The organism is Amycolatopsis sp. NPDC003865 (assembly GCF_053605345.1).
This window is the reverse complement of record NZ_JBSGJA010000037.1, coordinates 1-56297: the sequence shown is the minus strand read 5'-3', so window position 1 is coordinate 56297 and position 56297 is coordinate 1. Positions and strand designations below refer to the sequence as shown.

The window sequence follows — 56297 nt, the reverse complement described above, 5'->3', positions numbered from 1 at the left end:
ACGCGCCGATCGACACCAGCGCGACAGCGCCGGCGACGCAGGCGGCGGCGAGCAACGTCACCCGGCCGCGCAGCGAGAACCGGCGCGTCCCCCAGCGCGTGCCGCGGGGGTCACCGGGCTCGCCGGCGTCGATCACGGTGGGGTTTCCCTCAGGACGTACCCCACCCCCCGCACCGTGTGGATCAGCCTCGGCTCCCCCTCGGCCTCCGTCTTGCGGCGCAAGTAGCCGACGTAGACCTCCAGCGCGTTGCCCGACGTCGGGAAGTCGTAACCCCATACTTCCTCCAGGATCCGGCCCCGCGTGAGGACGTGCTTCGGGTAGGAGAGGAACAGTTCCAGCAGTGCGAATTCGGTCCGGGTCAGGCTGATCTCGCGGCCACCGCGGCGGACCTCGCGCGTGCCAGGGTCGAGCGTCAGGTCCGCGAAGGACAAGATCTCCGACGCCTGGCCGTTCTGAGCCTCGGGGCTGGCGCGGCGCAGCAGCGCCCGCAGCCGGGCGAGCAGCTCCTCCAGCGCGAACGGCTTCGGCAGGTAGTCGTCGGCGCCGGCGTCGAGCCCGGACACCCGGTCGGAGACGGTGTCGCGCGCGGTGAGCACGAGGATCGGCAGGTCGTCGCCGGTGCTGCGCAGGCGGCGGGCCACCTCGAGGCCGTCGAGCCGGGGCATCATGACGTCGAGGACCATCGCGTCCGGCCGGTCGGCGATGATCGCCTCCAGGGCCTGCGCACCGTCGCTGGCCAGCTCGACCTGGTAGCCGTTGAACTCCAGGGACCGCCGGAGCGACTCACGGACGGCGCGGTCGTCGTCCACCACAAGGATGCGCATGGCGTCAGTCTTACTCAGCGTGCTGAGACTCGCCTAAGAACACACACAGAACACACAAAGAGAATCCTCACTCCGGTGCCCGCGCGACGGGCGCGTTCCAGTGCCGCCAGAGCGCGATCATCCTGATCGCGACCACGCCCGCGGCCGCGACGACGGTGACCGGCCCGGCCGGCAGTCGCAGAACGTGACCGACGGCGACGAGCACCGAGCCCGCCAGCGCGGCCATCGCGTAGATCTCTTTCCGCAGGACGAGGGGGATTTCCCGGAGCAGCAGATCGCGCACGGCCCCGCCGCCGATGCCGGTGGTCATGCCGATCAGACACGCGGCGTAGACGGTGGCGCCGGCGTTGAGGGCGATGGTCGTGCCGGCGGTGGCGAAGACGCCGAGGCCGAGGGCGTCGGCGAGCAGGACGCCCCGCCGAAGCCGGGCGACCTGCGGATGGAAGGCGAAGACGACCAGGGCGGTCGCCGCGCAGACGGCGAGGTAGGGCCAGTTCCGCAGCGTCGTGGGCGGGTGGATGCCGAGCAGGACGTCCCTGATGACGCCCCCGCCGAGCGCGGTGGTGAGCCCGACGACCACGACGCCGAAGACGTCGAGCCGAGCCCGCACGGCGGCGAGCGCCCCGGACGCCGCGAAGGCGACGAGCCCGAGGAACTCCAGCGCCGTGAGCAGCATGTTCTATTGGTCGAGCAGGCCCCCGCGATAGGCCAGCAGAGCGGCCTGCACGCGGTTGGCGGCGCCGATCTTCGAGAGCACGGCGGAGACGTACCCCTTGACGGTGGCTTCGGAGAGGTGGAGGCGCCCGCCGATCTCGGCGTTGCTCAGTCCCTGCCCGATCAAGGCGACGACCTCGCGTTCGCGTTCGGACAGTGAGGCGAGCAGCTTCCGGGCGGGCTGAGCAGCGCGTTGTTCGTCCCGGTGGGACTGAACCATCCGCGCGGCGACGCCGGGATCGAGGACGGCACCGCCCCGGGCGAGGTCCCGCACCGCGCGCAGCAAGGCGGCGGGGTCGATGTCCTTGAGGAGGAAGCCGTTGGCACCGAGCCGGAGGGCAAGGCTGACGTATTCGTCGATGTCGAAGGTGGTCAGCATGGCAACGGTGGGCGGATCGGGCAGGGCGAGGATGGCCCGCAGGGCGCGAATGCCGTCGTCAGGGGCCCGCATCTTGATGTCGAGCAGGGCAACGTCGGGGTGGTACCGCCGGGCGACCTCCACTGCGGATCTGCCGTCGGAGGCCTCGCCCACGATCTCGATGTCCTGAGCCCCGGACATCATCGCGCGCAACCCCGAGCGCACCAGTTCCTCGTCGTCGGCGAACATGAGCTTGATCAACGAAGCCCTCCGCAACAGCCAGTAGGAGGCGGCTCCCCGCGTCCCGTTAACGAAGGTTACCTACTGTTGTTCAGCAGTTCGAAACCAGACACGACCAGGTGAGGCACTGGTCCGTCCAGGTCAGGTGCGGTGGACCGTCCGGCTGGGTGTATCCCGACTGTTGGGCGCGGGTAAGAACCACTCACCTGGGTGACGACGAGAGTCTGGTCGCCCCTGCTGCCGGGGCGTCGTCGGGCAAGCTAAGCTGGGCTTGGCAGCAGCAGGCCCTCGTAGCTCAGGGGATAGAGCACCGCTCTCCTAAAGCGGGTGTCGCAGGTTCGAATCCTGCCGGGGGCACACACGGAGATCGTCTCCCGCTACTAGTGATCAGCCCGATCTCCTCGATCGAAGCTGTCGACGGAACAACCTTGTCGCTCGCGAACGCCCGCAGAGTTAGTCAGCGCCGCTGAAGAGATCCCGCTCAAGGTCGGGCTCCAGCCGAGGTGCAGCTGCGGGACGACCAGCTTCCGGATTTACACCTCGCTCACCATACGTATGCAACCAAAGCACTTCCTGGCCCATATTCACTGCTGCTCGCCACAGGTTGCGGCTTGCCGTAAGGGGCACCCGTATTCCGGGTTTCGTCAGTTCCCCGGCGAAGCGACGGGTGAAGCCATCATGCGCAGTGACGGCGGTCAGGTAAGCGACTAGATCTTCGGCATCGACCGCACACTTCAGCCGGCGCGACAGAAGCTCGAGCAGGCCGGGGACTGACGTTGACCGCGCTCGCCCTCGCATCCCGGTACAGCGGAAGCACCCGCCCCCCACGGCCCGAATGGAAGTCCATGTCCGGGATCAGCGCAGAGAAAATCAAAGCCGGCCCCGCAGTGACGGGGTGCGCGTGCTGCTCGACGACGCAGATCTGCTTGCCGGAGTACGTGTACCACAGCGACGGACTTGGCCGATGATGGAACCTGCTGTCCGGGATCACCCGCCTTCGGTCGAAGGGTCTGTGCGCCACACGACACACCGGGGGACACGACCCAACTTCCGCTCCGATAGGTCCAGCATGCACGGCCATACCTGGCACGTTCGCCTTATCGGAGTTCATTCTGGTATCTGCTGTCTCCTTCAACAGCTCAGGCTTCTCAGGTTGGGACGCCCCGATCAACACCGCCCAGCGCGCATCCAACGTCTCGGGCTCCGGCGCGTAGACCCACGTCCTGTTCGGCTTCACGCCGGGTACCACTCAGGGCATGCAAGCACACCGTTCGTCGGCGCAACTCCTCGGTCTCGACGCATGTCGCCTCCCCGGATCAGTCCAGCCCTATTCAACAAACCCTTTCGAAGATCCGATGTCATCGGACCGAACGGGTCAGAGATCGATCGTCGCCGATCACGCAGCGTCCTCGGATATTTCTTCACTCCGAGACGAGATGCAAACGTTGTCTCGCGGTCATACCGCCGTCCGAGCGAGACCGGACCAGCAGCCGAAGTCAATCACAGGCAAGTGGTTTACTCCTGACATCGAGAATCCAGCGGACGACGGTTCTGTCGGCTGCCCGCTCCGCCGACGACGACAACGAGCTACTCACGGCTGTTGTGGCCAGCGGGCGCCGTAGGCAAGCCCCGGCGTAAGGCCACGGAATCGCAAGTGGACCTCCCCCGTCGAGTCCACCTGCTCCGGACGCCCCTGAAACCCCGGGTCCGACACGTCCCGCTGAAACGCTCCCTCCAGAACCCGAACCTCTGACGGACAGGAAGCCCCAAACCGAACCCGCAGGTCGAACGACTCACAAGGCTGCCGCGGCACCGAAACCATGTACGGCCGCAGTGACGACGGCCGGAACAGGACCGCGGTCTCCCAAGTCTCCCCTCGGGACAACGGACGTGGCAGCTTCAGCGCGTAGCCCCAGCGAGAAGACGTCTCCATCCCGCGGTCTACCAACGAACCGCCATAGAGAACGGAGGCCGGAGGGCGACCCGAAGGCAGCGAGACCGCCAGGTCGATGCACTCGATACCCTCCTGGACCGCCACGATCCGACGTTGCTCGAGGACCAAACGCTCGTCCACCACGCAAGCGATCGACAACGACGACGTGTGCCAGCGGTCGGATGACGCGGGAGCGGGCGAAGACGACGCAGACGCCATCTCCGCCAGCAACACGATCGCCTCGTCCACTCGACGGCGGACTGTTCTCGGGTCGCGGTCCACTTGGGAAGCCGCCCAGCGGACCCTGTCCTGGTACAGCGGCTGGCGGGCCTCCGCGCAAATCGCGAAGGCCGCCAGCGCCGCCAAGCGAAGGTCGTCCGGCAAAACCGCCGCCCACTCCGTCAAGCGGCCCGACACCTTCTCCCGGATCGCCACCTGGCCGTCGTCCGAGGACACCGCGCAGGCCGATCTCAAAGACGGCCCCACCCGGCCGTCGAGGCGGCCCGCCAATCCTCGGCCCTTGCGCAGCGTCTTCAGCTCCTGGACCAGCTCTGCGCGCTCCACAGTCGTTCTCCTTCAGTGCGTCTCCATCGTCAGCACCCCCTTCCGGACAGCCTGCGGACAGGCGGTGGACCGGAAGTGGACAGAACGTGCATCACCGACGCGATCAGCGCCGTTCCCACGCGGACGCCGTCGCGGCCCAGGTAGCAGCGGAACGTGCCGATGCGGCTCAGCGCCTCTTCGTCCGCGTCGCCCACTCCGAACGTCACCACTCGAGGGCGGTGTGACCAGGCCGGGTCCGTCAGGCACGAAAACGCCGGCGGCCAGGTCACCGGGTCCGTCGGCTGGCCGTCGGACAGGAAGAACACCATCGGGCGGTGCGTCCGGACCCGGTGCGCCGCGAGCAAACCCAGGTCCTCGTCGATGACCGACCGCAGGAACTTGAACACCGGCCCGAAGTTCGTTCCCGCGCACGCCCCGGGCGCGGGCAGGTCCGCCAGGCCGTCCATGGGGAGCATCCGCTGCACCAGCGACGGCTCCTCCCCGAAGCCGATCACGCTGCACAGCACCCGGTCGGTGATCGACGCGTCCGCGTGGACCGCGCCGCGGAACTCGCGCAGGCCCTGGTTCAGTTCTTCGAGGTGGTCGGCCATCGAAAGCGATACGTCGCACGCCACGTAACACGGCAACACGTCGGACCCCATACCGGTTTCTCCTTCACCCCTGATTCGACCGGCGGAAGCCTCGCAACCCGGTGTGTATCGAACGTGCAAGAAATGCGGATTACCGAAACTCCGACGGCCGATTGCGCGACATCAACGGGGGAATGCAAGCTGACGCCGGGGAGGCTGCGTGGAGTTCCGGATGCTCGGCCCGCTGGAGGCGTGGCACGACGACGCGCTGGTGCCGCTGGGTGACCAGCAGCAACGGTTCGTCCTCGTCGTGCTGCTCCTCAACGCGAACAAGCCGGTGTCGACCGCGCGGCTCACCGAGATCGTCTGGACCGGGAGGGAAACCAAACCCACCCTGGTCCGTGGCTACGTCAAACGGCTGCGCGACGTCGGCGTGAGCATCGAGACCACCCCCACCGGCTACCTCCTGCGGCTCGGTGACGACCAGCTCGACACCGCCCGCTTCGAGCGGCTGCGCGCCGAGGCGAGCCGGGCCGATGACCCACGGCGGAAGATCGAACTGCTGCGGGAGGCCGTCGGCCTGTGGCGGGGGCGGTTCCTCGAGGACATCGACATCGACCGCGTCGGCGGGCCGGAGGTCGTCGTCCCGGAGGAGACCCTGCCCGACGCCGTCGGCGACCTCGCCGAGCTCGAACTCGACACCGGCGACCACCGTTCGGCGCGCGACCGGCTGCGGCCGCTCGTCCGCTCCGACCCCGCCAGCCAGAAGCACGCCGGGCTGCTCATGCGCGCCCTGCTCGCCGGCGGTGACCAGATCGGCGCGCTCCGCGTGTTCGAGAGCACCCGCGCCGCTCTCGCCGGGCTGCGGATGGAGCCCGGTCCCGTGCTGCGCAACCTCGCCGCGCGCGCCGAGCACGGGGAACCGCCCAGCTCGCTGCCGTCGCGGCCCGGAGGGTTCACCGGGCGCGCCGGCGAGCTCGCGACGATCGAGGCGGCCGCCGCGGCCGGCCGGGGCGCGGTCTGGGTCAGCGGCGCGCCCGGCGTCGGCAAGACCGGCCTCGCCGTCGAGGCGGCGCACCGGCTGCGCGACCGCTTCCCCGACGGGCAGCTGCTGGCCCGCCTCAACGGCTTCACGCCCGGCGTCTCGGAGACCAGCGTCGGCGACGCGCTCACCGAGCTGCTGGTCGAGCTCGGCGTGCCCGCGGAGCAGATCCCGGCCACCGTGGGCCGGAAGGCGTCGCTCTACCAGACGACGTTGTGGGGCACGCGCACGCTGGTCGTGCTGGACAACGCCGCTTCGCCGGAGCAGATCCGGCCGCTGCTGCCCGAAGCGGACGGCTGCCTCGCCGTCATCACGAGCCGGCGGATGGGCGACGTCGGCGAGCCGGTCCGGCTTTCGCCGTTGCCGCCGGACGAAGCGGCCGAGCTCTTCACCGCGCTGACCGGGCCGGCGCGGGTGCGCGGGCGGGCGGCCGACGTCGCGCTGGTCGTCAAGCGTTGCGGGTACCTGCCGATGCCGATCCGGGTGGCGGCCGCGCTGTTCCGGCGGCACGAGCGGTGGCCGCTGGCGCACCTGCTGCACCTGCTCGAAGAAGACGGACCCTGGGGCGAGGACGACGGCGTCGCCGCGGTCCGGGTGTCCTACCAGCAGCTCGGCGAGCCGCAGCGCGCCATGTTCCGCCTGCTCGGAAGCCTGCCGGGGCCGGACGTCGGCGTCGCGGGCGGCGCGGCGCTGGCCGGCTGCGACGTCGCCGAGGCGCGGCTGCTGCTCGACGACCTGCACGAGGTCAGCCTGCTCGAAGAGGCCGCGCCCGAGCGGTACCAGATGCTGGACCCGCTCAAGGAGTTCGCCGCCGTCGAGCCCGCGTCGGAGCAGGCGCTCGTGCGGCTGCTCGACTTCTACCTCGTGACGCTGGCGGCCGCGGTCGGCGCCGCGTACCCGTTCGACCGGGCGCAGCTGCCGGCCCCCGGCCGCTCCTGCCCGGTGACGCCGAAGTTCGCCGACGAAGCCGCCGGGCTGCGGTGGATCGTCGCCGAACGGGACAACCTGGTCGCCGCGATCCGCTACGCCGCCCGCCACGGCCTGCCCGAGCACACCTGGCGGCTGGCCGTGCTGCTGTGGCGCTACTTCAACACGACGAACCAGTTCGAAGACTGGATCGGGACGCTCGAACTCGCGTGGGAGACCGTCTCGGCCGACCCCGGCAACGACCAGGGCCAGGCGCACGTCCTGCTCCGGCTGGCCACCGCGAACGACCGGCGCGGGCACCTCGCGCAGGCGCTGGAGCTGGCCGCGCGCGCGTTGCCGAAGTGGCGGCGCCTCGGCGACCCGCGGGGCGAGGCGGCGACGCTGTGCGCGCTCGCGATCCCGACGATGGAGCTGGGCAAGCACGAACAGGCGATCGCCCACCTCGAGGCCGCGCTGGAGAAGTACGAGCAGAGCGAAGACCGGCGGGGCGAGGCCCACGCGCTGAGCATGCTCGGCTACCTCAACGAGCTGCACGGCAACCTCGACGTCGCGCTGCGCCAGCATTCCGCGGCCGCGCGGTTGCTGCGCGACGTCGGGCACGTCCAGGGTCTGGCGCACGCGGTGAACAACCTGGGGTCCGTGCAGGAGCATCTCGGTCTCCTTCCGGAGGCGCTGGCCAGCTACACCGAGGCGCACGGGCACGCCGCCGAGGTCGGCGACCACTGCGTCGAGGCCTACGCGCTCAACAACATCGGCAACGTGCACCGCAAGCAGGGCCGGTTCACCCAGGCGGTGCGCTACCACGACAAGGCGCGCGAGGTGGCGGCGAACGTACCGGACGCCGACCTGCGCACCCAGCTCTACCTCGACCGCGGTGCGACCGCGCTGGCCCGGGGCGCCCGGCAGGACGCCTTGACGGCGTCCGAAGCGGCGCTGGACCTGGCCATCGGTGCCGGGAACCGCACCTACCAGGCCCGGGCCCACCGGGGTGTCGCGCAGACGCTGCACGCGATGGGCGAGCACGACCGCGCCGGCGAACACTGGGACGCGGCCGAGACCGCGTTCGCCGAACTCGGCCTGCCGGACGCCGGCGAGGTGCGCGCCGAACGCGCGGCGCTGGACTGCTGCGCCACGCGGTGACCGGGCCGGCCGGTTCGCGGCCGGCCCGGCGAGCGGATCAACCGTGCCAGGGGTTGCCGTCGGTCCCCGCCGGCGGCGGGGTGCTGCTCGACGGCGGGGTGCTGCCGCCGCCGTCCGCGGACGCAGTGGTGGAACCGATGATCGGCGCCGCGGCGACGATGCAGAGGGCGAGCACCGGGCCGGCGATCTTGGCCAGCTTCTTGGGCATGACGAATCCTCCTTGGAGGCGGTGATTTTCAGGGTTTTTCGCGGTATTTCCGCGCCCTGCAATCAGGATTCGTCACCAGCGATTCGACAACAAGGAGTTGACTGTTTCCTGATACAACAGGAAACAGTCAACGCAAAAGAGACCGCGCTCCCCTTGGAGCGCGGTCTCTTTGGTCAGCGGCCGTCGCGAGCGCGGTCGAGGACCTCTTCCAGGCGCAACGGGCTGGGTGGGTGGTGACTCAGGCAGAGGGGGGCCCGCATGATGCGGAATCCGAACGACTCGCCGGTGACGTAGAACTGCCCGCGTTCCAGCCGCGAGATGTCCCCGACGGTGCTGCCCTTGGCCCTGGCCATTTCGTTCGCGGCGGCGACCTGCGCCGGGCTGTTCAGCCGGCCGAAGAACTGCGTCGTCGCGTTACCGGTGATCTGGTTGTGCAGGCCCTTCGGCGCCTGTGTCGCGAGGAGCAGGCCGAGCCCGTACTTGCGGGCCTGGGAGGCGAGCATGATCGTGCTTTGCGTGCTCGCGGTCCCAGCCCCGGACGGGGCGATGGTCTGAGCTTCGTCCATGACGAACAGTCCGCCTAGGGGCCGGTCGGACGCTGGGTGGCGCTTGATCCAGGCGAACACCTCCAGCTGGAGCTGGCTGACGAAGCCCTGCCGCTGCTCCTCCGATGGCAGTCCGATGAAACTCACGACCGAGATCCGAGCCCGTTTGCCAGGCGACGGTGTGAACAGCACGGCGGGATCGGCCGGTTCGCCGGCCCCGCCGAGCAGCGGATCGTTTACCATCGCGGCCCGCAGCGTCTCGGCCAGGTCGGCGGCGGTCTTGGTGCCGGTGGCCAGCTTGCTGACACCGACGGGCAGGTCGGCCAGGACGTCGACGAACTCGGGGAGACTGCGGGAATCCCCTTTCGCGTAGTGCATCAGCGCTTCTCTGAGGACGGCCTTCCCGCGCGCGGCTCCCTTCGCCGCACCAGTCAGCCGGGCGTGCGGGATCAGCCTCGCAACAGCTGCTTCGATGGCTGCGGCGAACTCGTCTTCGTCGTCCCGCACCCCGGCGAAGTCCGGAAGGGGATGGAAGCTGAGCGGCCGCCCAGCAGCCCGCCCGGGCGTCCAGACGACTATTTCGGTGTTGGCGAGGTAGTCGGCGGCGCTGTCGGCGTCGCCGGGGCGCCAGTCCTTCGGAGGTTCCGGCCAGGCGTCGCCGAGTCGCGCGAGGTCGTTGTTCGGGTCCAAGACGATGGCGGAGACGCCTTGGCGGGCGCACTCCTCGATGATACGGCGGAGGAGAACGGTCTTTCCGGTACCGGAGCCGGCGAAGATGACGGCGTGTTTGCGAAGTGACTCGAGTTCGATGGAGATTTCGCCGTCGACACCCAGGGTGATCGCGCCGAGTTTTTGCTCTGGCACCGTGGTTTTTTCCGCCACTTCCGGCGGGGGTCGGGTTTCTCGCTGCGCTCCGCGGGAAACGCCCGTCTCCGGCAGGAGCTTCCGCAGGATATCGGTCTTGCTGGCGGGCTTCCGCGAGACGAGCCAATCCAGCAACTGATAGGTCTGCTGGGAAAGCATCTGGCTGAGCGCGTAGAAGGTACGGATGTCGTCGGCGGTGATCTCCAGCCGGGGACTGCCCAACGCGCCGAGCTCTTTGACCTCAGCTCGCGTCTTCTGTCCAGTCCAGCCCCCCGCCTTGTCGGGGCCGTAGTGGATCAGCACGAGATGCCTGTTGTGCACCCCGGTCCCGACCGCCGCGGCCGAAACGGCCGCCCTCACCTGCCGGATCACGCTGTTGCCGTGCTGCGGGGCGCCGATTGCACGGAACACCCACAGTTCCCAGTGATCGTCCTCCTCATCGACCGTCCGCCGCAGTCCGGCGTGCAGATCACCGGTTCCGTCGACGCCTTCGGTCGCCCAGGACCGATCGTCGTTGCCGACTTCGGCGATCCACGACCGCAGTGCGGCCTGGACGAGATTCGGCATGATCTTGTCGACGGAGTTCTTGTGCATCGCGGACTCGACGTCGGCACGTTTGCACAGCTTCGCGAACTGCCGGTCGAGTTCGCCGAAATAGGGAGCTTCGCTCCCGCCGCGCGGTGGAACCGCGACAGGCACATCCGGTTCGTCGGCGAACGCGGTGAGTTCACGAATCTCACCGTGCAGGCACGCGCTCGCGTGCTTCTGGATGCGCAGCAGCAGCTGACGAGGCGTGTACATCTCCCACGGCTCGTCGAACGCCGACTTCGCCACCGGCCAGGTGGCGTGCGGCGGGTCGAAGCCGATGCCCTGGTAGATCACCCCCAGCCACTTCTCGACCAGCTTGCGGCCGAGTTCCGGGTCGACGATCGTGCCGAGGGTGAGGGTCACCGGGAACCGGTCGTCAAACGAATCCGCGGCTTCGTCCCGCAGCATCTGCCAGGTGGTGGGCAAACACGCCACGATCGAGAGCGTCCGTCTCGTGGTCTCCCGCAGCTGAGTGAGGCCATCGGCGATGATCGCCAGCTCACCGGCGGTTTCCGCCGAAGGTTCGCCATCGCCGTGGTCGGCCTTGGTGATCAACGAGTCCAGCTGGTCGATCGCTGCCACGCTCGGTCCGGTGAGCGCGAGCACCCGGGAAATCTCGGTCACCAGTTCGCGGCGGGCCTTCGGTTCGGAACGCAGACCCCACGGCCTGCGTTCTCCCCTGGTGGACTCGGGCTTTCCGGAAAGGTATTCCTTGCCGATGCCCATCAGCGTCACGTCGTTGGCGGCGTAGAGCACGAGGGCACGAACGGTGTCCGAACACTCGGCGGCCACCAGAGCATCGAGTCGGCGCACGGCCCCGATGAAGCCGTTCAGGTCGTCAACCGTGAGGTCGGCTTGACCGGTAACGGCTTTTGCCACCGGATCGGACACATCGCCTTGGACGCAAAGCCGGCTCAGCAACTTGGTCAGCTGCAGCTCGCCGTCGTCCCCTTTGCGGTACAGCTCACCGCGCATGCCGCGAAGAACGTCATCCCAGAACGCGGCTCCCGTGGTGAGATCGATGAGGAAAAAGTAGCCTTCTTCCTCTTGCACGACGCGGCGCACGCGACCGAGCAGGTGGGTTTTGCCGGCGCCTTTACGTCCGTGGAGGGTGACTCCGGTAGGACTCGGCCCCTTGCTCCTTCTCGCATCCGAGATGCTCGCTCGCATGTCATCCAAGGCTCTGGCGTGCAGACCGTCCACGTGAAACGGTGACGCGCCCCAGACATCGTCCGGCCCCTCGACCGAGTTGAACCTCACTGCGGCGAGAGCCTGACGCTGGCCGTCGATCATGACGCCTCGATTGCCAAGAAGTGATTGTCTTCCCCGGCGATGCGGATCGCCGCACCGCGGTCGGCGTCGGTGAGCCCCCGGCGGTCGGAGTCGGGGGCGAGGTGAACTCGCCCGGTCTTCGCCATGCCCAGAAGCACCTGATCCACCTCGTCCTTACCTGCCCCGTTGAGCTTTGGACGAAGCTGGGCGAGCCGCACCCAGTCCTGAGGCCGGCCCGCGAGCTCCAGGTAGACTTTCCGGATCAGGTCTTCGAGACCTCCCGAGATGCTGATCAGCTCGGCGATCGGGATCTTGTTCTCACGCGCGTAGCGAACGCAACGCCGCAGCATCTCGAAGCCGACCTTCGCCAAGCCGCTGGACCGCGGCGGTGTTTCGATCTCGGCCAATGCGCGCTCACACCAGTCTTCTCCCTTCGGCGTGATCCGATGGAAGAGCCGCCTGCTCTGCTCGCGGGTCTCGATCACGCCGGCCGAGTTCAGTTTGATCCGCTCGGGCTTCGGAAGGTCCACTCCGTGTTCCTTCTTGAGCACCGAATTCGGCATCTCTCCTTCGTGCAGCAGCAGTACGAACAACGTGGCCTGCTCGGGACTTCCGAACTTGTCTGCCATACCCACTCCTCATCTGGTCGAGAACTCGATGCGCCGATCGATCCGCAGGAGCAGATCGGTGATTCGCGACTGAAGCGCCTCGGGCACCGCGACGCGGCTTCCGTTCGCGCGAACGTGATTGAGGTGCTGCAGGTCGACGGCCAGGTCCGTGAGCAGCAGGAGATCGCCGTCATCCAGGGCCGACGCCATGTCACGAACGGTCTGCTCGATGAGGACCCATCTACTGGACCCCGCGACCTCCGCCGGCACCGAGCGCAGTACCGCGGCCGCTTCGCGAAGAGCGGCCTGATCGGCTCCGGAACGGCGGGTAGGTGCGTCGGTGATGATTTCGTACAGCTGCCGAGCCACGCGATCGGGGCGGTTGTTCGCATTCAGTTCGAAGAAATGCTGGTTGCGCAGGAACGGCGGAAGCTGCTCCGGATCGGGCTTGCGGGTGACCACGCAGAACAGCTGCCGATCACTGCCGATGTCAAGGGTGTGCCGGAGGAATCGCTCCGCTTCGCTGGCCTGCCAGCGACTGACCTTGCCGTCCACCACCAGGCAGAGATGCTTGGCCGGATCGGCCGGCAGCTCCATGGCCCACCCTGGATCGCTCGACCGAGACCGGACCACGCGCAAGCCCGATTCGACGAGCTCGGCGATGAGTTCCGCGGAAGCCGCAGGCTCCTGATGCGGCACCGAAACCAGAACGTCCCAATCGTATGAACGTCGTTGAGTACGAGCGGCTGCCACGTAGGCGTCCCGGTTGTCCGCGAGCAGGTCCGTGCGTTCGAACTGCTGCGCGATCACCGCGGCGATGGTCTCCAAGGCGAAGGAGATCTGATCGGCGGAAGGCGTTGTCTCCTCGGTCACCGGCAAGTACTCACCGAAGCTCCAGTAAGAAACATAAGGGACCGTGAGGTGTCGCAACATTTGTTGTTGCGTCACGCTCTTCGCCAGCCAGTTCCGGAACAGCTCTGCAGTCGACTCAGCGCACTTTTCCTGCCAGTGCTCCGCCCGTTGGTACTCGACGCGGTTGTCGAGCCGCGACAAGATCGGCAAGACCAGGTGGGGCGGACGGTCGTAAGGCAGCCGGTCACGCGCGACGTTGGCGCGACGAGCGATGTCGACCGCGCCATCGACGCTCTGGTCGTTGGCGGTGAAAAGCACGACGAGCCGGTCGGGTAGCTGCGCAGTGCAGATGCCGGCGATGTCCGAGATACCGGTCCTGCTGTCGATCAGCACGAAGTCGTAGTCTTCGGTCCACTGCTCGCGACACCGTTCCAGAAAGTCGGCGAACCCTCGACGGTACAGATCCTCCCAGTCGATGCTTTGCACACGGCGGGTGTAGGTCGAGTCCTGCAGACCAGCGGCGAGCAGGTCCACGGTGCCTCGCTCAGCGAGATCGACCCTGACAGCGTGCGCGCTGGGCCCTTCCGCGCCCGCGAGGAAGTCGGAGGCGAGGTCGATCACACCACCTCGAGGAGCTTCTGAGAGGCGTGGCCCGAAGTAGTGGAGCAAACCGGGCGCCTCCAGGTCCCAGTCGAGGGTGAGCACTCGATAACCCCAACGAGCAAGCAGAACGGCGACGTTGGCCAGCGTGAAACTGCGTCCGACCCCGCCTTTGTACGAGTAGAAGGTGACCACGGACCCCGTCATGGGTCGAACCTCGGAATCGTCGGCGGAGGCGGCAGTGGAGGATCGGGGCGCTCGATGACCGGCCAGTCGGGCCGCCACGGCGGCACTTGGTCCAGCAGCTCGGCGAGATCCTGCGCGCACTGCCTGACTTTCTGCTGGAACGGGTGCCAGTCCCGGCTCTCTTGAAACCCCTTGTTCGGGTTGTCAAGCCCCTTGAAATCCCACCACGACCGCAGCTGCTTCTCGCTCTCGAACTTGAGCGAGTCGGAATACCGGATGGGGTATATCAACCCTTGCGGCCGCTGCGGACTGGCCAGCCCCAGAAGGCCTTCTCTCGCCGCCATGCTCTCCCACTCGGCCATGCACCAACTCGACACGAAGTACGGCGCCGACAACACCGCGATCATGATCTTGCTGCAGCGCAGAGCTTTTTCCAGCTGAGCGGGCCAGTGCACACCTCGTGGCATCGACGTGTCGAGGAAGACCGCCGGCTCCGGGCCGAGCTCGTCAATGAGACAGTCGACAAGGCTGGGGAGGAAGTTGTTCATCAGCCATTTCGGCGCGCTACCACGGCGGCTGTAGCTGATGAACACATCGTACTGGTAGCCGGACACGCGGTCGATGATAAGCAGGCAAGACGGTGGCACACCAGAACAAAAAACTGGCCAACAAGAACGCTATTGTCCAAAAAGAGGCTAAAAAGTAGACAGTCACCGGGTCCGACTCTCCCCCGCCGCAACCAATCCACCGGCGAGCAACACGAGGCCGGTCACGGCCAACGCCGTCGTCGCCGAAGTCGCGTTCAGAAGAGCTCCCAGGACCGCCACCCCCAGGACCGCGCCCGTCTGGCGGGACGAGTTCAGTGCTCCGCCCGCGATTCCGGCCAGCTCACGCGGTGCCGAGCCGACCACGGCGGTCAGCAGTGACGGGATCGCCAGCGAGACGCCGAACCCCAGCAACGCCAACGCGGCGACCGACAATGCCGGAAAGAACGCCTGGAGCAACGCGCCTGACGACATCAGCGAGAAACCCGATACCGCGGGAACACGCGAGCCGATCCGGGCCACCAACCGGCCCGTGAAGATGGGGTTGAACGCCGTCGGGATGGTCAAGGGCAGGAAAGCCAACCCCGTCGCCGAAGGTGAATATCCGCGGGACTGCTGGAAGTACAGCGACAGCACGAACAGCACACCCGACAAACCGAAGTTCACGATCGCGCCCGCCAGGAGGTTCCTGGACAGCAGCGATACCGGCAGCATCGCGTCCGGGCGGCGTTGCGCCGCCACGAACACCGCTGCCGCCGCCAAGGACAGCGGAAGCAGCCAGAAGGCCGACTCCACCAGCGCGTACGTCAATGTCGACAAAGCGACCACGGCCGATATCTGGCCGGCCCAGTCGACCCGGCCCGGCTTGGGTGGCGTCGCCGGAGCCGAGCGGGACAACGCCAGCGCGAGCACCGCCACCGGGACGTTCACCAGGAAGATCGCGCGCCACCCGAAGGCCTGCGTCAGGAGACCGCCCAGCAGCGGGCCCGCCACCAGGCCCGTTCCGCTCACCGCCGCCCACACGCCCATCGCCTTCGCACGAGCGGCGGGCACGGGATAGGCCGAAGCGATCAGGGACAGCGAGGACGGCACCAGCAGCGCACCCGCCACGCCGAGCAACGCGCGCAGAGCGATCAGTGCGACCGGGGACGGGGAAACCGCGGACAGCAAGGCTAACGCGGCGAACGACAGCAAACCCGTGAAGAACACGCGGCGGGCGCCGAAGCGGTCCGACCACGCTCCCGCCGTCAACAGGAGCGCCGCGAACGTCAGCGTGTAGCCGTTGGAAATCCATTGCTGTTCAGCCAAAGACGGCGACATGGACGGCAACGCCACCGTCACGATCGTCGTGTCCAGCATGACCAGGAAGTAGCCCAGCGATAGGCCCGTGAGAAGTCTTGCCACACCGGAAAGCCTGGACTCTCCGTGACACCATCGGAAGCGGGGAGTTACGATGGCGGGTATCGGGAACGCCGATGGGGGTCCTCATGGAACTGCGTCACCTGCGCACCTTCCGCGTCGTGGCGCGGACGCTCAACCTCACCCACGCCGCCGCCGAGCTGCACTACGCGCAGTCCAGCGTCAGCGAACAGCTCCAAGCCCTCGAAGCCGAACTCGGCGCCAAGCTCTTCGACCGGACCGACCGGACGCTCACCGCCGCCGGGAAGCGGTTGTCCGGGTACGCCGACCAGGTGCTCGAACTCGTCGAGGAAGCCAGGGCCGCCGTCGACGGCGAACGCGGCGAACCGGACGGGACGCTGATCATCGGCGCGCTCGAAACCCTTTGTGCCCACTGGGTTCCCGGCATCCTCAGCGACTACCGGACGCGGTGGCCCCGCGTCCGGCTGACCCTGAAGGAGGGCGGCCGCGGCGAGCTGTACCGCGGGGTCCGGGAGTCCGAAATGGACGTTTGCTTCACCTTCGGCGACGCCCCGGAGGATCCCGTCTTCGCCAGCCGGACGCTCGGCGAGGAACCGCTGGTCGTCATCGCCCCACCCGGACATCCGTTGGCGGGCAAGGAGAAGATCGTTCCGGAAGACCTCCGCGGTGTCGGGTTCCTGGCGACGCCGAAGGGCTGCGGGTTCCGGGAAATGCTGGACCGGATCGACGGACCCGTCATCGACACCGAGGTCGGCAGCCTCGCCGCGCTCGGCCGGTGCGTCGCCGCCGGGATGGGGTGCGGGATCGTGCCCGCCATGGCCGCCCACCCCGGCGCCGTCGCCGTCCCGCTGGCCGGCGCGACCACCGACGTCACCATGACCTGGCGGCGGCGCGACGAACACAAGCCGAGCGTCGCCGCGCTGCTCGCTGGCGCTTGACCACCGACAGGCCGTCCGCCACGGCTCGGAGATCGAGCCCAGGTCGCTCGACGTCGCTGCGCTCGCCGGCCCCACGGGCGGACGTGGCTGAACACCGGGGACACGCTACTTGCCGAGCGCGTCCACACCGGCCTGGGCGAACGCCTCGTCCTGCGCCCCGGACGGCGCACCCGCGACGCCCACCGCGGCGATCGGGGCGCCACCGGCCGTGACCGGGACCGCGCCGGCCAGGAACAGGGTGCCGTCGATGTCCTTCAGCGTCGGGGCCTGCTGCAGGCGGCCCACCAGTTCGGACGTCTTCGCGTTCCACGACACCGCCGTGAACGCCTTCTCCTGCGCCGAGCTGTAGGACTGCGGGCCGGCGCCGTCGCCGCGCAGCGTCACGACGGTGTTGCCGTCGCGGTCCACCACGGCGACCGACACGTGCTGGCCCGCCCTGCCGGCGGCGTCCAAGGCGGCCTGCGCGGCCTTCGAAGCGGCCGCGATCGACAGGTGCGACGTCTCGACGACGCCCTTGGGCGCGGCCGGGGCGGGCGCGGCGGTGGCCGGGACCGCGGCGAACGAAACACCACCGACGGCGGCGAGCCCGGCGACGGCGGCGGCGACGCGGATGCGGGTCGGGTTCATGCTGTGCTCCTTGTCAGTACGGGGTTCGACGACTCCAGCTTCAGCCCGGCACCGGGTGGATCCGGTCGGCGTCCCGGCTGACACCGGGGTCATCCGATCGGCTGATGCGCGGCCTCCGGGCCGGGTCGACGCTGGTGCCGGACGAGGAAGGAGCCAGCATGGGAGACATGAAGGACGCCGACGCGCGGTGGCTCGCCGCGGCCATGCACTCCGCGTTCTTCCTGCTGGTGCTCGGCTCGGCCGTCCGGTTCCTCACCCGCCACGACGGCAATCCCCTGGCGCCGTGGGTGATCGGGTTCACCGCGGCGCTGGTCGTCGCGTACGGCGCCGGCCTGCTCGTCGACCGGCACCTGGCTTGGCTGACCGTGGTCCTGGCGCTGTGGGTGGTGCTGGTGGTGCTCGCCCCCAGCTTCGCGTGGTCGGCGATCCCGCTGCTGGTCACCGGCCTGCGCACGCTGCCGACCGGGCAAGCGCTCGCCCTGGTCGCCGTGGTCACGGCGCTGGTGGTCGTTTCGCAGAACCGGCTGGCCGACGGCTTCGACCCCAACCTCACCATCGTGCCGGTCGCGATCGCCGTGGTCACCGCCGCGGTGATCACCTACATGCGGCGGCAAGCCGAGCGGCTGCGCGAGTCGGAACGACGTGCCGGCGTGCTCGCCGAACGCGGCCGGGTGTCCCGGGAGATCCACGACGCGCTCGCGCAGGGCCTGTCCAGTCAAGCGATGCTCCTGCAGGCCGCCGACCAGGCGTGGGACCGCCCCGAGCTGGCCCGTGAACACCTCCGCGCCGCCGAGCGCGTCGGCGCGGCCAACCTTTCCGAAGCGCGGCGGCTCGTCCAGGACCTGGCGCCCGCCGACCTCGCCGGCGCCACGCTCGAAGAAGCCTTGCGGGCCGTCGCCGCCCGGGCCGGGGTGCCGGTCGAAATCCGGATCGACGGCGCCGAGCCGCCGCTGCCGGACCGTGTCCAGTCCACTGTGGTCCGGATCGCCCAGGGCGCGCTGGCCAACGCGCGCGAACACGCGGACGCGGGCCAGGTCGTGCTCACCCTCACCTACCTCGACGACCAGGTCGTGCTGGACGTCGCCGACGACGGCCGCGGATTCGTGGAAACGGCGGCCGAAGGCGAGCGCGGACACGGGCTGCCGGCCATGCGCGTCCGCGCCCAGCAGCTCGGTGGCAGGCTGACCGTCGAGTCCGCGCCCGGCCAGGGCACGGTCGTTTCGGCCGCGATCCCGCTGGAGGACGCCTCGTGATCAGGGTTCTGGTCTGCGACGACCACGCCGTCGTGCGCGCCGGGCTGCGCGCGCTGCTGGCGGGCGCCGACGGCATCGACGTCGTCGGCGAGAGCGCGAGCGGGGAGGAAGCCGTCGCGACCGCCGCCGCCCTGCACCCGGACGTCGTGCTGATGGACATCCAGCTCGGCGCCGGCATCGACGGGATCGAGGCGACGCGGCGGATCCGGAGCACCCCCAGCGCGCCCCGGATCCTGGTGCTGACCACCTACGACACCGACGCGGACATCAGCCGCGCGATCGCCGCCGGGGCCACCGGCTACCTGCTGAAAGCCGGGTCCGCCACCGAGCTGTACGCGGCGATCGAGGCCGCCGCGGCCGGGCGCACGGCGGTGTCGCCACCGGTCGCCGACCGCATGATGGCGCAGCTGCGCGCGCCGCGGCCGTCGCTCACCGGCCGCGAACGCGACATCCTCCGCCGGCTCGCCCAGGGACTGGGCAACAAGGAGATCGCCAAGACGCTGTTCATCAGCGAGGCGACGGTCAAGACCCACCTGAGCCGGATCTACGCCAAGCTCGAAGTGGACACCCGGGCGGGAGCCGTCGCCGTGGCCAAGGAACAGCGGCTGCTGGACTGATCAGGCATTGTCCAAAAGGGACACATGAGCCTCGGGAAGCTCCAGGGTGAACGCCGGCGCGATCGACTCGTAGTGCTCCCAGGTGCGCGGGCCGATCAGCGGGATCACTCCCTTGTGGACCAGCCACGCCAGCGCCACCTGGTTGCCGGACGCGCCCAGCTCCGAAGCCACCTTCGCCACCGCGGCCAGCCGCGCTTCCGAATCGGGGCCGGCGTACGCGCGCCAGACCGGAGTGGACTCCCGGTAGGCCGCGTCGTCGTAGATCCCGCGCAGCAGCGAGGAATACGCCGCCAGCGAGACGTCCGGGTGCAGGGACAGCCAGTCCAGCAGCTCGGCGCCCGCGATCGACGGGACGTCGGCGCCGGTGGGCCGCAGGTACGAGTGCTGGACCTGGACCGCCACCGGCGACGCCCAGCCGTTCGCCAGCGCCAGGGAGCGGATCCGTTCCAGGCGCCAGGTGCGGACGTTGCTCCAGCCGACGTACCGCACCTTGCCCGACCGCACCAGTCCGTCCAAAGCGGACAGTGTCTCCTCGAGCGGGGTGCGCCGGTCGTCGACGTGGACGTAGTACAGGTCGATGTGGTCGGTGCCCAGCCGGCGCAGGCTCGCCTCGGCTTCGCGTTCGATCACCGCGGCGCTCGCGCCCTCGAACGTGCGCTCCACCGCGTCCCAGTCCACCGTGCCGTCCGCGTGCCGGGCCGCGCGGGCCGCCGGCAGGTCCGTGATGCCCGCCGACACCTTCGTCGCCAGGAAGACCCGGTCACGCCGGCCGCGCAACAGCTTGCCGAGCAGGGACTCGCTTTCGCCGCCGGCGGCGTCCGGCGCCCACCACGCGTAGCAGTTCGCCGTGTCCAGGAAGTCGCCGCCCGCGTCGAGGTACGCGTCCAGGATGCGGGCCGACGTCGGTTCGCCGGTCGACGTGCCCATCGTCATGCAGCCCAGCGACACCTGGCTGACGTGCTGACCGGTCCGGCCCAGTTCCACCTTCTTCATGACAACGAACGTAAAGCCGAATCGGTCCGGTACTACAGTCCAATCCCGTGGCCGGATCGCAGACCAATTGGGGCGTCCTGCTGGAGCTGAGCGGGCCGGGACCGAAACACGCGCAGCTCGCGCGTGCCCTGCGCAAGGCGATCCGCGGGCTCGAAGACGGGGTGGCCGTGCCGCCGAGCCGGCAGCTCGCCGCCGACCTCGGGTGCTCGCGGTGGGTCGTCACGCAGGCCTACGCCCAGCTCGTCGCCGAGGGCTACCTCGACGGGCGCACCGGTTCCGCCACCCGGGTCCGGCGGGTCGGGGACGCCGTCGCGGCGAGGCCACTCCCCCGGCGGCCGCAGCCGCGCCACGACCTCGCGCCCGGGCTGCCCGACCTGCGGCACTTCCCCCGGCAGCGGTGGTCCGACGCCGTTCGCGGGGTGCTCACGACCGTGCCGCACACCGACTTCGGCCTGCCCGATCCGGCCGGTCACCCGCGGCTGCGCGCGACCCTCGCCGGCTACCTGCGGCGGGTCCGCGGCGCCGAGGTGGACGACGTCGTGGTCTGCGGTGGCGTCACCGACGGCGTGACCCGGGTCTGCCGGGCCCTGCGGGCGAAGGGGGTCACGCGGCTGGCCGTCGAGGACCCCGGCTGGACGCGGCTGCACCGCGCCGCCGCGGCGACCGGGATGGCGATCGACCCGGTGCCGGTCGACGCCGAAGGCATCGACGTCGGCCGGATCCCGCGCGGGACACGGGCCGTGCTCGTCACGCCGGCGCACCAGTTCCCCACCGGCACCGTCCTTTCGCCGCGACGGCGAGCCGGCCTCCTCGGCTGGGCGCGGGACGTCGACGGGCTGGTCCTGGAGGACGACTACGACGCCGAGTTCCGGTACGACCGGCGGCCGGTCGGCACCGTCCAGGGCACCGACCCGGGGCGCGTCGCGCTCTTCGGGTCGGTCAGCAAGACGCTCAGCCCGGCACTCGGCCTCGGCTGGGTCGCGCTCCCTCCACAGTGGACCATCACGGGGTACGCGCCGCCGGTGCTGGACCAGCTGGCGCTCGCCGGCTTCGTCGAAAGCGGCGGCTACGACCGGCACCTGCGGGCCGCGCGGCTGCGGTACCGCGCGCGGCGCGACCGGCTCGTCGCCGCACTGGGACCGGCCCGGCTGTCGGGTGCCGCGGCCGGGCTGCACCTCGTCCTGCACCTCGAGCGGGACGCGGCGGCCGTCGTGCGAGCAGCGCGGGCGAAGGGCGTGAAGGTGGCCGATCTCGACGACTACCGCGTCGCGCCGGGCGAACCCGCGCTGGTGCTCGGCTACGGCAACCTCGCTGACAACGCTGTCGAGCCCGCTGCCCGGTTACTGCGCGAAGCTGTCGGTTGAGGTCTTCTCAAACGCCCATCGAGGTGGAAAGCTGCTGTCCGAACCGCGGGCCTGACCAAAGGTCCGTTTCTGACAACGTTGTCACCCTCTGGGAGGTGCGCCCATGTGGTCGCAGAGCAGACGGCTGGCCGCCGCGGTGGCCGCGGGGGTGGTGGTCGCCGGCCTGGCGCCCGTCGTCGCCCAGGCCGCGCCCGCGCCGGTCGATCCGGTCGGCTTGGTCAACCCGTTCGTCGGCACGCAGAACTTCGGCAACACGTTCCCCGGCGCGAGCGCGCCCTTCGGCATGGTGCAGGTCAGCCCGGACACCGGTGGTCAGGGCGGCTACGACTACCTGCAGAACGCGATCTACGGCTTCAGCCAGACGCACCTGTCCGGCGTCGGCTGCGGCGTCATGGGCGAGCTGCCGATCATGCCGACGACCGGCGCCGTCGACAACGTTGACAAGAACGCCTACAGGTCCGAGTACAGCCACGACGACGAGCACGCCGAGCCCGGCTACTACCGCGTCGGGCTCAAGAAGTACGGCGTGGACGCGGAGCTGACGGCGACCGCGCGCACCGGCTGGCAGCGCTACACCTTCCCCTCGACCGGGCAGGCGAACGTCCTGTTCAACACCGGTCAGGCCAACCAGTCCGTCAAGGACTCCGAGATCCACGTCGTCGGCGACCGCACCCTCGAAGGGCGAGTTCGCGCGGGCGGGTTCTGCGCCGGGCACGACGAGCACACCGTCTACTTCACGGCGACCTTCGACCGGCCGTTCAGCTCGTTCGGCACCTGGCGCGACTCCACGCGCACCCCGGGCAGCCGCGACGCCGCGGGCACCGGCGGCAACGGCGCGTGGGCCAGCTTCGACGCGACCACCGACCACGACGTCGTGCTCAAGGTGGGCCTGTCCTACACCGGGCTCGACGGCGCGCGGAAGAACCTCGCCGCGGAGACGAAGGACTACGATTTCGACGCGACGCGGGCGGCGCTGCACCAGCAGTGGGTGGACAAGCTGGGCGCGATCAAGATCGGCGGCGGCACGACCGAGCGCCAGACCGCGTTCTACACCGCGCTCTACCACGCGCAGCTGCACCCGAACCTGGCCGGCGACACCGACGGCGCGTACACCGGCTTCGACGGCAAGGTGCACACCGCGAGCGGCTACACGCCGTACCAGAACTTCTCGCTGTGGGACACCTACCGGCCGCAGAACCAGCTGCTCGAACTGCTCGAACCGCAGGTCGCGCGGGACGTCGCCCTGTCGGTCGTCGCCATCGGGCGTGACGGCGGGTGGTTGCCGCGCTGGGCGCTGGCCGAGAGCGAAACCAACATCATGACCGGCGACCCGGTGACGCCGTTCCTCGTCGAGGCGTGGTCGAAGGGCCTGCTCGCCGGGCACGAAGAAGAGGCGTACGCGCTGCTCAAGAAGAACGCGACGAGCACGCCACCCGCCGACTCGCCGTACAACGGCCGCTCCGGTGTCAACTACTACAACGAGCGCGGGTACATCCCGAGCGGCCTCGAACTCGGCAAGGACTGCGCGGCCAAGGGCGGCGACAACGACTGCGAGCACCCGGCCTCGGCGACCATGGAGTACTCGGCGGCCGACGCGGCGCTGGCGCTGATGGCCCGTGGTCTGGGCCACCAGGCCGACGCGCGGATGTTCGCCGACCGCGGCCAGTGGTACAAGAACCTCTGGGACTCCTCGATTCAGCAGTTCCGCCCGCGCACGACCGAGGGCACGTTCCTCACGCCGTACAACCCGGTCGACGCCGACCACCAGTTCCACGAGGGCGGCGCCTACCAGTACCAGTGGCTCGTCCCGCAGGACCCGGCCGGCCTCGTCTCACTGATGGGCGGCAAGCCCGCGACGGAGAAACGGCTCGACTCCTTCTTCGCCTACGGCAACCTCTTGAAGGACCCGGCGGGCACCGCGCGCAACGACTGGATCTCGAGCCCGTACGACTACTACGGCAAGGCGACCTACAACCCGAACAACGAGCCCGACCTGCTCGCGCCGTACCTGTACCTGTGGGCGGGCGCGCCGGCCAAGACCGCGACCGTCGTCCGCGCGGCGATGACGCTGTTCACCACCGGCCCGGACGGCATGACCGGCAACGACGACCTCGGCACGATGTCGGCCTGGTACGTCTTCTCGTCGCTCGGGCTGTACCCGACGATGAGCGGCGCGAACTTCCTGGCGCTGTCGAGCCCGCAGTTCGAGTCGGCGACCGTCCGGATCGGACAGTACGGCCGGTCGCAGGGCGGCACGCTGACCGTGACCGCACCGGGTGCGTCCGACGCGAACCGGTACGTCCAGAGCGTTTCGCTGAACGGCCGGAACGTCCGGGAAACGTCGCTCGACTGGTCCGCTGTCGCACACGGCGGCGTGCTTTCGCACAAGCTCGGGTCCAAGCCGTCTTCGTGGGGTGTCGGGTCCGAGCCGCCGTCGGTGAACAAGGCCGCCGGTGACCTGCGGCGCCACGTCGACGCGTCGCTGCGGCAGACGTCCGTCGTGATCCCGGCGGGGGCGGCCCAGCAGGTGCACCTCGACCTGGACGTGCTGGCGCAGAACCCGGGCCTGCAGCCGGTGACGGTTTCCGCGACCGCGCCGGCGGGCTGGAAGGTGCGGGTCCAGCCGATCGACGTGATCTGGTCGGGGCGGTTGCCGGCGCAGAAGACCGTGCCGATCACGGTGACGGTGCCCGCCGGGACCGCCTTGGGCACGTATCCGGTGCAGGTGAAGGTGTCCGGGCTGGGCGCGAACAGCGTGTCCCGTTCGGCCACGGTCGAGGTCCGGACGCCGTCCGCGTGTGTGGCGGGCACGTCGTGCGCGGTGGACCTGGGCCGCGACTACAACCACGACGGGACGGCGACGGTGGCGGCGTCCACGGAGGGCAACTTCGACGGCGGCGGTTGGAGCTACGACGCTTCGCTCCTGCCCGCGGCCGGCCCGGTTGCCTGGGACGGCGTCACGTACGCGGCTCCGGACGCTTCGGGGACTTCGCTCAACTTCGTGGAAGCCCGCGGGCAGTCGTTGCTGCTGCCGGCGGGACAGCGCACGGCTTTGAAGGTGGTCGGTTCTTCGCACAACGGGCCGGTGTCGACGACGCTGACGGCGCACTACACGGACGGCACCAGCGCCGACCTCGCGGTGACGTTCGCCGACTGGGCGGGGTCGGGCTCCTCGGTGGTGCTCGACATGCCGCACCGCATCAAGGCGGGCAGCGGCGTCGACGGGCCCCCGGTCCGGCTGTTCGGCATCTCGGCGGCGTTGGACTCCGCCAAGACGCTGCAGTCGGTGAGCCTGCCGAACGACCCGCGGGTGGAGATCTACGCGCTCACCCTGGCGTGACGGAGGCGGAGCGGTTCGCCGGTTCGCCGGCGAACCGCTCCGCCAGCCGATCCTGCAACGTGGCATGCCTGAATTGGTAGATCGGCCCCACCGTCCGGAGGATGTGCCGAACTCTGGCGTCCTCTAGGAAGCGGATCAACCGCAACGGCAGATCATGACGAGCAGAGAGATAGGCCTGACAGACAAAGACATTTGCGGTCTGCGGCACACAGATTCCACTGAGCAGGCCCAAGGACGTCCCCATCATCACAGCGGTCCAGACATGGCCGGAAAGCCCGAAAACGCCCATCGGCACAGTCATGATCAACCCAAAACCGACACCAAGCTTCGCTTCATTTCGCCATTCCCGAACAGGGTCAGAATAACCTGTGTCACCGAGGCCAGGCTCGAGCATACTGTTCACAATCCCAAAGGAAATACCCGAAAATACTCCCAGCACCAGCGCGAACAGTGCGGCATATACCGGCCAAGGACCCAACTCCCGAACATCGACAGATCCAAAAGCAATACTGAGCCCCGCTGCCAGCCCACACACTAGCCCGAAAGTCAATCCGAAACGCAACGAGCGAGAATCGGAAAAACTCTTCAGTGCCAACCTGATTCTCCCTCGTCCACTTGATGCCTCAAGTGCCACCTTGAACTTCAGAAAAGCCTCTATGGCAGTGGCAGTCAGGACTCCCATAAGCCCCCCTGCGCCTATCAATGATCCAATCGAGTAGTCTTCAGCAGATCTGCCGGCAAGCGTCATTATGACGAAACCGAGAGCAAGGAAGATCCCTCCAGAAAACGGACGATAGCTAACTAGCGTCCAAAAGGAAACTCTCACCCTGGACGGCTTCGCAGGACCCATTACACCCACGGCGAGTCCCACCGCTATTCCGAAAACCAGACCCAGGCCCAGAACACCAACTTTGAAGTTCGCGAGCAGCCATAACGCAAGTAACGCAACACCGACCACCGCACCGAAGACGGCATTCATCGCCACACGAGCAATTCCCGGAACCCAGCGAGAGACTTCCCACCAAGCAAAATCACGCGTATCGGCCTGGTTGAGCCGATGGGCGATGTAGGCGAGTGTCTGGTAGGCGGAGTCAGCCGAGTACCGGGGTTGAGTTTGTCCGGGGCGCGGCCGGTAAGCAGCCGAAACCGCTTGATCCAGCAAATGAGCCGTGATCGCGTCGGCAGTCGGGAAACGGCTTCGGTCGAGCAGCTCGCCGACTTGGCCGTCGGGTGCGTAGACATCGTGGACCAGACTGACCCACAATGGCGCCGCCAGAGCTTCAGCCACCGGAGCCGACGGATCACTGACGACAACGTCCGCGAGCGCTTCCCATCCCGACGGAATCGGCCTGATGAAAGGCCGCAGCAGGTACTCGGACACCGCGGTCGGCGACAACGGCTCCAACTGGATCACGGCGGATCCGGTCAACCCCCATCCTTGCACTGAGGCGGCAAGTTCGGCATCCCTCGCGAGCACCACGACACGAAGAGTGGCCTGCTCGCTCAAGGCTTGCAGCGCTAACGGACGAAGCCCCGCGGGGATCTCGTCGAGCCCGTCGAGGATGAACGAAACGCGGCGCGCGGCCAGCAGGCCGCGCGCGTTGCGCATCCCGTCGCGTCCGGCGAAGAGCGGGGTCTCGGCCAACTTGGTGGCGAGCCAGTCTTCCAGCGGCGTACTCACCGGGTTCCAGCCGCGGAACGTCACCAAGACGGGAACGGGTATCAGCCGTCGTTGTTCGGAGCCCGCTTGCTCGCGGAAGCGCAACGCCTCCAGCTGGAGAAGCACAGCGATCGAACTCTTACCAGTGCCGGGTCCGCCGATGATCATCAGGCGGCCGGACGGCAACCCCCCATACAAGGAGTGCAGCTTCTCGCTCGAGCCTTCCCGGAGCCGGGCGGCCGTGACCCGCGTCAGGCCTGGCAGCGGATCGAAGACCGAGCCGGTCCGAGTCGCGCTGAGCGCGGATACCGGTCCCGCGACCGGACCGGTGGCGCGCCGCCAGCGAACCGGGAGCGGAGCGGGCTGGATCAGCCTGCGTTCGATCGCGGTTTTGTCCGCTTGATTGCGCATGGCTGTCGCCAGCAGGTCACCGAGCTCGTCGGGACTCGCCTGCGGAACCGGAGCGAACACCTTCCACACCCAGCCGCCGATGATGATCACTAGCCCGACTGCGGCGAGGACGAACTGACCATAACTGCTGGCGTCGCTGCGTTCGCCGGGTCCCAGGACGGACAACTGGATGACCCACCAGCCCAGCGCCGCTGTCACGACGGCTCCGCCGAGTAGGAGCCACCACCGGTTCTTCATGGCGATTTGATCGTCTGCCGGCCATCTTATGCAACAGAATCACACCGATCAGCCACCGGGCAGCCACAGCCACCACCTCAGACTCGGATCGCGGGTGGCTGCGGTGGCCAGTCCAGCCCATGGAGTTCGACCCCAATGGCAGTCGGTGTGAGCCCACGTCACCTGGTGGCGGTCGAAGAACTCCTGCAGCCGCCACGCAGCTGGGCTCGGCCCATCGGCGGTGGAGTGGAGACGAGCAAAGGCAACGTGTGAAATCCGACAACCCGGTATCGGTGTACCGGGCAGATCACACCCGACGAACAGGGCTGAACATCAAGCCGTCCCGGCGAACCGCTCCGCCAGGTCGGGGAAGCCGAACACCGTGATCCGCGCGATGCCGCCCTTGCCCAGCGTCAGGACCGCCACCCCGAACCGCTCGCCGCGGTACCAAAGCGAAGCCGCGGGCGGGCCGTTCGCCCGGGTCGGCTTCATGTGCCACTCGCCTGGCTCGCCCATTACGTGCCGCAAGAATGCGACACAAGTCTTCTTCCCGGCGAACCACGAGCGCGATGGCACCGGCTCGATCACCGCGTCGTCGCGCAGGATCTGCTCCGATGCCGACAAGTCCGAGTTCATGAACGCGCTCATGTAGCGGTTCAGCAGCGAAATCTGCTCCGGCTCGGTCAGCTCGCTGACCTCACCTGCGGAGCCGCCCGCATCGAGGGTCGCGCGGGCCCGTTGGAGCATGCTCTTCACTGCCGCCACGGACGTGCCCAGCAGCTCGGCGACCTCGGCCGCCGGGAACGCCAGCACCTCGCGCAGGATCAGCACCGCGCGCTGCCTCGGTGGGAGCAGCTGCAGCCCCCGCGATCAACGCGAGGCGGACGCCGTCGCGGGCCACCGCGATCTCCGCCGGATCCGCTGAGGGCGGCGTGATCAACGCGTCCGGGATCGGACGCGGCCACTGGTCGCCCGGCTCGGCCGGGACCGGCGGGGCGTCCGGGTCCGGAGCCGGCGAGCCCGGAAGGCAGCGGCCGGCGGCCGCGCTGCTCCAACGCCGTCAAGCACGCGTTCGTCGCGATCCGGTAGAGCCACGACCGCACCGACGCCCGGCCCTCGAAGCGGTCGTACGCCCGGATGGCGCGCAGGTACGTCTCCTGCACGACGTCCTCGGCCTCGTCGGGGGTGCCGAGCATGCGGTAGCAGTGGGCCAGCAGCTCGCGCCGGTACACCTCGAAGTCCATACCCGTCCTGACCGGTGAAGGAGACGAAAAGGAATCGGTCACGCCCGGATCTCCGGCGACTGCGGCGGCCGGTCCAGCCGGCGGAACTCGACCCACTGGCGGCTCGCGTCGGCCCACGTCACCTGGTGGCGGTCGAAGAACTCCTGCAACCGGTCCCGGCTCAGCTCGGCCGTCGGTGTTCCGACCAGATAGTAGTCCATCTCGTCGCGGATCCGGTTCAGGTTGTAGCGGGTCTCCTCCATCAGCACCCAGCGCGACCGCCAGTTGAAGAACGTCTCCAGCCCGCCGAGCACGGTGACCAGCGCGACCATCGGCAGCGCGATCGACGCCCGGGCGGGGATCTCCTGGATCCCGAGCACCACGGTCGAGGCCGCGGTCAGCAGCAGCGCGCTCACCCGCACGATCGACGCGCGGCGGCGGAAGCGGCGCTTGCGGCTGTCGGCCCAGTCCATGTCCGCCGAGACCAGGTCGCGGAACCCCAGGAGCTGGTCGCGCAGCGGACGGTCCGGGTCCCGCCCGGCGACTTCGAGGAACCCGCGTTCGGAATCGAGGGGAGACGCCATCGCGTCAGGCTAGGACCCGCGGCAAGGGTCAGGCGACGATGCGGGGCTCCGACGCCAGCCTCGACAACGCCTCCGTCAACCGCCGCGCGGCGACGTCCCACTCCTCCAGCGCGCTGCCCCGGCCCAGGGCCGCCGTACGCAGCGATCGTCTCAGCTCCGGGTCCGCGTACCAGCGGTGCAGCGCGTCGGCCAGTGCGTACGGGTCGTTCGGCTCCACCAGCACCCCCGGCATCTCGCCGTCGGCGTCGACGCCCAGCGCGTCGTACACCCCGCCGACCTCGGTGGCCAGCACCGGGATGCCGCGGGCGAGCGCCTGCGCGACGAACATGCCCGACGTCGCCGCGCGCGCCGGGATCACCAGCAGGTCCGCCGCGTTGTACGCCGCGCCGAGGTCCACCGCGTCGCCGGCGAGGGTGATCCGGCCGCCGAGGCCGAGCCGCTCGATCGACCAGCCCAGCTCGTCGACGTACCCCGGGTCGGCCTCGAGCGAGCCGGCCATGACGCAGGACAGCGCCAGGTGGTCGACCTCGCCGAGGGCCTGGACCAGCAGGTCCTGACCGTTGCGGCGGGTGACGTCGCCGACGCACAGCAGCCGGGAGACACCGTCGGCGCCCGCGGCGAGCGGGGCCGCGTCGGTGCCGGGCTTGGCCACGTAGACGCGGCCGGGGTCGAGGTCGTGGCGGTCGATCAGCAGCCGGGCCAGCCACGGGCTGGTCGCCACGACCATGCCGGCCATCCGCAGCGTCTCGCGCTCGCACGCGTCCAGCTCGGCGCGGTGCGCCGGGTCCAGCCCGGGCTCGTCGGCGAGGGCCTGGTGCACCAGCACGGCCAGCCGCAGCCGCCGCGCGTGCGGCACGACGATCTCGGGCACGCCCGAGGCGATCACGCCGTCGAGCAACACCACCGTCCGGTCCGGCAGCGCGGCCAGTGACCTGGCCAGCCGCCGCCGGGCCGTCGCGTCCGGCTCCGGCCAGTCACCGGCGATCGGCAGCTCCAGCACGGGCTGGCCGACGGCGGGCAGGTTCTGGCACATCCGCTTGTCGTACGTGTCGCTCGACGGCGGCGCGGCCGGGAGGATGAACACCATCGGGTCGGCAGGCCTCATCGCTCAACCTCCAGCGTGGATCGACGGCGGGACGCTCACTCGTCACACGCGGCCGAGAGCTGAACGGTTCAACTCTGCGCGTCGATCATCCAAACGCCGTTCACCTGGACCATGGTGAAGGTGTCGTTCTCGGCCTGGCCGCCGTTGTAGAGGACACGTGCGGTGACCCGGTTGGGGCCGGCGTCCCGCACGTTGGTCGCGTCCACCGACTTGAACTGCCCCCACCAGCTCACATACCGCTCGTAGGTCTGGTGGCGCGTCGCCTTGAAGTTGTCCGTCAGCAGCTTCCACGCCTCGGCCGGATTGCCCGGCAGCAACGCGTAGTAGGCGGACAGGGCCTGGGCTGCGCTCTTGGTCGACGACACCGGCGAAACCGGCGGTGACGTGGGCGGCGCCGTGGTGGTCGGGGTCTGCGAGGTCGAGGTCGCGGGTGACGGCGTCGTCGAAGGTGCCGGGGAAGCCGAGGTCGACGTCTCCTGCGACGCGGGCGGGGCGGCGGTGTCCGTCGGCGGCTTCTGCCGCACGACCAGCAGGATCGCGACGACGACCGCGACGCACAGCAGCGCCGCGCCCGCCCCGACGGCGATCAGGCCCTTGCGCGCGCCCGGCGTCACCGCGGCGACCTCGCCGGACGGCGGCACGGCCAGCGTGGCCGGCACGGTCGGCACCGCCGACACCGGGGCTGCCTCCGTCTCCGGGATCGTCGCCGCGAGCACCGACTCGCCGGGCTCCGCGTCCGGCAGCAGCGCCCGCAGCTCGCGCTCGACCTCGTCCATCGACGGCCGCTCGGCCGGGTCGCTCGCCAGCATCCGCAGCAGCAGCGGGGTCAGCCTGCCCGCCTTCTCCGGCGGCTCGATCTCCCCGCTGGAGGCCTTGTAGAGCAAGGCGATCGGGTTGTCCGCCGTGCCGTACGGCCCCTTCCCCTCGACCGCCGCGTACAGCGTGGCGCCGAGTGAGAAGACGTCGGCGGCGAAGCTCGCGTCCTCGCCGCGGGCCACCTCGGGCGCCAGGTACGCGGGCGTGCCGGCGATCTCGCCGGTGGCCGTCAGCTTGACGTCCCCGATCGCGCGGGAGATCCCGAAGTCGGTGATCTTCGCCGTGCCGTCCTCGGACACCAGGATGTTGGCCGGCTTCACGTCGCGGTGCACGATCCCGGCGCGGTGCGCGCCGGCCAGCGCCGAGCTGATCTGCGCGCCGACGCGGACGGCGTCGTCCACCGAAGCCGGCTCCTCGCCGACGACGACGGCGAAACTCTTGGACGGCAGGTACTCCATGATCAACCACGGCCGGTCCTCCTCTTCGAGGACGGCGAACACGGTGATCGCGTGGGAATGCTGGAGCCGGGCGGCGATCCGCGCCTCGCGCATCGCGCGGTTCTTCGCCTCTTCGGTGCGGCTCTCGTCGTGGTCGTGCGGGAGCAGGAGTTCCTTGATCGCCACGGTGCGGTCGAGCATTTCGTCCTGCGCCCGCCACACCGTGCCCATCGCGCCGCCGCCGATCGGCTCCAGCAGCCGGTACCGATCGCGGATCCGGCGACTTTCCACGAGCATCCACCATTCTCAAAAAGTGTGCCGACGAGATCCGGCCAGCATGCCAGGATCATCCGCCGGCCGGTACCAACGTAGCCGAAAACCTTGGACGGGCAGCGCATTCGAGCGCTGTGGCGCTGCCCACCGTGTACCCGCAAATCCTAACGAACAACCCCGTACGCGCGATCAAGTGCGTCCACGATCTCCTTGCGCAGCCCCGCACCGACGGCGATCGTCGACGACGAACCGACCGTGTGCTCGCCGCCGTCGCGGTCTACGACGGCCCCGCCGGCCTCGCGCACGAGCAGCACGCCGGCCATGGTGTCCCACGGGTTGTTGGACAGGATCAGTGCGGCGTCGAGCTTTCCGTCCGCCACCCAGGCGAGGTCGATGGCGGCGGTGCCGAGCATCCGGATCTTCTGCGCCCGCGCGCCGAGGTCCGACAGCAGCCGCAGGCGGGTCGCGTTCTTCTCTTCCGCCAGCCGGCCGATCGCGAAGTCGCCGACGGCGATCATGGCGTCCGGCAGCTCCGTCGCGGTGGACGCGTGAACGCGCTCTCCGTTCGCGAAAGCACCTTCGCCGCGCGAAGCGGTGTACGTGACGTCGAGATACGGCAGGGCGATCGCGGCGACCGTGCTGTGCTCACCGTCCACCAGGGCCAGGGAAATCCCGCAGAGTGGAATCCCGCGCGCGAAGTTCGCGGTGCCGTCGATCGGGTCGAGCGCCCACCAGCGGCCGCCGCCGTCGCCGCTGCGGCCGCGCTCCTCGCCGAGGACGCCGATCTCCGGCGTCTCCGCGGTGAGGAACTCCCGCAGCGCGTCCTCGACCGCCGTGTCGACGTCGGTCACCAGGTCGCGATCACCCTTCGCGGAAACGGAAAAACTCGGACGCGACCGGACGATCCCGGTCGCCCTCGCCACGGCTTCGCGCGCGACGTCGAGTAGTGCGGCATGCTCGCTCATGACTCCAACCTAAGTGAAGGGACGTGCTCATGACCGACCTCTTCCCGCTCGCGACCACCGTCGAGGAGGAGGCCCGCGGGGCGTCGGTCGCGGTGCTGCCGGTCGGCAGCTTCGAGCAGCACGGCGCGCACCTCCCCCTGGCGACCGACACGGTCATCGCGGCGACGCTCGCGAAGGCCGTCGCCGAGGCCCACCCCGTCCTCCACCTGCCGCCGGTCACGATCTCGTGCTCGCACGAGCACGCGGGGTGGGCCGGCACGGTCAGCATCTCGGCCCGCACGCTGCACGCCGTCGTCACCGACGTCGCCGCGTCGCTGAAGGCGTCCGGCGTCGAGCGGCTGGTGCTGGTCAACGGGCACGGCGGCAACTACGTACTGTCCAATGTGGTCCAGGAGGCCGGCGGCGCGATGGCGCTGTTCCCCGGCGTCGCGGACTGGCAGGCCGCGCACACCGCGGCCGGCCTGCGGACGTCGCTGGACGACGACATGCACGCCGGCGAGCTGGAGACGTCGATCCTGCTGCACGCGCACCCCCACCTGGTCCGCACCGGGTACGAGGACGCCGACCACGTCACCGACCGGGAGCACCTGCTGACGCTGGGCCTGCGGGCCTACACGGAGTCGGGGGTGGCCGGCCGTCCGTCGCTGGCGACCGCGGCGAAGGGGCACGTCGTGCTCGACACGCTGGTCCAGCGCTTCGCCGCTGTTCTGGAGGTGTTAGGCGCCTGAGAAGACCTGGTCCAGGTGCGGGAGCAGGTGGGCCATCCGCTCGGCCTTCGTCCGCAGGTACCGCAGGTTCTCCGGATTCGGCGGAACCAGCAGCGGCACCCGCTCGCTGATCCGGATTCCGTAGCGGGTGAGCTGGTCGACCTTCTCCGGGTTGTTGGACAGCAGCCGCACCGAGCGGATGCCGAGGTCGGTCAGGATGCCCGCCGCCGCGTGGTAGTCGCGGGCGTCGACGGGGAGGCCCTGCGCCACGTTCGCGTCGACCGTGTCGAGGCCCTCGTCCTGCTGCAGCCGCATCGCCTCGAGCTTCGCGAGCAGGCCGATGCCACGGCCCTCGTGACCCTGGACGTACACCAGCACGCCCGAGCCCTCCTCGACGATCCGGTCGAGCGCCGCCGCCAGCTGGTCGCCGCACTCGCAGTGCGTCGAGCCGAAGACGTCACCGGTGAGGCACTCGCTGTGCACCCGGGTCAGGGCGCCGAGCGAGGAGACCTCGCCGTACACCAGCGCGACCTGCTCCATGCCGGTCCGATCCAGGTAGCCGACCGCGCGGAAGGTCCCGTGGCGCGTCGGGAGCCGGGTTTCGACCACCCGCTCGACGACGGCCCGGCGCGGCGGATCCCCGATGATCTCGCTTGCGGTCATGACTTCAACCCCACTTCCGATTCGATCCCGGTGGCGGCCGCGATGCGCGGTGCGGCCACGGCACCGGTGTGCGGAGCGCGGGTCACGCGGAACCCGGCGACGCTCCGGACGAGCAGGACGCCGGCGCCGGGCAGGCTCGCGACCAGCGTGAGCACCCCGTAGACGACGGCGACGGTGACACCTTGGGCGGCCCCCAGACCGGCCGCGGCGAAGAGCAGGGCGCAGACGCCCTCGCGCGGGCCGAAGCCGCCGACGTTGAGCGGGAGGCCCATCGCGAGCAGCGCGAGGACCATCAGGGGCACGAGCTGCCACACCGGCGCGTCGACCCCGGCGACGCGGGCGGCGACGACGAACAGCGCCAGGTGCCCGGCCAGCGTCGCGACGGACAGGAAGCCCACGCCGGGCCAGGTCTCGCGGGTGAACAGGCCGAGCCGCAGGTCGGCGAGGGTGACGGCGAAGCCGCGGCGGACCTTCGACTCGCTGTGGATCCAGCGCCCGCCGAACACGCGGCCGGCGACCACCGCGGCGACGGCGGCCAGCACGACGACCACCCCGGTGACCGTCACGACCTCGCGGAACGCGCCCGGCACGACGTCCGGGGCGAAGAGCACGACACCCACCGCGGACGCGATCAGCACGAGCTGGCCGGCGGTGCGCTCCAGGACGACGGCGCGCACGCCGCGCGGCACGTCGCCCGAGTCGCGGCCGTGCTGCACCGCGCGGTGGACGTCGCCGAGGACGCCCGCGGGCAGCACGCCGTTGAGGAACAGCGCGCGGTAGTAGTCGGCGACCGCGGCGCGCAGCGAAAGCCGCAGGCCGAGCCGGGTGGCGACGATCTGCCAGCGGCCCGCGCTGAACACCGTCGTCGCGAAGCCGATGACCAGGGCGGCGAGCACGCCGGGCGTGCTGATCCGGCCGAGCCCGTCGAGGAACGCGTCGCTCCCGAGCTGCCAGACGAGGACGCCGAGGATGGCGAAGGCGCCGAGGATCCGCAGCCAGGCCAGCGCGCGCTTCACGCCGCCACCTCCAGGCTCGGCGGCAGGACCAGCAGGTCGCCGTGGTGGATGACCGCGCGCAGCTCGCCGGCCCGGGCCATTTCCAGCCGGCGCTGCAGGTAGACGTCGGCGACCGGCCGCAGCTCCGGCAGCTGCTCGACGGCGGCGCCGACCCAGCCTTCGAGCCACTGCCGTTGCAGTTCCGCCTGGTCGGGGCCGAGCCGCCACGCGCTTTCCGCGCGCAGCACCGTGGCGCCGAGCCTGCCGAACGCGGTCGCGGCGACGTCCACGGCGTTCGGGCCGAGCAGCCGCCGGCCGCCCGTGATCCGGCGCTGGTGGGCGTTGAACGCGGCGGCGATCGCCGGGTCGAGCGGGTCGCCGGGCGAGAGCTCCACCCGGCCGGTCACCGAGAGCATCAGCAGTGCCGCGCAGCCGGCCTCGACGACCGCCTTGGCCAGGGCCGTGACCTCGTCCCTGGTCAGCAGGTCGAGCAGGGCGGACGCGGTGACCAGCGACGTCCCGGCGAGGTCGGCGGCCCGCAGCGCGGTGACGTCGCGCTGCTCGGCGACGACGTCGACCGGGCTGCCGTCGAGCGCGGTGGCCGGCAACGCGGCGCGGGCATGGTCGAGCAGCGCGGTGTCGTGGTCGTGCAGGATCCAGTGCTGCGCGCCGGGCAGCCGCGCGGCCAGCCAGCGGCCGAGCGAGCCGGTGCCGCACCCGAGGTCGCGGACGGTGAAGTCCGCGGGCAGGAACTCACGCAGGGGTTCGACGAGCTGACCCGCGCGGGCCGCGGCATCGGCGGGTTCGCGCAGGTACAGCCAGTCCGAGGAGAACTCGCTCATGCCGCCGCCTCCTGCCGCTGCAGGACATCGGCGATCCGGCGGGCCGTGTCGTCCCAGCCGGTCAGCGTCTCGCGGCGCAGCTTCGCCGAGGCGCGCAGCCGCGTCCGCAGGTCGGGCTCGGTGAGCCAGCGGCGCAGGGCGGCGCCGAGGGCGTCGACGTCGTCGCCGGGCACGAGCATCCCGGGCACCGAGCCGTCCGGCGCGACGCCGACGGTGTCGGGCAGAGCGTCGACGTCGGTGGTCAGCACCGGCACCCCGCGAGCGAGGGCCTCGGTGACGACCATGCCGAAGGTCTCGGCGCGCGAAGGCAGTACCAGCAGGTCAGCCGTGTGGTAGGTCGAGGCCAGCGCCGCGCCCGTCCGGGGACCGGTGAGGGTGAAGCGGGGGCCGAGCCGGTGCTCGCGCAGCCGCTCGACGTACTTCGTCTCGCGGCGGATCCCGCCGACGCATTCGCAGGTCCAGCGCAGGTCGGCGACGGTTTCGAGGGCTTGGGCGAGCAGGCCCTGGCCCTTGCGCGGGGTCACGGTGGCCACGCAGACCAGCCGGGACATCCCGTCGGTGCCGACGGCGGGCGGCGCGGGGTCGACGCCCGGCGGCACGGCGTGTACGCGGTGCGGGGCGAGGCCGTGGTGCTCGACCAGCCGGCGCGCGGCCCACTCGCTGGTCGCGACGACCGAGCTGGCGGCCCGCAGCGTCTCGCGCTCGAGCGCGTCGAGCTCGGCGGCGAGCGCGGGCGGCAGGCCGGTCTCGTCGGCCAGCGGCAGGTGCACCAGCACCGACAGCGAGAGCCGGCGCGCCTGCGGGACGATCACCTCGGGCACGCCGCAGGCGACCAGGCCGTCCAGCAGGACCGCGGACCCCGTGGGCAGCGCGGCGAGCAGGTGGCCGAGGACCGCGCGGGCCTCGGTGTCCGGGCGCGGCCAGGTGCCGGAGACGGCGATCTCGTGGACGTCGAAGCCGGCCTCGACGAGCCGGTCGCACACGCGGCGGTCGTAGGTGTTACCGCCGGACGGGACCGACGCGTCGTCGACGTCCCCGGGCAGGACCACGTAGAGGCTGTTCACAGCGCACGCTCGTAACTCGCCCACGCGACGTGCGATTCCTTCAGGGAGACGGCGATGCCTTCGAGGCCGCGCGCCCCTTCGCCGAGGCGTCCGGCGTGGACGGCGTCGGCGAGGCGGTCGGCGATGACCTTCGCGAGGTATTCGGTGGAGGTGTTGATGCCCTTGAACACCGGCTCGTCGTCGAGGTTGCGGTAGTTCAGGTCGCTCAGCACCGCCCCGAGCTCTTCCGTGGCCTTGCCGATGTCGACGACGATGTTGTCCTCGTCGAGCTCGGCGCGGCGGAAGGTCGCATCCACCACGAAGGTCGCGCCGTGCAGGCGTTGCGCGGGACCGAAGACTTCCCCGCGGAAGCTGTGGGCGACCATCACGTGGTCACGGACGGTGATGCTGAACACCAAGACCTCCGATGCGTTCGGGTGGACGTGGTCACTGCGGCTGATACACAACACGGAGGCACAGGGCGGAAAGTTCATTCGCGGCCAACCGGGGTAGCACGGTCGGCAGATCTTCAAACATGCACTCGGCGCTGACCAGCGCTTCGAACGCCGGATCGGCCAGCAGCTCGAGGGCCAGGCCGAGCCGCTGGGCGTAGTCGCGGTCCGGCCGCGCGACCGTCCCGACCTGGCTGCTGCGGATGGTCAGCCGCCGCGAGTGGAAGTTCTCGCCGAGCGGCACGCTCACCCGGCGGTCGCCGTACCAGGACATTTCGACCACCTCGCCTTCCGGCGCGAGCAGCTCCAGCGCCTTCGCCAGCCCGGCTTCGGACGCACTCGCGTGCACGACCAGGTCACAGTCACCGCGTGCTTTCTCAGGCGTCGAGAACTCGACCCCGAGTGCCTCGGCGATCTCCGCGCGCGACGGGTCGACGTCGATCAGCTGCACGCGGGTGGCCGGGAAGCCCTGGAGCAGTTTCGCGACGCTGCAGCCGACCATCCCGGCGCCGATGACGGCGATCCGGTCGCCGAGCTTCGGCTTCGCGTCCCAGACGGCGTTCACCGCGGTCTCGACGGTGCCGGCGAGGATCGCGCGGCCGGGCGGGACGGCGTCCGGCACGAGTGTCACGGCGCTCGCGGGGACAACGTACGCGGTCTGGTGCGGGTAGAGGCAGAAGACGGTCCGGCCCGTCAGCTCGGCGGGGCCTTGTTCGACGACGCCGACGTTGAGGTAGCCGTACTTGACCGGGCCGGGGAACTCGCCCTCCTGGAACGGCGCGCGCATGACGTCGTGCTGGCTCTCCGGCACCCCGCCGCGGAAGACGAGCGTTTCGGTGCCGCGGGAGACGCCGGAGAAGAGCGTGCGGACGAGGACTTCGCCGTGTTCCGGCTCACGAAGCGGCACGGACCGCAGCGCGCCTTCGCCGGGGCGTTGAACCCAGAAAGCCTGTTCCACGTGTTCTCCCTTGCAGGCGACCGGAGGCTGGTGTCGCCGCCACCCTATGAGCAGCCGTGCCGATTCGCGGAGTAAAAGATGATCAAGAACGAGGTTCTCCTACGCTCGGCGGTACCCCTGTCGGTGCTCGCCGCCGGGGTCTTCGCGAGCGGTGTCCTCGCCGGGGCGACCGGGCTCGCGTACGGCGTGGCGCTGGTGCTGCTGACGGGCTGGGGCCTGCGGCGCAGCGGCCGGGGCGCGTTCGGCCCGGCGGACTGGATCACGTTCGCCAGGGCGGTCCTGGTGGGGTGCGCGGCCGAGCTGATCGCCGCCGGCGGGCACCCGCTGTGGTGGCTGGTCGGGCTCGTCGGGGTGGCACTGGCGATGGACGGTTTCGACGGCCAGGTCGCCCGCCGCACGGGCACGGCGTCGGAGTTCGGCGCGCGGTTCGACATGGAGGTCGACGCGTTCCTGATCCTGCTGCTGTGCATCCAGGTGTCCCGGACGCTGGGGCTGTGGGTACTGGCGATCGGCCTGATGCGCTACGCGTTCGTGGCGGCTTCGTGGGCGTTGCCGTGGCTGACCGCGCCGCTGTACCCGAGCATGGCGCGCAAGACCGTGGCCGCGGTGCAGGGGGTCGTGCTGCTGGTGGCCGTCTCCGGGATCTTCGCGTTCTGGGTGACGTTCGCCCTGGTCGTGGCGGCACTGGGAGCACTGGTGTGGTCGTTCGGGCGGGACACGGTGTGGCTGGCCCGCCACCGCGTGCAGGCGGAGCCGGCCCGGATCGTCGAGCTGACCCGGGCGACGCTGCGGCGGCCGCACGGTCCGGTCTGGCGCGGCCACAACCAGGCGGCTTAACCCGATTCGCGCGCGGCCCGGGCGCGGCGTTTGCCCTCGTGCATCGCCACCACCCGGGCGATCGGGATCGTGTGCCCCTCCGCGACCAGGTCTTCCGGCAGCACGAACGGCTCCGGCATCTCCGCGGTCCACGCGTCCACGCCGTCGCCGAGCAGCTGCGCGGCGGTGTGCACGGTGAAGTCCGCGGGCTTGACGCCGTCGAGGTCCGCCCAAGCGACCGGGAACGACACGGGCGCGCCCGGCCGGTGGCGCGGGCTGTAGACCGACACCACCGTCGCGCCGCCCGCGCGCGTCGAATCCAGGAACACCTTGCCCTCGCGGCGGTCCTTGACGAATTCCGTCGTCCCGAGCGCCGGATCGATGCGCTCGGCGCGGGCCGCGACCGCCCGCGTCGCCGCCGCGATGTCCTCCGTGGACTGCCCCGGCGCCAGCGGCACGAACACGTGCACGCCCTTGGAACCGCTCGTCTTCACCGCGCCGTCGAGGCCATCGCCGCGCAACGCCTCGCGCACCAGTTTCGCGGCGCCGATCGCCAGTGAGAAGGGCCCGTCCTCGGGCGGGTCGAGGTCGAGGATGAGGTGCGTCGGGCCGTTGCCGGGCGCACCGCGGTAGAGCGAAGTGTGGAACTCGATCGCCCGCTGGTTGCCGAACCAGATCAGCGTGCGGAGGTCGTTGCACAGGGCGTAGTGGACGTCCCGTTTGGACGTCTCGGCCCAGACGCTGACCCGCTCGACCCAGTCCGGTGTGTACTTCGGCAGGTTCTTCTGCATGAACGGGCCCTGCCCGCGCAGCACCCGCAGCACGGTCAGCAGCCGGTCGCGCAGCTCGGGCAGCATCCGGCCGGAGACGGCTTCGAGGTAGTCGAGCCACTCCCGCTTGGTCACCCCCGCACCGGGGAAGACCTCCTGGTCGAGACTGCTCAGCTTGACGCCGTGGCGCACCTCGTCGCTGCTCATCAGCCCACCCTCGCGTCCCCGCGGGAAGCGGTCAACTCTCAGAAGGGCAACTGGCCGCGGAGCCGGTCGAGCCAGCGGTCGACGGTGGCCTCCGCGCGGCCGGGGTCGTTGACCTGCCGGGCGGCGTCGGCGCGCTGCCGGACGTGCTCGCCGACCGTCGACGCGTATTCGGGCAGCACGAAGACGTCCTGCCAGTACCCCGCGCGCATCTCGACCGCCGCCACCTTCTCGTAGCCGGCCGTCGCCTTGGCGAAGTCGAAGCCGTAGCGCTTGCCCGCCGGCTCCGGGCCGTTCGCGGTCACGACGATCACCGTCGGCCGCGCCTGCATGACCACCTGGGTCGGATCGGCGCCCCGGGCGATCGCCGCGTCGTTGAGGCCGATGTAGTCGATCGAGGTCCAGCCGCTGTAGTACGGGATCGCACCGGCGTCGGTGACGGCGAGGCTGCGGGCCGGCGCCGGGACGTCGGCCTCGGCGAGCCCCTTCCCGATCGCGATGTGCGCGCGCTGCAGGTCGGGCCCGTAGTTGGCGATCACGCCGAGGTCGGGTGCGGTCGCCCCGGCGACGGCGGACCAGCCGACGGCCACCAGCCCGAGCGCCACCCCCACGACGCGGGGCTTCAGCGTCCCGACGGCGATCCCGGCGCCGAGGCACAGGACGGGGATCGCGTGGTCGGCGAAGCGGTCGAGGTAGTCCATGGTCGGGCCCGACACCGCGTACGTCACGTAGGTGACCGCGACGGTGGCCACCAGGAGCCCGCCCATCGCGCGGGTCGCCTTCCGGAACACGAGCGAAAGGGTCAGCAGCAGGAGGGGCAGGAGCAGCAGCGTCGTGTGCTTCGTCCAGATCCAGCCGGAATCGAGGTTCCCGAACTTGACGTAGAAGGTGTTCGGGAGCAGCTGGCCGTAGAACCGCCACCGCCAGACGAAGTACGCGGCGCCGACGACCGCGGCCGCGCCCGTCCACACCCAGCGCTTGGTGCCGCGTTCGCGCGCGAACCACACGGCGAAGACCGGCAGCGCGGCCAGCACACCTTCCGGCCGCAGCATGCCGAGCAGGAGCAGCAGCACCGGCGGCTCCCAGGTGCGCACCGGCTCCTTCGCGAGCACGCGCAGCCCGAGCACGACCACGCGCAGCAGCACCGCGGCGAACGCGGCCGTCTCGAGGCCGGCGGTGATGTGGAAGTAGGTCGGCAGGAAGACGACGTACGCGCCGGCCCCGACCAGGACGCCGGTGAGCCCGCCTCGGCGGTGGCCTTCGCGGACCAGCAGGTACAGCGTGCCGAGGCCGAGCAGCAGCGACGTCACCTTGGCGAACAGCGGCAGTGCCAGCCCGAGCCACGCGCCCAGCGCCGACCAGACGACCCAGGCGAAGTTGGTGAAGCCTTCGACGCGCGGCCCGTCGACGTTCCAGACCGGACCGTGGCCGGCCGCCAGGTTCGCCGAGTACCGGAAGCTGATGAACGCGTCGTCGATGGTCAAGAACCAGGCGGCCCAGGCACCGGCGAGGAAGACGGCCAGGAGGACCAGCGACACCACGATCAGCGGCACGCGGCGGGTGGTCCTGGTCTCTTCGGGCTCGGTGCCGGTCTCGATCACCGTCATGGCTTCCCCTCGGGTGGCTGTGCCGACCCGCCACTTTAACGATGTTGTTCAGACCAGCGGACGCCCGGCCCGCAGCCGGCGGCGCAGGTCCCAGAGGCAGAGGTTGTACGGGAACCGCCGCAGCGGGCCGGGCAGCGCGCGCGTCACCCGGCCGACCGCCGCGAGGAACGTCTCGAACCGGCGCTGGTCGGCCGGCGTCCAGGGCAGGCGCATCTCGTCGCGGAAGTGCTGCGGGAGGAACCCGGTGGTGACGAAGCGGCTGAACCGGCGGCCGAGCGCGGCCGCCGGCGACGGCAGGAACCGCAGGTCGACGAGGTCGGTGAGGTAGCGGCGGACGGTGTCGTCGATGCCGGTCGCGGCGACCCCGGCGGTCCAGTACTCCTCGAAGGCGGCGCGGTCCGGCGGCCACATCTCCGGGCGGACCTGCAGCGTGATGCCGAGCCGCGCGGCGTCCCGGTAGAACGCGACCGGTTCCCCGCCGACGAAGGCGAGGTAGACGTCTTCGAAGCCCTTGTACAGGCAGGCGGCGACCCACAGCTGGAGATCGGTGTCGAAGGCGTTGTACGCGACCGGGCTTTCGGCGCGCGACCGCACCTGAGCGTGGGCGGCGTTGACGCCGCGGCGGTACGCGGCGCGTTCGGCGTCGGTGCCCATCGAGGCGACCGCGAGGTAGGTCAGCGTGGTCCGGGTCCGCTTGAGCGGGTGGCGGAAGAGGTTCCCGCTGTCGACCTCGCTTTCCAGCACGCCGTAGCCGACGGGCGCGCGCGACAGCTGCATGATCACGTTGGCGGTGCCGGCCAGCAGCCCCGCCCCGACGACAGCGTCCCGGAGCTCGGTCACGCTCTTCAGGGAACGACACTGTTGACGACGTGTCAAGAGCGGTAGCTGCCGCGGGCGAACGCGATCAGGGCCCTGGCCGCCGGGCTCAGCGGGCCGTCGGTCCGCCAGGCCAGCGCCAGCACGCCGCGCAGCCCCGGCCCGGTGATCGCGACGACCCGCAGCCGTCCCTCGTGGTAGCGGGCCAGCGACTCCGGCACCACGGCCACCCCGAGGTCACGCATCGCCAGCTGCACGAGGACGTTCGGATCGGCCGCCTCGAACGCGATCCGCGGGGTCAGGCCCTCTCGCACGAAAGCCGCGTCCAACGCGGTGCGCAGGCCCGTGCCCTTCGGCAAGGCCATCAAGGGCAGCCCGGCCAGGTCCGCGATCGTCACCTCTTCGCGCCCGGCCAGCAGGCCCGAGGTCACCGCCATGAACGGCTCGTCGATCAGGACCTGCGTCGCGATGCCCGGCGGCGGGTCCGTCGCCAGGCCGACCACGGCGAGGTCGAGCCGGCCTTCGCGCAGGGCTGCCAGCATCGTGTCCGAGTTCGCCTCGGACAGGGTGATCTCCACCGCCGGGTAGCGCTCGTGGAAGCGGGCAAGCAGGTCCGGCAGCCGCACCGGCCCCGCCGACGTCACCGCGCCGATCGCGACCTGGCCGCGGACCAGGCCGGCCAGCTCGTCGACGGCTTCGCGCACGCCCTTCACCGCCGCCAGCGCCGCCCGGGCGTGCGGCAGCGCGGCGGCGCCGACGTCGGTGAGCCGGACCGTGCGGCCCGAGCGGTCGAGCAGGTCCTGCCCCAGCTCGCGCTCGAGGCGCTTGACCTGCGCGCTCACCCCGGGCTGGGCCACGTGCAGCCGTTCCGCCGCGCGGGTGAAGTTGCCTTCCTCCGCGACGGCGACGAAGTACGCGAGCTGATGCAGTTCCATAAGCACTGATTCTAGGTGCCAGACAAGCTAGATCTTGGACTTCTGGCTTGGGCAGCTCGAAGCTGGAGACATGCAGACATTCCGACCCGGCGAAGACGGTTACGCCGAGGAGATCGCCGGTTTCCAGACGTCCGTCGCCACGAACCCCGCGGTGGTCTTCGCCGCCGAGAACGCGGCCGACGTCGCCGCCGCCGTGAAGTACGCCGCCGAGCACGAGCTGCCGGTCGCCGTCCAAGCCACTGGACACGGCCGGACTTCCGGCTCCGACGGCGTGCTCATCGGCACGCGCCGGATGACCGGCGTCGAGATCGACGCCGTCGCCAAGACCGCGCGGGTCGAAGCCGGGGTCCGCTGGGGCGCGGTGATCGAGGCCGCCGCGAAGCACGGGCTGGCCCCGCTCAGCGGCTCGTCGCCCGACGTCGGCGTTGTCGGTTACACGCTCAGCGGCGGCTTCGGGCTGATGGCCCGGCGCTACGGCCGCGCGGCCGACCACGTCCGCGCGATCGACGTCGTCACCCCCGACGGCGAAGCCCGCACGGTGACACCGGGAGACGATCTCTTCTGGGCCCTGCTCGGCGGGCGCGCCGGGTTCGGCGTCGTGACGGCGCTGGAGTTCGGCCTCGTCGAGGTGACCGAGCTGTACGGCGGCGGGCTGTACTTCGACGCGGCCGACCTGCCCGAGGTGCTGCGCGCGTGGCGGACGTGGGCGGTGGCCGCGCCCGACGAGCTGACGACGTCGATCGCGCTGGTCGCGCTGCCCGGCCTGCCGTTCCTGCCCGAGCCGATCCGCGGGAAGCACGTGGCGAACATCCGGGTCGCCTACCTCGGCGAGGACGGCGACACGCTGGTGGCGCCGCTGCGGGCCGCCGCACCGGTGCTGCTGGACACGCTGAAGCGGTTGCCGTACACGGATTCCGGGTCGATCGCGAGCGACCCGCCGCACCCGCACCCCTACCACGGGACGAACGCGACGGTGGAGGTCCTGAACGACGCGATGCTGGCGTCGACCGTCGACCACGCGAACCCGGAGACGGTGCTGATCATCGACCGGCTGGGCGGTGAGCTGGCCCGGCGCGCCGTCGCCGGCGTCGGCTGGGACTCGGCGGCGGAGTTCGTGGTGCGGGCACTGTCGGTCGTCGAGGACGACGTCGACACGGTCCGCCGCGCGCACGCGAAGCTGTTCGACGCGCTGGCACCGTGGTCGACGGGCCGGCTGCTGCCGTTCCTCTACGGCGAACACCCGGCCGCCGACCTGCCGACGGCCTTCCCGGCCGGGGACCGCGCCCGGCTGAAGCAGCTCAAGGCGAAGTACGACCCGGCCGGGCGGTTCGGCTGAGGATCAGCGCTCGAGGACGACGATCGGGATGACCCGCGTGGTCTTCTTCTCGTAGTCGGCGAAGCCCTCGGCGTGCGCGACCATGCCCGCGTACAGGCGGTCGCGCTCGGCGCGGTCCTCGATCACGGTGGCGGTGGCCTCGAACTTCTCGGTGCCGACCTCGACGGTGACCTTCGGGTTGGCGACGAGGTTGTGGAACCAGGCCGGGTTCTTCGGCGCGCCACCCATGGAGGCGGCGATGACGTAGCGGTCGCCGTCGCGGGTGTAGACCAGCGGCGACAGGCGCGCCTGGCCGCTCTTCGCGCCGATCGTCGTGAGCAGGAGCACGTTCTTGCCCTCGAACATGCCACCGACCACACCGGCGTTGGCCCGGAACTCTTCGACGACCTGGTTGTTGAACGCGTTCATGTCGGCTGGCGCGGTCATGGATTCCCCTGTTCTGGCCGGTACGCTCGACCGGGCGTGGAGTACGCTCGGGTCGACCGAAGCGTTTGCTTTGCAAACAAAGCTACCGACGGGAGGCGAGCGGTGTCAACGGAAGCCGGACCGAGTGTCGAGGACGGTGTGCGCCGGCTCCTGCTCCTGATGCCACGCCTGGTGGGCCGCGCGAAGCGGACACCCGTCCCGGAGGAGCTGAACGGCTGCGCCCTCGCGCCGCGGCACCTGTCGCTGCTGTCGTACCTGTTGTTTGACGGACCGATGACGGTCACCGAGCTGGCGGGCAGGCTGGAGGTCGCGCCGACGACGGCGAGCCTGATGGTCGGCGACCTCAGCCGCCAGGGCGTGCTGAACCGCGACGAGGACCCGGCCGACCGCCGCCGCACGATCGTGAGCATCACGCCGGACAAGCGCCCGGCGGTCGACGAGTGGCTGGCACGCGGCGCGAGGGCGTGGAGCGATGCGCTGGCGCCGTTGACGCCGGCCGAGCGCCAGCTGGTGATCTCGACGCTGGAGGCCTACGAACGCAGCACGTGCGAAGGCCGGCCCCCCGACCCGACGTAGTCAGTCCTCGGCGCGCTTTTCGCGGGCCAGCTTCCGCTGCGCCTCCGCGCGTTCGCGGCACTTGCGGAGGAACTCCTCGTCGTCGTCCGGGTTCCCGGCCGCGAACCGGCCCGGGCGGTCGTACTCCGGGTACGCCGGCGCGTTCCGCTCGTACGGCCCGCGCGCCCGAGCCGCCTGCTGCGGACGGCCCGCCACCAGCCAGACGATCGACCCCACCAGCGGTACCACCAGCACGACCAGCAGCCACAAGCCCTTCGGCAGGTTGCGGCAGGACAACTCGTCCGTCGTGATCACGTCGACCAGGCAGAAGATCCACAGCCCGAGCGTGACGAAGCCCAGCAGGCCATCCAAGTACAGCAATTCCCGCGCCTTCCCCCAAGAAGATGAAGGCGTAATTAGTAGCAGAACCCCGCGGCGGGTCAGCCGCGGGTCGCCCGCAGCACACCGGTCGCGAGCGCGATCGCGTGCGCCGGTCCCGGGCATTCGCGCGGGCCCGCGCCGAACGGCGTCCCGGCCAGCGGCACCAAGACGTCCTCGCCGTGCGCCCGGCGGCGGGTGTGCGGCACCGGCGGGTCGCCGCGAAGCACCTCCGCCACCGCCTCCTCGGGCGGCTTTCCCGCCCGCACCAACGGAACCGCGCGGCTGATCAGCGCGGCGGTGGCTTCGCAGGCCTGGATCAGCAGGCAGATCCGCGCGGCGACGAGTTCGGTCGTCCCGCCGCACGCCGCGACCAGCCGGCCCAGCGCGGCTTCGGCCGCCGCGGACGGCGTCACGTGCGGGTGGTAGACGGCCGCGACCGCCACGACGTCCGACGCCACCACCGGCAGGCCGAGCTCCCCCGCCAGCACCCCGACGACGATCAGGCGGAAGTCGTCACCGGCCGCTTCGGACGCCTTGCGCCGCAACACTTCCGGATCCACCCCGGCCAGCGCCGAAACCGCGAGGCCGCGCCGCCGCGCGTGGTCGGGACCATTGCTGAACCGGGAAACCGACGCCCGCAGCCAGGCGACGCTCCCCGGCGGAACGTCGACGGGCACGGGCGGAACCGGAGCGGAAAGCGAAGTCATGCGGCGAAGGTAGCCGCGGAAAACGTCGGCGACGGCCGAAGTTCAGAGCGGCGACGCCGGGAACCAGGTCGCCTGTGGGCCGCCGCACCGCGTCACCCGCGGCACGGCGTGCTCGAACCACCAGGCCTCGGTGACGCGGCCGTCCGGCAGCCGGTACGTCGGCGGGCCGGCGACGCGGGCGAGGCCGGCGGCCTGCAAAGAGCGCACGCTCGCGATGTTGCCGACCTCGGCCCCGGCGCGCACGCGCGGCAGGCCGAGGTGGTCGTGCGCCAGCGTCAGGCCGGCGGCGAAGAGGACCCGGCCGTTGCCGCGGCCGCGGTAGTCCGGGGCGAGGTAGCCGCCGGTCTCCGGGCCGCCGTCCTCGCCGGTGTGCACGCTCACCAGGCCGACGCACCGGTTGGCCTCGACGTCGATCATCACCAGGTCGACCGACTGCGGATCGGGCGACACCCAGTCCGGGCCGGTCCCGGGCACCACGCGCAGCGCGTCGGCCCGCGCGCCCCGCGCGACGATGGAGTCGGCCTGCCAGCCGAGCCACCGCTGGGCGGCGGGATCACTGCCGCACGCGACCGCGGCGGCGTACTCCCACGCGGTCGGCGTCCGGAAGAGGAACCGCCCCTCGCGCAGCACGTGGCCCTGCCGGTCGCAGGTCCGCTTGGTCATCAGGCGGCCGCGGCGGGTGAGCCGGTCGAAGATCCCCTTGGTGGCTGGCAGCATCGCGGCGAAATCGTAGCGGAGCGATCGGCGCGAAGGTTGTTATTGTGGCCCGATGACGGCCGTACCCGAGGCAACCGAACTGGACGGCTCCGGCCGTGCGGCCCAGCCTCGCCAGCTCATCGTGACGGTGTACGGCCTCTATTCGCGCACCGAGGGCGGCTGGTTGTCGGTCGCCTCGCTGATCGACCTGCTGGCCGCCGTCGGCGTCGACGAGCCCGCCGTGCGCTCGTCGATCTCCCGGCTGAAGCGGCGCGGGATCCTCGAAGCCGTGCGCCGCGGCGCGACCGCGGGCTACGAGCTGTCCGACGACGCCAGGGAGATCCTGCGCGAGGGCGACGAGCGGATCTTCCGCCGCGGGCGCGCGACCCCGGCCGACGGCTGGCTGCTCGCGGTGTTCTCGGTGCCCGAGACCGAGCGGCACAAGCGCCACCTGCTGCGCACCCAGCTCGCCCGGATGGGCTTCGGCACGGCGGCCTCCGGCGTCTGGATCGCCCCGGCCCACCTGCACGCGGCGACCGAGGAAGCGCTGACCCGGCTCGGCCTGGCCGGGTACGCCGACCTGTTCCGAGCCGACCACCTCGCCTTCGGCGACGTGCGCGCAAAGGTCCGCGACTGGTGGGACCTCGACCGGCTCGACGAGCTGTACACGACGTTCCTCGACGAGCACGGGCCCGCGCTGCGCCGCGGGTCGGTGACCGACGAGCAGGCGTTCGCCGACTACGTCCGGGTCCTGACCGGCTGGCGGCGGATGCCGTACCTCGACCCCGGCCTGCCCGCGGAGTTCCTGCCCCGCGACTGGTCCGGCATCCGCGCGGCCGACCTGTTCTTCGAGCTGCACGCGAAGCTGGAGGGCCCGGCCCGCGCGTTCGTCGCGAAGTCGATCAACCTCGGTTGACGACCGCGAAGCCCTGGACCTCGACCAAAGCCTCTTCGTCCCACAGCCGGGACACGCCGATGCCGGCCATCGCCGGGTACTCCGTGCCCGCGAGCCGCTTCCACACCGCGCCGATCTCGCGCGCGTGGGCTCGGTAGTCCGGCATGTCGACGATGTAGATCGTCACGCTGCACAGGTCCTCCGGCGACCCGCCCGCCGCTCGCAGCGACGTCAGCAGGTTGCCGAGCGCGCGCTCGAACTGCTCGACCACGCCGTCGCCGACGATCTTGTTCGACGCGTCCAGTGCCGTCTGGCCGGCGAGGAAGACGACCCGGCCCTCGGCCACCACCGCGTGCGAGAACCCGGACGGCTTGCCCAGCTCCGGCGGGTTGATGCGTTCCATGCGGCACACCGTACGCCATCTTTCGCGTTATTGACGGTCGTACCGGTGACGACATATCCTCGACGACGTGCGTATCGCGGTCATCGGTGGCGGCCCGGCGGGTCTGTACTTCGCCGCGCTCGCGAAACAGCTGGGTCCCGGCCACGAAATCACCGTCTGGGAACGCAACGCGCCGGACGACACGTTCGGCTTCGGCGTCGTGTTCTCCGACGAGACGCTCGGCGGCATCGAGCACGCGGACGCGGCCGTGCACGAGGCCATGAAGGCCGAGTTCGCGCGCTGGGACGACATCGACGTCCACTACCGCGGCACCGTGACCACCTCGGGCGGCCACGGCTTCGCCGCGATGAGCCGCAAGCGCTTGCTCGGCATCCTGCAGAGCCGCTGCGCCGAACTCGGCGTCGGCCTGCACTTCCGGGAAGAGGCGCCGGCCGACCTTTCGGGCTACGACCTGGTCATCGCCGCCGACGGCGTCAACTCCGCGATCCGGGCCCGGTACGCCGAGACGTTCCGGCCGTCCGTGGAGACCCGCCGCTGCCGCTACATCTGGCTCGGCACGGACCTCGTGTTCGACGCCTTCAAGTTCTACGTCCTCGAGACGCCGGCCGGGATCATGCAGATCCACGGCTACCCCTACGGCCGCGACGGCAGCACGTTCATCCTCGAGGTGCAGGAGGACGTCTGGCAGCGGAGTTTCGGGCCGATCGCGGCGACCTCGCTCCCACCGGGCGAGAGCGACGAGAAGTCGATCGCACTGATCCGGGAGCTGTGCGCCGACGTCCTGGGCGACCACAAGATCATGGCGAACAACTCGAAGTGGGTCTCGTTCGGCACCGTGCGCTGCGAGACGTGGGTGCACGACAACATCGTTCTGCTCGGCGACGCGGCGCACACCGCGCACTTCTCGATCGGCTCCGGCACGAAGCTGGCGATGGAGGACGCGCTCGCGCTGGCCGCGTGCCTGCACGAAAACGACGGCGTCGCTTCGGCGTTGAAAGCCTACGAGCTGGAACGGCGGCCGGTCGTGCAGTCTACGCAGCGGGCCGCGCAGGCGAGCCTGGAGTGGTTCGAGAACATCGCGCAGTACACCCACCAGGAGCCACCGCAGTTCGCGTTCAACATCCTCACGCGCAGCCGCCGCGTCACCTACGACAACCTCCGCCTGCGCGATCGTGAGTTCGCGGCCGAGCTGGACCGCTGGTTCGCGCGGTCGCTCGGGACGACGTCGCGGCCACCGATGTTCCAGCCGTTCTCCCTGGGTGGCCTCGAGCTGCCGAACCGGATCATCGTGTCCCCGATGGACATGTACTCCGCGGTGGACGGTGTCCCGGGCGACTTCCACCTGGTACACCTGGGAAGCAAGGCCCTGGGCGGCGCCGGGCTGGTGATGACCGAGATGGTGTGCGTCTCCCCCGAAGGCCGGATCACGCCCGGTTGCGGCGGGTTGTACACCGCCGAGCAGGAAGCGGCCTGGAAGCGGGTCGTCGACTTCGTGCACGCGCAGTCCCCTGCTCGCATCGGCGTCCAATTGGGACACTCGGGGCGCAAGGGTTCGACGAAGCTGATGTGGGACGGCATCGACGAGCCGCTCCCCTCGGGCAACTGGGAAGTCTGCGCCCCTTCGGCGTTGCCCTACTCCTCGCGGAACCAGGTGCCGCGCGAACTGTCCACAGCGGAGCTCGCGGAAATCCGGGATCAGTTCGTCTCGTGCGCGCAGGCCGCCGCCCGCGCCGGGTTCGACGTCCTCGAACTGCACTGCGCCCACGGCTACCTGCTGTCGTCCTTCCTCTCGCCGCTGACCAACCAGCGGACCGATTCCTACGGCGGCTCGCTGGAGAACCGGCTGCGCTTCCCGCTGGAAGTGTTCGACGCCGTCCGCGCGGCGTGGCCCGCCGAGCGGCCGATGACGGTCCGGATCTCGGCGACCGACTGGTGCGAGGGCGGCATCGACGCCGACGACGCGGTCGAGATCGCGCGGGCGTTCGCTTCGCACGGGGCCGCGGGCATCGACGTGTCGACCGGGCAGGTCGTCAGCGAAGAACGCCCTCAGTACGGCCGCAGCTACCAGACGCCGTACGCGGACCGGATCCGCAACGAGATCGGCGAAGAGTACGGGATCGCGGTGATCGCGGTCGGCGCGATCTCCTCCTACGACGACGTGAATTCGCTGATCCTGGCCGGTCGCGCGGACCTCTACGCACTGGGCCGCACACACCTCTACGATCCACAGTGGACATTGCACGCGGCTGCCGAGCAGGAGTACCCGATGCCGTGGCCGAAGCCGTTCGCCGCCGGCAGCCGCAAGCCCCAGACCGGCCGCAGCGACGGGCCCGAGCCGCGCCTCGACCTCGTCCGCTCCGGGCCGGCGGGGACCGCCCATGCCCGCTGGCGACCGGGAGCCTCGTCATGACCTTCACCCTCGATCCCGACCAGCAGGCATTCGCCGCGCAGGTGCGGCGGCTGGGCGCGGAGCAGCTGCGCCCGCTCGCCGAGTCCGGTGTGGAGGGTGCGGTGAACCGGCCGCTCCTCAAGGAGATGGGCGCGCTCGGCCTGCTCGCGCGGCTCTTCCCCGGCGTCGCTTCGGGGTCGCCGTCTCGCCAGGCGGCCGCGACCGATCTCTGCATCCTGCGGGAGAACCTCGCGACGGTGAATACCGAGGCCGAGACGGCGCTCGCGTTGCAGGGGCTGGGAAGCTACCCGATCCTGCAGTCCGGGCAGGACAGTCAGGTCGCGAAGTGGCTGCCCGCGGTGGCGGCCGGCAACGCGGTGGCGGCGTTCGCGCTGACCGAGCCGGACGCGGGTTCGGACGCGGCGGCGTTGTCCCTGTCCGCGGAAGCCGACGGCGACGGCTGGCGCCTGACCGGCTCGAAGATGTGGATCTCCAACGCCCCCGAGGCCGACTTCTACACGGTCTTCGCGCGCACCACCCCGGGCGCCGGTTCGCGCGGGGTCAGCGCGTTCGTCGTCCCCGCCGACCGCCCGGGCCTGGGCGGCGAACACCTGGACCTGGTGAGCCCGCACCCGATCGGCACGGTCACGTTCGACGCCGTCGAGGTCCGGCGCGAGGAGCTGCTCGGCGAAGAGAACCGCGGGTTCGCGGTGGCGATGCGGACGCTGGACCTGTTCCGGCCGAGCGTCGGCGCGTTCGCCGTCGGGATGGCGCAGGCGGCGCTGGAGGCCACGGTTTCCCATACGAGCCAGCGCGAAGCGTTCGGTCGCCCGCTGATCAAGCAGCAGGCGGTGGCGCACACGCTCGCGGAGATGGCCACGCGCACGGAAGCCGCGCGGCTGCTGGTGTACGCGGCTGCGGGAGCGTACGACGCGGGTGAGCAGAACCTGGGCGGCCGCGCGGCGATGGCGAAGCTGTTCGCGACGGAGGCGGCCCAGTTCGTGGTCGACTCGGCGGTGCAGCTGCACGGTGCCCGCGCCTTGCGACGCGGGCACCTGCTGGAGCACTTGTATCGAGAAGTCCGGGCGCCGCGCATCTACGAAGGGGCGTCGGAGATCCAGCGGACGATCATCGCGCGCTGGCTGGCTTCTTCGCGGGCCGCCGCTCCAGGATCAGCTGGCTGACGATCACCGCGAACGCCAGCCCGCCCCACGCGGAGATCGCCCCGACGCTTTGGCTGTAGGCGAGCTCACTCCCACCGAACGTGGTCGGGATCTGCGGTTCCAGGACGATCATCGCGATCGGCGAGATCACGCGGTTGACGATGATCGAGAAGGTCAGCGTCACGCTGCGGATCATCCACTTGCGGTGGTCGCCGAAGCGCCGCTCGCGCACGGCCCGCCAGCCGGCGACGGTGCACCCGATCCACAGGACGGCGGCGAGCACGTCGCTGACGCGGGTGACCGGCCCGAACGGGCTCTGCGACCCGATGGTGAGGGCCATCAACCCGGACGGCAGCACCCCGGCGAAGACGTAGGCGCGGCCGACGTTGCGGTGGATCACCGGGTGGGTCCGCCGCAGCCAGGGCCAGATCTGCAGGACCGCGCCGCCCATGGCGATCGACCCGAAGACGACGTGCCCGACGAGGAACCAGTAGTGCGCCGGGAAGCCCTCGGGCTGCGGAACGCGCGACTGGGCGGGGTCGAGGGCCAGGTAGGGGGGCAGCGAGAAGGACAGGAAGGCGACCACGAGCAGGGCCAGCGGGCCGATCCACGGACGCCGCCACCAGGACTTTCGCGTCGCCGTCTGAGATACGGGCCGGGCCGCCGTTCGGACTGCCATGATTCCCCTCCGTCGTCGGGATCCGTCCCAGCCGACGTTAGGGGTTGCCGAGCGGCGCGAACCATGGTGCGCACCACCGACGCGGGGGTGGGGCGTACCCCACCCCCGATCAGGTGACCTCGCTCAGCTGCCGCGGACCCGCCGCACGGTGTCGCGGTAGAAGTAGCCGCTCTGCTTGATCGTGCGCTCCTGCGTCTCGTAGTCCACCCGGATCAGCCCGAACCGCTTCGCGTACCCGTACGCCCACTCGAAGTTGTCCAAAAGGGACCAAGCGAAGTACCCGCGCACGTCCGCTCCCGCCTCACGCGCCGCCGCCACCGCGGCGATGTGCGACGCCAAGTAAGCCGTCCGCTGCTCGTCGCGGACGAAACCCGACGAGTCCGGGTCGTCGTCGAACGCCGAGCCGTTCTCCGTGATGTACATCGGCAGACCCGGGTAGTCGCGGCCCAGGCGCGTCAGCAGCTCCGTGAACTTGCCCGGCAGGATCTCCCAGCCCATCGCCGTCGTCGGCTCGCCGAACGGGACCACCCGCGAAGCCGGTGCCCCTTCCTCGTCCACGGACGAGCCGTTCTCGTCCACGCCCGAGAACTGCTGGCCGAAGTAGTAGTTCACGCCCAGGAAGTCCAGCGGGGTCGAGATCACCGAGAGGTCGCCGTCCTGGACCGGGAGCTTCACCCCGCGGTCGGCGAGGTCCTCGACCACGTCGGCCGGGTACTCGCCCTTCACCAGCGGGTCCAGGTAGATCCGGACGCCGAGACCGTCCGCCTGACGCGCCGCGCGGACGTCCTCCGGGGAGTCCGTCGCCGGGTCCGCCGTGCACATGTTCAGCGTGATGCCGAACTCCGTGTCCGCCGGCGCCGCCTCGCGCATCCGCTGCACCGCGAGCCCGTGGCCCAGCAGCAGGTGGTGCACCGCGTGCAGCCCCGCCGCGTAGTCCCGCCGCCCCGGCGCCATCACGCCGTGCACGTACCCGTGCATCGCCGAGCACCACGGCTCGTTCAGCGTCGTCCAGTGGCGGACCCGGTCCTTCAGCCGGTCGAACACGAGCATCGCGTAGTCCGCGAACCGGTAGGCCGTGTCCCGCGCCGGCCAGCCGCCCGCGTCCTCCAGCTCCTGCGGCAGGTCCCAGTGGTACAGCGTCAGCCACGGCGTGATCCCGCGGCTCAGCGTTTCGTCGACCAGCCGGTCGTAGAACCCGATACCGGCCTCGTTGACGCCGCCGCGGCCGCGCGGCTGGACCCGGGGCCACGCCACGGAAAACCGGTAGGTGTCGGCGCCGAGCTCGCGCACCAGCTCGATGTCCGACGGCATCCGGTGGTAGTGGTCGCAGGCGATGTCACCGTTGTCATTGTTGTCGATCGCCCACGGGACCCGGCAGAACGTGTCCCAGATGGACGGAGTGCGCCCGTCTTCCGCGACCGCGCCTTCGATCTGGTACGCGGCGGTGGCGACGCCCCAGCGGAAGTCCGGCGGCAGGGAGTCGATCAGCGCCTGCTGTTCGGCGGTCGCGGCGGTGGTCTCGGTCAAGGCGGGTCTCCTCCAGGTGGACCGGATAGGACAGACGGCGTTCAGGGGGTCGCGACCGGGTGCAACCAGCACGCCACTTCGCGCGCCGGCTCCCCGTTGGGCAGGCCCAGCTCGGGCACCCGCGAGTCGCAGGGTTCGAAAGCCTTCGGGCACCGCGGGTGGAACGCGCAGCCCGCCGGCATCCCCCGCGTGTCCGGCGGCGACCCCGGGATCCCGGCCAGCTCCCGCCGGGGCCCCCGCAGCGCGGGGAACGAGTTCAGCAGGCCGTGGCTGTACGGGTGCAGCGCGTCCTTGTAGAGATCGGCCGCCGGCGCCTGCTCGACGATCCGGCCGCCGTACATGATCGCGATCCGGTCCGAGAACTCGACCAGCAGCGAAAGGTCGTGCGTGATGAACAGGACCGAAAAGCCCAGCCGCTCGCGCAGTTCCACGAGCTGGCCCAGGATCTGGCGCTGCATGACGACGTCGAGCGCGGTCGTCGGCTCGTCCATGATGACGATCCGCGGTTCGAGCGCCAGCGCCATCGCGATCATCACGCGCTGGCGCATGCCACCGGACAGCTGGTGCGGGTAGGCCTCCAGCCGGTCGGCCGAGATCCCGACCAGCTTGAGCAGATCACGCGCCCGCGCCACGCGCGAAGCCTTCGTCGACCGCGGCTCGTGCGCCTTGATGACGTCGACCAGCTGCGTGACGACCTTGTGCACCGGGTTCAGCGAGTTCATCGCACCCTGGAACACGATGGACGTCTCGGCCCAGCGGAAGCCGCGCAGCTGCTTGTCCGTCAGCTTCAGGACGTCGTAGGGCTCGCCGTCGGCGGGGTGGTAGATCACCTGGCCGCCGCGGATCACGCCCGGCGGCGCGAGCAGCCGCGTCAGCCCGTAGGCCAAAGTGGACTTCCCGCTGCCGCTTTCCCCGGCCAGGCCGAGGACTTCGCCGCGGTGCAGCGTCAGGTGCACGTCCCGGACCGCGCGCACGGCCTCGTCGCCGACGCCGTAGTCGACGTCCAGGCCCTTGATCTCCAGGACCGGGTCCATCATGGCTGTTCCTCCCGCCCGAGCACGGGCGTGAAGCCCACGCGCATGCGATGCGTCCGCCCGTCGGCGCCCTTGACGCGGGCCTTGCCGCTGCCGCGCAGCCGCGGGCTGACGAACTCGTCGATGCCGAAGTTGAGCAGGGACAGCGCGGTGCCGAGGATCGCGATCGCCAGCCCGGCCGGCACGAACCACCACCACGCGCCCTGCGCGAGGGCCTGCTGGCTCTGCGCCCAGAACAGGATCGTGCCCCAGTTCCAGTTGGACAGTCCCGAGACGCCGACGAACGCGAGCGTGATCTCCGACATCACCGCGAAGATCACCGTGCCGACGAAGCTGGACGCGATCACCGCGGTCAGGTTCGGCAGGATCTCGAAGAAGATGATCCGCCACGTCGACTCACCGGTCGCCCGCGCCGCTTCGACGTATTCGCGGCCGCGCAACGAAAGCGTCTGCGCTCGAAGGACTCGCGCGCCCCACGCCCACGACGTGAAGCCGATGATGACGGCCACCAGGTAG

The 56297-nt window shown here is 70.5% G+C and carries 55 protein-coding genes and 1 tRNA gene (1 of these 56 running past the window's edge); 14 read left to right on the top strand and 42 right to left on the bottom strand.

The annotated features are described in order from the left end of the window. From ACWEVP_RS47810 to ACWEVP_RS47795, 4 genes are all read right to left on the bottom strand, one after another. On the bottom strand, positions 1–136 hold the start of the coding sequence (locus ACWEVP_RS47810; protein WP_452069261.1) for a HAMP domain-containing sensor histidine kinase. It extends 1283 nt beyond the left edge of the window; the window shows 136 of its 1419 coding nt (coding positions 1–136); its start codon is at positions 134–136; its stop codon lies beyond the left edge, outside the window. Next, positions 133–825, bottom strand: a complete 693-nt coding sequence (locus ACWEVP_RS47805; protein ID WP_452069260.1) for a response regulator transcription factor — start codon at positions 823–825, stop codon at positions 133–135. The genes ACWEVP_RS47810 and ACWEVP_RS47805 overlap by 4 nt, the downstream gene beginning before the upstream one ends. Positions 826–892: 67 nt before the next feature. Further along, positions 893–1501 carry a trimeric intracellular cation channel family protein gene (locus tag ACWEVP_RS47800; RefSeq protein WP_452069259.1) on the bottom strand — a complete coding sequence of 203 codons (609 nt, stop codon included), beginning with the start codon at positions 1499–1501 and terminating at the stop codon, positions 893–895. A 3-nt stretch (positions 1502–1504) separates the two neighbouring features. Then, complete coding sequence (locus ACWEVP_RS47795; protein WP_003087851.1) at positions 1505–2158, bottom strand: response regulator; 654 nt, start codon at positions 2156–2158, stop codon at positions 1505–1507. Between the two features lie 263 nt (positions 2159–2421). Here ACWEVP_RS47795 and ACWEVP_RS47790 point away from each other — a divergent pair. Beyond that, positions 2422–2494, top strand: a tRNA-Arg gene (locus ACWEVP_RS47790). 96 nt (positions 2495–2590) lie between these two features. On the opposite strand, the gene ACWEVP_RS47785 is transcribed toward ACWEVP_RS47790, so the two are convergent. The 4 genes from ACWEVP_RS47785 to ACWEVP_RS47770 form a co-directional block, all read right to left on the bottom strand. Further along, positions 2591–2899 (bottom strand): type ISP restriction/modification enzyme, encoded by a 309-nt coding sequence (locus ACWEVP_RS47785; RefSeq protein ID WP_452069286.1) that lies wholly within the window; start codon positions 2897–2899, stop codon positions 2591–2593. Beyond that, a complete protein-coding gene (locus tag ACWEVP_RS47780; RefSeq protein ID WP_452069258.1) occupies positions 2814–3374 on the bottom strand; it encodes a type ISP restriction/modification enzyme in 561 nt (186 codons plus the stop codon). Before ACWEVP_RS47780 ends, ACWEVP_RS47785 begins: the two co-directional genes overlap by 86 nt. Before the next feature lie 354 nt (positions 3375–3728). Then, complete coding sequence (locus tag ACWEVP_RS47775; RefSeq protein ID WP_452069257.1) at positions 3729–4634, bottom strand: hypothetical protein; 906 nt, start codon at positions 4632–4634, stop codon at positions 3729–3731. A 29-nt stretch (positions 4635–4663) separates the two neighbouring features. Beyond that, a complete protein-coding gene (locus ACWEVP_RS47770; RefSeq protein WP_452069256.1) occupies positions 4664–5275 on the bottom strand; it encodes a vWA domain-containing protein in 612 nt (203 codons plus the stop codon). 148 nt (positions 5276–5423) lie between these two features. Between ACWEVP_RS47770 and ACWEVP_RS47765 the strand changes: the two genes are divergently transcribed. After that, entirely contained in the window at positions 5424–8312 is a 2889-nt protein-coding gene (locus ACWEVP_RS47765) for a tetratricopeptide repeat protein (RefSeq protein WP_452069255.1), read from the top strand. A 37-nt stretch (positions 8313–8349) separates the two neighbouring features. On the opposite strand, the gene ACWEVP_RS47760 is transcribed toward ACWEVP_RS47765, so the two are convergent. The 6 genes from ACWEVP_RS47760 to ACWEVP_RS47735 form a co-directional block, all read right to left on the bottom strand. After that, entirely contained in the window at positions 8350–8520 is a 171-nt protein-coding gene (locus ACWEVP_RS47760) for a hypothetical protein (protein WP_452069254.1), read from the bottom strand. Between the two features lie 173 nt (positions 8521–8693). Beyond that, positions 8694–11810, bottom strand: a complete 3117-nt coding sequence (locus tag ACWEVP_RS47755; protein WP_452069253.1) for an ATP-binding protein — start codon at positions 11808–11810, stop codon at positions 8694–8696. Continuing rightward, a complete protein-coding gene (locus ACWEVP_RS47750; RefSeq protein ID WP_452069252.1) occupies positions 11807–12418 on the bottom strand; it encodes a hypothetical protein in 612 nt (203 codons plus the stop codon). The genes ACWEVP_RS47755 and ACWEVP_RS47750 overlap by 4 nt, the downstream gene beginning before the upstream one ends. Before the next feature lie 9 nt (positions 12419–12427). Then, a complete protein-coding gene (locus ACWEVP_RS47745) occupies positions 12428–14056 on the bottom strand; it encodes a tyrosine-protein kinase family protein (protein WP_452069251.1) in 1629 nt (542 codons plus the stop codon). Continuing rightward, entirely contained in the window at positions 14053–14649 is a 597-nt protein-coding gene (locus ACWEVP_RS47740; RefSeq protein WP_452069250.1) for a toll/interleukin-1 receptor domain-containing protein, read from the bottom strand. The genes ACWEVP_RS47745 and ACWEVP_RS47740 overlap by 4 nt, the downstream gene beginning before the upstream one ends. A gap of 96 nt (positions 14650–14745) precedes the next feature. Further along, entirely contained in the window at positions 14746–15984 is a 1239-nt protein-coding gene (locus ACWEVP_RS47735; protein WP_452069249.1) for an MFS transporter, read from the bottom strand. Positions 15985–16067: 83 nt separating this feature from the next. Between ACWEVP_RS47735 and ACWEVP_RS47730 the strand changes: the two genes are divergently transcribed. Continuing rightward, positions 16068–16898, top strand: a complete 831-nt coding sequence (locus ACWEVP_RS47730; RefSeq protein ID WP_452069248.1) for a LysR family transcriptional regulator — start codon at positions 16068–16070, stop codon at positions 16896–16898. Positions 16899–17003: 105 nt separating this feature from the next. On the opposite strand, the gene ACWEVP_RS47725 is transcribed toward ACWEVP_RS47730, so the two are convergent. Continuing rightward, complete coding sequence (locus ACWEVP_RS47725) at positions 17004–17525, bottom strand: GlcG/HbpS family heme-binding protein (protein WP_452069247.1); 522 nt, start codon at positions 17523–17525, stop codon at positions 17004–17006. Positions 17526–17683: 158 nt separating this feature from the next. Here ACWEVP_RS47725 and ACWEVP_RS47720 point away from each other — a divergent pair, with 158 nt between their 5' ends. Both ACWEVP_RS47720 and ACWEVP_RS47715 read left to right on the top strand, forming a co-directional pair. Next, positions 17684–18778: a sensor histidine kinase gene (locus ACWEVP_RS47720; RefSeq protein WP_452069246.1), complete on the top strand. Its 1095-nt coding sequence runs from the start codon at positions 17684–17686 to the stop codon at positions 18776–18778. After that, a complete protein-coding gene (locus tag ACWEVP_RS47715) occupies positions 18775–19395 on the top strand; it encodes a response regulator (protein WP_452069245.1) in 621 nt (206 codons plus the stop codon). Before ACWEVP_RS47720 ends, ACWEVP_RS47715 begins: the two co-directional genes overlap by 4 nt. Here ACWEVP_RS47715 and ACWEVP_RS47710 read toward each other — a convergent pair whose 3' ends face one another. Next, positions 19396–20388, bottom strand: a complete 993-nt coding sequence (locus ACWEVP_RS47710; RefSeq protein WP_452069244.1) for an aldo/keto reductase — start codon at positions 20386–20388, stop codon at positions 19396–19398. Positions 20389–20435: 47 nt separating this feature from the next. Between ACWEVP_RS47710 and pdxR the strand changes: the two genes are divergently transcribed. Both pdxR and ACWEVP_RS47700 read left to right on the top strand, forming a co-directional pair. Continuing rightward, on the top strand, positions 20436–21752 hold the full coding sequence (gene pdxR / locus ACWEVP_RS47705; RefSeq protein ID WP_452069243.1) for a MocR-like pyridoxine biosynthesis transcription factor PdxR: 1317 nt from the start codon (positions 20436–20438) through the stop codon (positions 21750–21752). A 103-nt stretch (positions 21753–21855) separates the two neighbouring features. Further along, the gene (locus ACWEVP_RS47700) at positions 21856–25092 is read left to right on the top strand and encodes a GH92 family glycosyl hydrolase (protein ID WP_452069242.1); all 3237 of its coding nucleotides are present in this window, start codon (positions 21856–21858) and stop codon (positions 25090–25092) included. Here ACWEVP_RS47700 and ACWEVP_RS47695 read toward each other — a convergent pair. The 7 genes from ACWEVP_RS47695 to ACWEVP_RS47665 form a co-directional block, all read right to left on the bottom strand. Further along, complete coding sequence (locus ACWEVP_RS47695) at positions 25079–27361, bottom strand: NACHT domain-containing protein (protein WP_452069241.1); 2283 nt, start codon at positions 27359–27361, stop codon at positions 25079–25081. The genes ACWEVP_RS47700 and ACWEVP_RS47695 overlap by 14 nt on opposite strands. Positions 27362–27712: 351 nt before the next feature. Beyond that, entirely contained in the window at positions 27713–28210 is a 498-nt protein-coding gene (locus ACWEVP_RS47690; RefSeq protein ID WP_452069240.1) for a sigma factor-like helix-turn-helix DNA-binding protein, read from the bottom strand. Then, the gene (locus tag ACWEVP_RS47685; RefSeq protein WP_452069239.1) at positions 28204–28623 is read right to left on the bottom strand and encodes a sigma-70 family RNA polymerase sigma factor; all 420 of its coding nucleotides are present in this window, start codon (positions 28621–28623) and stop codon (positions 28204–28206) included. The genes ACWEVP_RS47690 and ACWEVP_RS47685 overlap by 7 nt, the downstream gene beginning before the upstream one ends. 38 nt (positions 28624–28661) lie before the next feature. Next, the gene (locus ACWEVP_RS47680) at positions 28662–29186 is read right to left on the bottom strand and encodes a DUF4231 domain-containing protein (RefSeq protein WP_452069238.1); all 525 of its coding nucleotides are present in this window, start codon (positions 29184–29186) and stop codon (positions 28662–28664) included. 28 nt (positions 29187–29214) lie between these two features. Continuing rightward, positions 29215–30273: a glycosyltransferase gene (locus tag ACWEVP_RS47675; protein ID WP_452069285.1), complete on the bottom strand. Its 1059-nt coding sequence runs from the start codon at positions 30271–30273 to the stop codon at positions 29215–29217. 86 nt (positions 30274–30359) lie between these two features. Further along, the gene (locus tag ACWEVP_RS47670) at positions 30360–31841 is read right to left on the bottom strand and encodes a protein kinase domain-containing protein (protein WP_452069237.1); all 1482 of its coding nucleotides are present in this window, start codon (positions 31839–31841) and stop codon (positions 30360–30362) included. Between the two features lie 140 nt (positions 31842–31981). Further along, complete coding sequence (locus ACWEVP_RS47665) at positions 31982–32782, bottom strand: inositol monophosphatase family protein (RefSeq protein ID WP_452069236.1); 801 nt, start codon at positions 32780–32782, stop codon at positions 31982–31984. A gap of 29 nt (positions 32783–32811) precedes the next feature. Between ACWEVP_RS47665 and ACWEVP_RS47660 the strand changes: the two genes are divergently transcribed. Next, positions 32812–33510 (top strand): creatininase family protein, encoded by a 699-nt coding sequence (locus tag ACWEVP_RS47660; RefSeq protein ID WP_452069235.1) that lies wholly within the window; start codon positions 32812–32814, stop codon positions 33508–33510. Here ACWEVP_RS47660 and ribA read toward each other — a convergent pair. From ribA to ACWEVP_RS47630, 6 genes are read right to left on the bottom strand one after another with little or no spacing between them, the layout of a single operon-like run. Then, positions 33499–34152 (bottom strand): GTP cyclohydrolase II, encoded by a 654-nt coding sequence (ribA, locus tag ACWEVP_RS47655; protein WP_452069234.1) that lies wholly within the window; start codon positions 34150–34152, stop codon positions 33499–33501. The genes ACWEVP_RS47660 and ribA overlap by 12 nt on opposite strands. After that, complete coding sequence (locus tag ACWEVP_RS47650; protein WP_452069233.1) at positions 34149–35168, bottom strand: lysylphosphatidylglycerol synthase transmembrane domain-containing protein; 1020 nt, start codon at positions 35166–35168, stop codon at positions 34149–34151. The genes ribA and ACWEVP_RS47650 overlap by 4 nt, the downstream gene beginning before the upstream one ends. Beyond that, the gene (locus tag ACWEVP_RS47645; RefSeq protein WP_452069232.1) at positions 35165–35989 is read right to left on the bottom strand and encodes a methyltransferase domain-containing protein; all 825 of its coding nucleotides are present in this window, start codon (positions 35987–35989) and stop codon (positions 35165–35167) included. The genes ACWEVP_RS47650 and ACWEVP_RS47645 overlap by 4 nt, the downstream gene beginning before the upstream one ends. Beyond that, positions 35986–37053 carry a glycosyltransferase family 4 protein gene (locus ACWEVP_RS47640; protein WP_452069231.1) on the bottom strand — a complete coding sequence of 356 codons (1068 nt, stop codon included), beginning with the start codon at positions 37051–37053 and terminating at the stop codon, positions 35986–35988. The genes ACWEVP_RS47645 and ACWEVP_RS47640 overlap by 4 nt, the downstream gene beginning before the upstream one ends. Beyond that, the gene (locus ACWEVP_RS47635) at positions 37050–37448 is read right to left on the bottom strand and encodes a 6-pyruvoyl trahydropterin synthase family protein (RefSeq protein ID WP_257920749.1); all 399 of its coding nucleotides are present in this window, start codon (positions 37446–37448) and stop codon (positions 37050–37052) included. The genes ACWEVP_RS47640 and ACWEVP_RS47635 overlap by 4 nt, the downstream gene beginning before the upstream one ends. Positions 37449–37479: 31 nt before the next feature. Further along, on the bottom strand, positions 37480–38442 hold the full coding sequence (locus ACWEVP_RS47630) for a zinc-dependent alcohol dehydrogenase (RefSeq protein WP_452069230.1): 963 nt from the start codon (positions 38440–38442) through the stop codon (positions 37480–37482). A gap of 78 nt (positions 38443–38520) precedes the next feature. Here ACWEVP_RS47630 and ACWEVP_RS47625 point away from each other — a divergent pair, with 78 nt between their 5' ends. Beyond that, positions 38521–39279 (top strand): CDP-alcohol phosphatidyltransferase family protein, encoded by a 759-nt coding sequence (locus tag ACWEVP_RS47625; protein WP_452069229.1) that lies wholly within the window; start codon positions 38521–38523, stop codon positions 39277–39279. On the opposite strand, the gene ACWEVP_RS47620 is transcribed toward ACWEVP_RS47625, so the two are convergent. From ACWEVP_RS47620 to ACWEVP_RS47605, 4 genes are read right to left on the bottom strand one after another with little or no spacing between them, the layout of a single operon-like run. Continuing rightward, a complete protein-coding gene (locus ACWEVP_RS47620; RefSeq protein ID WP_452069228.1) occupies positions 39276–40235 on the bottom strand; it encodes a DNA polymerase domain-containing protein in 960 nt (319 codons plus the stop codon). The two genes, ACWEVP_RS47625 and ACWEVP_RS47620, sit on opposite strands and share 4 nt — an antisense overlap. A gap of 38 nt (positions 40236–40273) precedes the next feature. Then, the gene (locus tag ACWEVP_RS47615) at positions 40274–41839 is read right to left on the bottom strand and encodes a hypothetical protein (protein WP_452069227.1); all 1566 of its coding nucleotides are present in this window, start codon (positions 41837–41839) and stop codon (positions 40274–40276) included. A 48-nt stretch (positions 41840–41887) separates the two neighbouring features. Next, entirely contained in the window at positions 41888–42679 is a 792-nt protein-coding gene (locus ACWEVP_RS47610; protein ID WP_452069226.1) for an oxygenase MpaB family protein, read from the bottom strand. 32 nt (positions 42680–42711) lie between these two features. Next, on the bottom strand, positions 42712–43590 hold the full coding sequence (locus tag ACWEVP_RS47605) for a LysR family transcriptional regulator (RefSeq protein WP_452069225.1): 879 nt from the start codon (positions 43588–43590) through the stop codon (positions 42712–42714). 70 nt (positions 43591–43660) lie between these two features. Here ACWEVP_RS47605 and ACWEVP_RS47600 point away from each other — a divergent pair, with 70 nt between their 5' ends. Next, positions 43661–44926, top strand: a complete 1266-nt coding sequence (locus ACWEVP_RS47600) for an FAD-binding oxidoreductase (RefSeq protein WP_452069224.1) — start codon at positions 43661–43663, stop codon at positions 44924–44926. A gap of 3 nt (positions 44927–44929) precedes the next feature. On the opposite strand, the gene ACWEVP_RS47595 is transcribed toward ACWEVP_RS47600, so the two are convergent. Next, positions 44930–45352 (bottom strand): nitroreductase family deazaflavin-dependent oxidoreductase, encoded by a 423-nt coding sequence (locus ACWEVP_RS47595; protein ID WP_452069223.1) that lies wholly within the window; start codon positions 45350–45352, stop codon positions 44930–44932. A 102-nt stretch (positions 45353–45454) separates the two neighbouring features. On the opposite strand from ACWEVP_RS47595, the gene ACWEVP_RS47590 reads away from it, so the two are divergent. Then, entirely contained in the window at positions 45455–45928 is a 474-nt protein-coding gene (locus ACWEVP_RS47590; protein WP_452069222.1) for a MarR family winged helix-turn-helix transcriptional regulator, read from the top strand. On the opposite strand, the gene ACWEVP_RS47585 is transcribed toward ACWEVP_RS47590, so the two are convergent. The 3 genes from ACWEVP_RS47585 to ACWEVP_RS47575 are packed head-to-tail and all read right to left on the bottom strand — an operon-like array spanning position 45929 to position 47712. Beyond that, positions 45929–46288: a PLDc N-terminal domain-containing protein gene (locus ACWEVP_RS47585; RefSeq protein ID WP_452069221.1), complete on the bottom strand. Its 360-nt coding sequence runs from the start codon at positions 46286–46288 to the stop codon at positions 45929–45931. A 59-nt stretch (positions 46289–46347) separates the two neighbouring features. After that, positions 46348–46995, bottom strand: coding sequence for a hypothetical protein (locus ACWEVP_RS47580; RefSeq protein WP_452069220.1), 648 nt, complete (start codon positions 46993–46995; stop codon positions 46348–46350). A gap of 42 nt (positions 46996–47037) precedes the next feature. Beyond that, positions 47038–47712 (bottom strand): GNAT family N-acetyltransferase, encoded by a 675-nt coding sequence (locus tag ACWEVP_RS47575; protein ID WP_452069219.1) that lies wholly within the window; start codon positions 47710–47712, stop codon positions 47038–47040. Between the two features lie 52 nt (positions 47713–47764). On the opposite strand from ACWEVP_RS47575, the gene ACWEVP_RS47570 reads away from it, so the two are divergent. Then, positions 47765–48607, top strand: coding sequence for a PaaX family transcriptional regulator (locus tag ACWEVP_RS47570; protein ID WP_452069218.1), 843 nt, complete (start codon positions 47765–47767; stop codon positions 48605–48607). Here ACWEVP_RS47570 and ACWEVP_RS47565 read toward each other — a convergent pair. Then, the gene (locus ACWEVP_RS47565) at positions 48594–48989 is read right to left on the bottom strand and encodes a RidA family protein (protein WP_452069217.1); all 396 of its coding nucleotides are present in this window, start codon (positions 48987–48989) and stop codon (positions 48594–48596) included. The two genes, ACWEVP_RS47570 and ACWEVP_RS47565, sit on opposite strands and share 14 nt — an antisense overlap. Positions 48990–49056: 67 nt before the next feature. Here ACWEVP_RS47565 and ACWEVP_RS47560 point away from each other — a divergent pair, with 67 nt between their 5' ends. Together ACWEVP_RS47560 and ACWEVP_RS47555 are read left to right on the top strand one after the other, a co-directional pair. Further along, the gene (locus ACWEVP_RS47560) at positions 49057–51399 is read left to right on the top strand and encodes a bifunctional salicylyl-CoA 5-hydroxylase/oxidoreductase (RefSeq protein WP_452069216.1); all 2343 of its coding nucleotides are present in this window, start codon (positions 49057–49059) and stop codon (positions 51397–51399) included. Next, a complete protein-coding gene (locus ACWEVP_RS47555) occupies positions 51396–52562 on the top strand; it encodes an acyl-CoA dehydrogenase family protein (RefSeq protein ID WP_452069215.1) in 1167 nt (388 codons plus the stop codon). The genes ACWEVP_RS47560 and ACWEVP_RS47555 overlap by 4 nt, the downstream gene beginning before the upstream one ends. Here ACWEVP_RS47555 and ACWEVP_RS47550 read toward each other — a convergent pair. From ACWEVP_RS47550 to ACWEVP_RS47535, 4 genes are all read right to left on the bottom strand, one after another. Further along, positions 52507–53220 (bottom strand): DUF2306 domain-containing protein, encoded by a 714-nt coding sequence (locus ACWEVP_RS47550; protein WP_452069214.1) that lies wholly within the window; start codon positions 53218–53220, stop codon positions 52507–52509. The genes ACWEVP_RS47555 and ACWEVP_RS47550 overlap by 56 nt on opposite strands. 123 nt (positions 53221–53343) lie before the next feature. Then, positions 53344–54747 carry a GH1 family beta-glucosidase gene (locus ACWEVP_RS47545; protein WP_452069213.1) on the bottom strand — a complete coding sequence of 468 codons (1404 nt, stop codon included), beginning with the start codon at positions 54745–54747 and terminating at the stop codon, positions 53344–53346. 41 nt (positions 54748–54788) lie between these two features. Further along, positions 54789–55784: an ABC transporter ATP-binding protein gene (locus ACWEVP_RS47540; RefSeq protein WP_452069212.1), complete on the bottom strand. Its 996-nt coding sequence runs from the start codon at positions 55782–55784 to the stop codon at positions 54789–54791. Beyond that, positions 55781–56297, bottom strand: a 517-nt coding sequence (locus tag ACWEVP_RS47535; RefSeq protein WP_452069211.1) for an ABC transporter permease, incomplete at its 5' end; no start/stop codon positions are given. The genes ACWEVP_RS47535 and ACWEVP_RS47540, both read right to left, overlap by 4 nt.

What these genes read in the sequence shown, in the direction of transcription:
- ACWEVP_RS47805 (WP_452069260.1), bottom strand. Translation starts at nt 825, where the DNA reads ATGCGCATCCTTGTGGTGGACGACGACCGCGCCGTCCGTGAGTCGCTC.
- ACWEVP_RS47800 (WP_452069259.1), bottom strand. Translation starts at nt 1,501, where the DNA reads ATGCTGCTCACGGCGCTGGAGTTCCTCGGGCTCGTCGCCTTCGCGGCG.
- ACWEVP_RS47770 (WP_452069256.1), bottom strand. Translation starts at nt 5,275, where the DNA reads ATGGGGTCCGACGTGTTGCCGTGTTACGTGGCGTGCGACGTATCGCTT.
- ACWEVP_RS47760 (WP_452069254.1), bottom strand. Translation starts at nt 8,520, where the DNA reads ATGCCCAAGAAGCTGGCCAAGATCGCCGGCCCGGTGCTCGCCCTCTGC.
- ACWEVP_RS47755 (WP_452069253.1), bottom strand. Translation starts at nt 11,810, where the DNA reads ATGATCGACGGCCAGCGTCAGGCTCTCGCCGCAGTGAGGTTCAACTCG.
- ACWEVP_RS47750 (WP_452069252.1), bottom strand. Translation starts at nt 12,418, where the DNA reads ATGGCAGACAAGTTCGGAAGTCCCGAGCAGGCCACGTTGTTCGTACTG.
- ACWEVP_RS47745 (WP_452069251.1), bottom strand. Translation starts at nt 14,056, where the DNA reads ATGACGGGGTCCGTGGTCACCTTCTACTCGTACAAAGGCGGGGTCGGA.
- ACWEVP_RS47730 (WP_452069248.1), top strand. Translation starts at nt 16,068, where the DNA reads ATGGAACTGCGTCACCTGCGCACCTTCCGCGTCGTGGCGCGGACGCTC.
- ACWEVP_RS47725 (WP_452069247.1), bottom strand. Translation starts at nt 17,525, where the DNA reads ATGAACCCGACCCGCATCCGCGTCGCCGCCGCCGTCGCCGGGCTCGCC.
- ACWEVP_RS47720 (WP_452069246.1), top strand. Translation starts at nt 17,684, where the DNA reads ATGGGAGACATGAAGGACGCCGACGCGCGGTGGCTCGCCGCGGCCATG.
- ACWEVP_RS47710 (WP_452069244.1), bottom strand. Translation starts at nt 20,388, where the DNA reads ATGAAGAAGGTGGAACTGGGCCGGACCGGTCAGCACGTCAGCCAGGTG.
- ACWEVP_RS47700 (WP_452069242.1), top strand. Translation starts at nt 21,856, where the DNA reads ATGTGGTCGCAGAGCAGACGGCTGGCCGCCGCGGTGGCCGCGGGGGTG.
- ACWEVP_RS47685 (WP_452069239.1), bottom strand. Translation starts at nt 28,623, where the DNA reads ATGGACTTCGAGGTGTACCGGCGCGAGCTGCTGGCCCACTGCTACCGC.
- ACWEVP_RS47680 (WP_452069238.1), bottom strand. Translation starts at nt 29,186, where the DNA reads ATGGCGTCTCCCCTCGATTCCGAACGCGGGTTCCTCGAAGTCGCCGGG.
- ACWEVP_RS47675 (WP_452069285.1), bottom strand. Translation starts at nt 30,273, where the DNA reads ATGGTGTTCATCCTCCCGGCCGCGCCGCCGTCGAGCGACACGTACGAC.
- ACWEVP_RS47670 (WP_452069237.1), bottom strand. Translation starts at nt 31,841, where the DNA reads ATGCTCGTGGAAAGTCGCCGGATCCGCGATCGGTACCGGCTGCTGGAG.
- ACWEVP_RS47665 (WP_452069236.1), bottom strand. Translation starts at nt 32,782, where the DNA reads ATGAGCGAGCATGCCGCACTACTCGACGTCGCGCGCGAAGCCGTGGCG.
- ACWEVP_RS47660 (WP_452069235.1), top strand. Translation starts at nt 32,812, where the DNA reads ATGACCGACCTCTTCCCGCTCGCGACCACCGTCGAGGAGGAGGCCCGC.
- ribA (WP_452069234.1), bottom strand. Translation starts at nt 34,152, where the DNA reads ATGACCGCAAGCGAGATCATCGGGGATCCGCCGCGCCGGGCCGTCGTC.
- ACWEVP_RS47645 (WP_452069232.1), bottom strand. Translation starts at nt 35,989, where the DNA reads ATGAGCGAGTTCTCCTCGGACTGGCTGTACCTGCGCGAACCCGCCGAT.
- ACWEVP_RS47625 (WP_452069229.1), top strand. Translation starts at nt 38,521, where the DNA reads ATGATCAAGAACGAGGTTCTCCTACGCTCGGCGGTACCCCTGTCGGTG.
- ACWEVP_RS47620 (WP_452069228.1), bottom strand. Translation starts at nt 40,235, where the DNA reads ATGAGCAGCGACGAGGTGCGCCACGGCGTCAAGCTGAGCAGTCTCGAC.
- ACWEVP_RS47615 (WP_452069227.1), bottom strand. Translation starts at nt 41,839, where the DNA reads ATGACGGTGATCGAGACCGGCACCGAGCCCGAAGAGACCAGGACCACC.
- ACWEVP_RS47605 (WP_452069225.1), bottom strand. Translation starts at nt 43,590, where the DNA reads ATGGAACTGCATCAGCTCGCGTACTTCGTCGCCGTCGCGGAGGAAGGC.
- ACWEVP_RS47600 (WP_452069224.1), top strand. Translation starts at nt 43,661, where the DNA reads ATGCAGACATTCCGACCCGGCGAAGACGGTTACGCCGAGGAGATCGCC.
- ACWEVP_RS47595 (WP_452069223.1), bottom strand. Translation starts at nt 45,352, where the DNA reads ATGACCGCGCCAGCCGACATGAACGCGTTCAACAACCAGGTCGTCGAA.
- ACWEVP_RS47580 (WP_452069220.1), bottom strand. Translation starts at nt 46,995, where the DNA reads ATGACTTCGCTTTCCGCTCCGGTTCCGCCCGTGCCCGTCGACGTTCCG.
- ACWEVP_RS47575 (WP_452069219.1), bottom strand. Translation starts at nt 47,712, where the DNA reads ATGCTGCCAGCCACCAAGGGGATCTTCGACCGGCTCACCCGCCGCGGC.
- ACWEVP_RS47570 (WP_452069218.1), top strand. Translation starts at nt 47,765, where the DNA reads ATGACGGCCGTACCCGAGGCAACCGAACTGGACGGCTCCGGCCGTGCG.
- ACWEVP_RS47565 (WP_452069217.1), bottom strand. Translation starts at nt 48,989, where the DNA reads ATGGAACGCATCAACCCGCCGGAGCTGGGCAAGCCGTCCGGGTTCTCG.
- ACWEVP_RS47555 (WP_452069215.1), top strand. Translation starts at nt 51,396, where the DNA reads ATGACCTTCACCCTCGATCCCGACCAGCAGGCATTCGCCGCGCAGGTG.
- ACWEVP_RS47550 (WP_452069214.1), bottom strand. Translation starts at nt 53,220, where the DNA reads ATGGCAGTCCGAACGGCGGCCCGGCCCGTATCTCAGACGGCGACGCGA.
- ACWEVP_RS47540 (WP_452069212.1), bottom strand. Translation starts at nt 55,784, where the DNA reads ATGATGGACCCGGTCCTGGAGATCAAGGGCCTGGACGTCGACTACGGC.